Consider the following 57,671-nt stretch of genomic DNA (forward strand, 5'->3'; position numbering starts at 1 on the left):
TACGCGCCCAGCCGCGCCACGATACGGCGCACATGCCGGCGCAGGCGGCGCAGCCGCCTCGCCCGTCCAGCCGTGCGGGCGGGTGGGCTGGAGTGCGCGCCGGTCAGCGGTGTGAGGGGCATGACGTACCGCATGCCGGCGATGTCCATCACGCACAGAGGGGCAGCGTCGCGGTCCGGGGGATCATCGACGGTGATACTGATCGGCTGGGGCGGGTCACCGGGCAGCTCCGCTTCCAGCACAGTCGGACCGTGACCGCCGCCGCGGTGGTGGGCGACTACCTTTCCGTCGACCAGGACCTCCGACGTCCCAGACGGCCGTGCGACCTCGACGGTGACAGAGTGACCGTCTTGATCCAGATGAAAGCGGAAATGACTGGGCATCGCGGCCTCCCCGGATCACCTCCAGGTAACGTCCCCTCCCAGCGTACGCGGGCTCCGACCAGCAGAAGGCGCCCGGAGCAATGCGCGCCACTGGTGGTGCCCCGCCGAACGTCCAGGCCCAGCGGGGCTCCTCAGACACCGTTGGCCACCATCGCCGGATCGTCCAGCACCGCCCGTACGACCGAGTGCGCCGCGCCCAGCAGAGGGCCCTCCGGACCGAGGCGGGACACGGCGACGCCGCAGGCGAGACTCGCGGTACGGCTCCCGAGCTCGCGCTCCAGCGAAGGGAGCAGCCAGGGTGCGAGCCGGGACAGCGCCCCGCCCAGGACCACGGTGTGCGGGTCGAGGAGATTGACGGCACCGGTCAGTGCGATGCCCAGCGCCGTGCCGGCGCCGCGCAGCGCCCGCCGTACGTCCTTGTCGCCCTGGGCGGCACGTTCGGCGAGCAGCCCGACGCGGCCCTCGCCCGGGCCGAGGCCCGCCGCACGCAGGACGGCCTCCTCACCCGCGTACTGCTCGAGGCAACCGCGCCCGCCACACCGGCACTTCGGGCCCTCGGGGCGCACCGGAACATGGCCCAGCTCGCCCGCGAACCCGCGTGTGCCGCGTAGCAACCGGCCGTCGACGACCACCGCGGCACCGATACCGATCTCCGCCGACACATGCACGAAGTCCGGCGGGGTGCCATCGCCCAGCCACAGTTCCGCCAGCGCGCCGAAGTTCGCCTCGTTGTCCACCGTCACGGGCAGTTCCCCGGCGAGGAGCTCGCCGAGGTCGGTGTCGTGCCAGTCGAGGTTCGGTGCCCGGACGACCAGCCCGGTGCCGCGTTCCACCAAGCCGGGGACGGCGACCGCCAGCCCGGCCGGGCGCAGGCCGGCGCTCTGCGCCTCGCCGGTCACCTGACGGACCAGCGCGGCCAGCTCCTCGATCACGGGTTTCGGGGCCCGGCCCCGGTTGTCGCTCCACTGCACGGCACGCGCGCGTACCTCGCCGCGCAGATCGACCGCGCACACCGCGAGATGGTCGACACCCACCTCGGCACCGATGCCTGCCGGGCCCCGGCCGCTCACCGCGAGCGCCGAGCCGGGACGGCCTCGGCCCACTCGGCCGGGCCGCTCCGGTCCCAGCTCGTCGAGCAGCCCCGCCCTGATCAGCTCGTCCACGAGCGTCGAGACGGCGGCGCGCGTCAGCCCGATCCGGGAGGCGACCGCGGCGCGCGACAACGGGCCCTCCGCGGCGACGGTGTGCATCACCCGGGAGAGATTGCGGCGACGCATGCCCTGCTGGGTGTCGGGCGTGCCCCGGCGGGCGTCGTGCAGTGGTGCGGTCATGCCTCGCTCAGTCCTCGTCTCCCTCAGGTGTCGTCGTTGCGCATCCATGGGCGGGTGGGTCCCTCCGGGGTCGGGCCGGGCCGAGGCGGGTCCAGGGCCCCGGCCCGCGGTCGCGGCCGGTCGCGGTTCCGGTTCGGAGCGCGGTCCCGGTTCGGGCCGCACGGCCCCGGATCAGGACCCGTCCGGGCGCCTGTCCAGCAGCGGAGCGGCGTCGGACAGTACCCGGCCGATTCTGCCGAGCACCGCCTCGTCGCGTTCGACCGGGTCCAGGACGGGGCCCTGTGCGGTGCCCCAGCGCCGTGCGACGGCGGCCGGATCCTCGCCGGTGAGCAGCCCGGCGGCCTGCGCGGCCGCGCCGAGAGCCACCAGCTCCTTGGCCTCCGGCACCTGCACCGCCCGGCCGGACAGCCGCTGTACGGTCTGCTGCCAGGCCGTGCCGCGGGCGCCGCCGCCGATGAGCAGCAGCGGAGCGGTCGGGTCCGCGTCCTCGTCCAGCACCAGCTCGAGGGCGCCGAGCAGCGAGTGCACCGCGCCGTCGTACGCCGCCTGCAGCAGCTGGCCGGGCGTCGTGTCGTGGCGCAGCCCGTGCAGCAGGCCGGAGGCGTTCGGCAGGTTCGGCGTGCGCTCGCCGTCCAGGTAGGGCAGGAGCGTGACGCTGCCGCCGGGCTCCACGGCCTGCCGGTCGATGCCGAGCAGCGTGGCCATGCGGTCGACGGCGAGCGTGCAGTTGAGGGTGCATGCCAGGGGGAGCCAGTCGCCGCGCGCGTCGGCGAAGCCGGCCACGGTGCCGGACGGGTCGGCGGGCCGCCGCTGCGACACCGCGTAGACCGTGCCGGACGTGCCCAGGCTCAGCACAGGGGTGCCGGGACGCAGGCCGAGGCCGAGGGCCGCGGCCGCGTTGTCGCCGGTGCCCGGGGCGACCAGCGTGCCCTTGGCGAATGGCAGGTCACCGCCGCGCACGGTTCCGGCGACCTCGCCGGGGCGTACGACGCGGGGGAGCAGAGCCGGGTCGAGGCCGACGCGGCCGAGGATCTCCTCGTCGTACGACTCGCCGGCCGACGCCCACCAGCCCGTGCCCGAGGCGTCGCCGCGGTCGGTGGTCCCGTCGCCGGTCAGGCGCTCGGTGAGGTAGTCGTGCGGCAGTCGGACGGCGGCTGTGGTCCGGACGGCGTCCGGCTCGTGCTCGGCGAGCCACGCCCACTTGGTGACCGTGAAGGACGCCCCCGGCACGCTGCCGAATCGGTCGGCCCACGCCTTGGGCCCGCCCAGCTCCTCGATCAGCCGCTGGGCCTGAGGCGCCGACCGCACGTCGTTCCACAGCATCGCGGGGCGCACCGGCTTGCCCTGCGCGTCAAGGGTGACCAGCCCGTGCTGCTGACCGCCGATCGACACCGCCGCGGCCTCGTGGGCGGCGTCGCCGCACTGGCGCAGCGCCTCGCACAGGGCGCTCCACCACTGCTCGGGGTCGCTCTCGCGGCCGGCGCCCGACGTGACGGTGTGCGGGGCCTGGCCGCTCGCCACGATCTGCCCGGTGGCGGCGTCCACGACCAGGGCCTTGGTGGACTGCGTCGAGCTGTCCACTCCGACAACGAGCGGTCCCTCCGCTGCTGACATCGGGCTCTCCGTTTCTGCGGCTCGCGCCGGGCCCACCGGGGGCCGACGCTGTTTCTGGGGGACTCTGCGCATCCCTGACGAGTCCCGGGGTTCCCGTTTTCTGACCGAATCCGCCGGTCTTGTCGAGACCCGTCTTCCCAGAGATGCCCTGGCATACTAATTTGTAAAGCGCCATGACGAAATAGTCGGAGCGAGCAAGGAGCCGCGGCATGAGCTACCAGCCCACCCCTGAGGACAGGTTCACCTTCGGTCTGTGGACCGTCGGCTGGCAGGGCAGGGACCCCTTCGGTGACGCCACCCGGCCGGCCCTGGACCCGGTCGAGACCGTCCAGCGCCTGGCCGAGCTGGGCGCGCACGGTGTGACCTTCCACGACGACGACCTGATCCCGTTCGGGTCCAGCGACACCGAGCGCGAGGCGGTCATCAAGCGCTTCCGTCAGGCGCTCGACGCCACCGGCATGAAGGTGCCGATGGCCACGACCAATCTCTTCACGCACCCGGTCTTCAAGGACGGCGCGTTCACCGCGAACGACCGCGACGTGCGCCGTTACGCGCTCCGCAAGACGATCCGCAACATCGACCTGGCCGTCGAGCTGGGCGCCACCACGTACGTCGCCTGGGGCGGTCGCGAGGGTGCCGAGTCCGGTGCGGCGAAGGACGTGCGCGTCGCGCTCGACCGGATGAAGGAGGCCTTCGACCTCCTCGGCGAGTACGTGACCACCCAGGGCTACGACCTGCGCTTCGCCATCGAGCCCAAGCCGAACGAGCCGCGCGGCGACATCCTGCTGCCCACGATCGGCCACGCTCTCGCCTTCATCGAGCGCCTGGAGCGGCCCGAGCTGGTCGGCGTCAACCCCGAGGTGGGCCACGAGCAGATGGCGGGGCTCAACTTCCCGCACGGCATCGCCCAGGCCCTGTGGGCGGGCAAGCTGTACCACATCGACCTCAACGGCCAGTCCGGCATCAAGTACGACCAGGACTTCCGCTTCGGCGCGGGTGACCTGCGGCAGGCGTTCTGGCTGGTCGACCTGCTCGAGTCCGCCGGCTACGCGGGCCCGAAGCACTTCGACTTCAAGCCGCCGCGCACCGAGGGCTTCGACGGTGTGTGGGCGTCGGCCGCGGGCTGCATGCGCAACTACCTGATCCTCAAGGAGCGCGCGGCTGCCTTCCGCGCCGACCCGGAGGTCCAGGAGGCCCTGCGCGCGTCGCGCCTCGACGAGCTGGCCAAGCCCACCGCCGAGGACGGCCTGTCCGCGCTGCTCGCCGACCGCGCCTCGTTCGAGGAGTTCGACGTGGAGGCGGCCGCCGCCCGCTCCATGGCCTTCGAGCACCTCGACCAGCTGGCCATGGACCACCTGCTGGGCGCGCGGGGCTGAACGTCTCTCTGGGGGGAGGGGAGGCCGCGAGGCCTGGGCGGAAGGGCCCGGAATCGGTCGCACCGTGACCGGTATGCGTGCCCTGCGCGCCAACTTCCGCCCCAGGGTCGCGTCTTGACCGGTTCGAGGCGACTCTTGACGGTATGGCCATACCGCCGGTACCGCCTCAGCCTCCCCATCCGCCGAGTGACACACCGCCTTCTGGGGGCGGCGGCTTCGGGCCGCCGCCTGGAGGCACGCATCCCGGAGGGTATGGCTCGCCTGCTGGTGGCTACGGTCCGCCTTCCGGCGGATACGGCCCACCGTCCCAGGTCGGTGGGCAGCCTCCCTCCGGGGGCGGCTGGCCTCCTGGTGGCGGCGGTCTGCCTCCCTCAGGCGGCGGCTGGCCGCCATCGCCGCCTCCCGGACCGCCAGGAGAGCCGGGCCGGCGGAAGGGCGGCCTGTTCATCGTGCTCGTGGTGCTCGTGGCTCTCGGGATCGTCGCAGCCGTGGTCCTGTTGGCAGGCAGCGGAGACGACTCGCCGGACAGGAAGACACCGGCGGAGAGCAACACGGCACGCACCCCCACCCCGTCACTGAGTGTTCCGTCCGAGCTCCCCACCCGGATTCCCACCGAAGTGCCCTCCCCGCCCTCGGACTTCCCCAGCGACATCGAGTCGCTGCTCCCGTCTGCCGTGGGCGACGACGTGCCGTACTACATGCTGAGCGCCGGCGACTGCTTCGACGCCGACGACGCAAGGCCCGGCCAGGCCGCGAAGCGCTCCTGCCGCCGGCCGCACGACGCAGAGGTCGTGAAGGTGGCGGAACTCAACGGCACGTACGCGACCGATGCCGCCCTCAAGAAGGCGGCCACGGAGCTCTGCGATGAGCCCCTCGCAGCCAAGGCGAAGAAGCAGCCGGCGGGCTCGGTACGCGGCACGCTGGTGCAGTACCCGGACACCACGGGATACAAGCTGGGCATCGACAAAGTCGCCTGCAGCCTCGCGGCGGACGACGGGACGGGCGACCGGAAGCTGACCAAGCCGCTGGTCTGAGGGGCGTGGTCGTCCAGGCCCGCCGGTTCACTCGCCGCCGGTCGCCACCGCCAGAGCCGTCGCCGGGTCGTGTGCGGGAGGGCCCGCCGGGGCCCAGCGACCGCGCTCCTTGCGGTACGGCCACCAGCGGCCGTCGCGCCCGAGACGCAGCTGCGCCTGCGCGCCGACCTCCTGCGTGCCGACCACGGTCCAGCGGTTGCGGGCGCCACGCAGCTCGGGCCGTTCGTCGTCCTCCCACGCCGACTCCAGGGCGGCACGCGCGCGTGCCAGTGCTTCCCCCTCGGGCGCCCACTCCTCGTCGAGCACCGGAAGCGCTGCGGCCCCGCCGTACCGCCAGGCACGCACGGCGAGGGCGAGGCCGTCCGGGCCCCGGCCCGATGCGGACGCGAGCCGTGCCGTGATCTCTGTCCCGGGGGCATCGGCAGCCAGTCGGACGGCATCCTGATCCACTGTCAGGTCGGATGCGAGAGGCTGGTCTTTATGACCGGCGGCGAGGGCGTCGGTCAGCAGCCGGTGCGCCTCGGCAGCCGCCTGCGCCGCCAGGAACTCCAGGCCGAGCACATCAAGACCGGGCGCGGGCTCCGCCTCCGTGTCGAGGGACGGCGGAACCCCGGGCTCCTGCGGTGCGGGCTGCGGTGCGGGCAGGGGCGGCAGGATCTGTCCGGCGGAGTACGCCTCCTGGGCGTCGACGCCTTCGGGAACCTCCTCCTGCGCCTCCTCGGGAGCCGCCGTCGCGGAGGCCTGCGCGACACTGCGGACCTGCAACTCGTCCAGCAGCTCGCGCTCCCCGCGGCCGCGCATCAGCAGCAGAACGAACGGATCCTGGTCCAGGAGCCGCGCCAGCTGGTAGCAGAGTGCCGCGGTGTGCGCGCAGTGGTCCCACGTCCCGCAGTCGCACTCCGGCTCGAGATCGCCGATGCCCGGGAGGAGCTCCACGCCCGCGGCCGCCGCGTCCTCGACCAGATGCGGTGGCATCTCGCGGTCGAGGAGGGCCGCGATGTGCCCGGCACGCTCGACGGCCATGTCCAGGAAGCGGTCCCACTCCACGTCGCTCAACTGCTGCAGCAGTACGTCCGAGCGGTGCTGGGTGCGGTCCCGGCCCTGGACGACCGCGGTGATACGGCCGGGGCGCACCGACACCGCGCCCACCGCCCCCGCGCGCGCGAGCCGGCGGCCCGACTTCACCTGCGCGGCGTCCAGAGCCGTGTCCTCCAGCGCCCTCAGCCAGGCCTGGCCCCACCAGGTCACTGCGAAGCCACGCCCGCGCGAGGGTGGCAGCGCGGCGAAGGTGCGTTCAAGGGTGGGCTCGTTCAGGGTTTCGCCGGCATGGTCGTGCGTGTGGCCGTACTCGTCGTCCGCGTCGCTGCTGCTTTCTTCGTACCTGCGGCTCATCGGTCGCCCCCTCGCAGTTCCACCAGATCGGCCAGCTCGGCATCGGTCAGTTCGGTCAGGGCGGCTTCGCCGGAGCCGAGCACGGCGTCCGCCAGTGCGCGTTTGCGCAGCAGCATGTCGGCGATGCGGTCCTCGATCGTGCCTTCGGCGACGATCCGGTGCACCTGCACGGGCTGGGTCTGCCCGATGCGGTACGCGCGGTCCGTCGCCTGGGCCTCGACGGCCGGGTTCCACCAGCGGTCGTAGTGCACGACATGACCGGCGCGGGTCAGATTCAGTCCCGTGCCGGCCGCCTTCAACGACAGGAGGAACACCGGGACTTCACCCTCCTGGAAGCGGTTCACCATGGCCTCGCGTTCGGCCACGGGCGTGCCGCCGTGCAGGAACTGCGAGGGCACACCGCGCGACGCCAGATGCTGCTCGATGAGCCGGGCCATCCGGACGTACTGGGTGAAGACGAGCACGCTCGCGTCCTCGGCGAGGATGGTGTCGAGCAGCTCGTCGAGCAGGTCCAGCTTTCCGGAACGGCCCGCGATCCTTGGATCGTCTTCCTTGAGGAACTGCGCCGGGTGGTTGCAGATCTGCTTGAGCCCGGTGAGCAGTTTGACGATGAGCCCCCGGCGCGCGAAACCCTCGGCACCCGAGATCTCGGCGAGCGTCTCGCGCACCACGGCCTCGTACAGTCCGGTCTGCTCCGTGGTGAGGGACACGGCCCGGTCCGTCTCGGTCTTGGGCGGCAGTTCGGGGGCGATGCCCGGATCCGACTTGCGGCGGCGGAGCAGGAACGGGCGGACGAGCTTGGCGAGGCGCTCTGCGGCGGCCGGGTCCTGGCCGCCCTCGACCGCCTGCGCATAGCGGCTGCGGAACGTGCCGAGCCGGCCGAGCAGTCCGGGTGTGGTCCAGTCGAGAATGGCCCACAGCTCCGAGAGGTTGTTCTCCACGGGTGTGCCGGTGAGCGCCACGCGCGCGTGCCCGCCGATCCTCCGCAGCTGCCTGGCGGTGGCGGAGTAGGGATTCTTGACGTGCTGCGCCTCGTCGGCGACGACCATCCCCCACCGCGTACCGGCGAGCTGCTCGGCGTCGAGCCGCATCGTGCCGTACGTGGTGAGCACGAACTCGCCGTCGGCCAGGCTCTCCAGGCTGCGGCGCCCGCCGTGGAAACGGCGCACAGGGCAGCCGGGCGCGAACTTCTCGATCTCCCGCTGCCAGTTGCCCATCAGTGACGTCGGACAGACGACGAGAGTCGGGCCGGCCGATGCCTCATCGGTCTGCCGGTGCAGATGCAGGGCGATGAGCGTGATCGTCTTGCCGAGGCCCATGTCGTCGGCCAGGCAGGCGCCCAGACCGAGTGAGGTCATGCGGGCCAGCCAGTTCAGGCCGCGCAGCTGGTAGTCGCGCAGCGTCGCATCGAGCGCGGCCGGCTGCCCCACCGGCTCCATGCCCTCCGGGTCGGCCAGCCGTTCGCGCAAGGTCGCCAGCCAGCCCGTGGGCCGTACCTCGACACGCCGCCCGTCGACCTCGGTGGAACCCGTCAGGACGGCGCCCAGAGCGTCGATCGGGGTGACCTTGCGGTCCTGCTGCTCCCGAGCGCGCCGGACCTCCTCCGGGTCGATGAGCACCCACTGGTCGCGCAGCCGCACCACGGGACGGCTCGCCTCGGCGAGGCGGTCCAGCTCTTGGCGGGTCAGCTGCTGGTCGCCCAGTGCGAACCACCAGTTGAAGACGAGCAGGGCGTCCGCCGACAGGAACGACGGCGCGTCGGAGAGGGAGGTGCTCCGGGCCGTCCGGTCGTCGCCTAGATCGTCGTTTCTCGCGCTGTCCGTTCGACCGGCGTCCGTTCGTCCGGTGTTGTCCGTGCCGCCGTCGTCCGGAGGGCCGATGACGGCGAGTGTGGTCAGCTTGTGCGCGAGTTCCCTGGGCCAGTGCACCTCCACGCCCGCGGCCGCGAGTTGCCGGGCGCCCTCACCGAGCAGCTCGGTGACCTCGTCGTCGGCGAGCTCGACGGCGTCGGGCACGGTGGCCGACAGCAGAGGAGCGAGCGGCGGCCAGGCGCGGGCCGCGCGGCGCAGCGCGAGCAGGGCGTCCATGCGCCCGCGGGGCCCGAACGACCGCGCTGACGCGCCCGTGGCGGTCCACACCTCGGCCGCATCCGCGACGAGCGTGGGATCGCTGACGCTGTGCATCTGCAGCACGGCCCGGAACGCGAGTGCGGTGTCGTCCGAGGCCGCCGACGCGAGGCCCGGCACCTCGACGCGCAGCGAGATCCGTACGCCCGCGTCGTGCCCCGCGGCCACATCGGCGGCCCAGGCACGGTGCTCGGGGATGTGCTGCGGCCACTGCGCCGCGAAGGCCGGACCGCCCGCCGCGAGCGGAGCGGCGGGGGAGCGCGGCAGCGAGTCGGCCACGGCGTCGAGGAAAGCGCGCAGCAGATGCTCGGGGTCCGGCAGCCGCGGCGGCCCGGCGCCGTCGATCGGGACCGCGTGAGCTCCCGGGGGCATGGAGGCGGCGTGGTCGCGTAGCCGCTGAAGGTCCTCCGGCCGCAGCGGACCCGCACGCCAGGCGTCGTGGTCGGCCGGCGTCAGCCCCGGCAACAACAGACCGCGTGCGACGAGCTGCAGCGCCAGCACCGTTGCCGCTCCCCAGAAGGCTGCCGCCGGATGCGCCTGCGCATGGGCACGCGCGCGTGTGAGCACAGGCAGGGCCTGCCGCACGGGCATCACCAGGGCGGGTACGCCCACGAGCTCGATGCAGTCATCACCGGGCAGGGCGACGGTCAGGTGCTCGACCGAGCCCCCGGCCGCCCTCGGCGGCGCGCTTCCGTCGGCGTGCCAGAAGGCGACGCTGCCGCCACGCGCCGGATCGGCGGGTACGAAGACGACGGAACAGCGGGACAGTTCTGAGATCTCGGAGGGTGTTGCTGCAGGCGGCTCATGCACAGCGATGCCACATTCCTCAAATTTGACTACTGAGACCGGAGTCGTCGAGGTTACCTCACTCCCGGACCCCGAGGAGGGCGTTCGCCGCGGCCGTCCGGACTGCCCCACCCCCAGGGGGTGGTCAGCACCCCATGTCATGCGGGCCTGCCCCAGGCTCGGCACGGGTGGTGGCTCCATGGTCGCCGTAGGTCACCGATCCGTACGTTTCATGAGGTCAGACGACCAGCGAGAGACCGGAGACCTGCCATGATCCAGGCTGCCGCAGCCACTGCGGAGCGCTTCCCGGACGCTGCCGGGAAACCGCCCGCCGGAAGTGAGTTCGCGCCCCTTCTGCGCACGGTCAGGGGCCAGGGGCTGCTCGACCGCCGCACCGCCTGGTACACGCTGGGCATCGCGGTCAATGCGCTCGCGCTGGGCGCCGCGGTCACCGCCGTCGTGCTGCTGGGCGACTCATGGTGGACGCTGCTCCTGGCGCCGCTGCTCGCGGTCCTGTCGGCACGGACGGCGTTCATCGGCCACGACGCCGGCCATGCGCAGATCACCGCCAACCGGACCCTGAGCCGCGCCATCGGCCTCGTCCACGGCAATCTGCTCCTGGGGATGAGCTACGCCTGGTGGAACGACAAGCACAACCGCCACCACGCCAACCCCAACCACATCGACAAGGACCCGGACGTTGCCGCCGACGTCCTGGTCTTCACCAGTGACCAGGCGCGCACCAGGGCCGGTTTCCGCCGCTGGCTCACGCGCAACCAGGCCTGGCTCTTCTTTCCGCTGACGCTTCTCGAAGGCCTGGCCCTGAAGGTCTACGGCTTCCGGGACCTGCGCCGGCAACCGCCGCGCGAGCGAGCCGTCGAGGGACTCCTCCTCCTGGCGCATGTCACGGGCTACGCGACCCTGCTCCTCACCACGATGTCCCCGGGCAAGGCCGTCGCCTTCGCGGCGCTGCACCAGGCCCTGTTCGGACTGCACCTGGGCCTGGCCTTCGCACCCAACCACAAGGGCATGGACATGCCCGACCCGGACGCGGACGAGCGCTGGGGCCACCTGCGCCGCCAGGTGCTCACCTCGCGCAACATCCGCGGAGGCCCGGTGACCGACTGGTTCCTGGGCGGGCTCAACTACCAGATCGAGCACCACCTCTTCCCCAGCATGCCGCGGCCCCACCTGCGGCTCGCCCAGCCCCTGGTGCGAGCCCACTGCCGTGACCTCGGCATTCCCTACACGGAGACCGGGCTCGTCGACTCCTACCGCCAGGCGCTGCGCCACATGCACGAGGTGGGGGAGCCCCTCAGGGCCTAAGCGGCCTCGGGGAAGTTCAGGCACGCCCCCACGCCGCCCGGCACGCCGACAGCACGCACCGAACGACGCGGGAGCGCACCCGCACTTCCCCGAGGCCGCTTGGTAGGAGGACGCGTCTCGGGGGCGAGTAGGGGATGCACGTCAGGGTCGTATCAGGGTGGTGACCTGGAACCGCCGGGAACAGCAGGCCGTTCTCAAGGCAGAGAGCGGCAGCAGCCGCGAAGGAGGCGACACATGTCGAAGAACGCGAAGATCGCCGCAGGAGGTGTGGCGGCCGGACTCATCCTGTGGATCTGGCTGCCCTGGTGGGCTGCCCTCCTGATCATCCTCGGGGTGCCGGCAGCGGCGTATCTGGCCCTCGACCCCTCGCAGCGGCGCAGGCTGCGCCGTGTCACACGCAAGGAGCTCGGCCGCTGACACGGCCGCTGCCGGTCGAACTGGCCTACACATCGCAGGACTGGCCTACAGATCGCAGGACTGGCCTATAGATTGCAGGAGTTGACGACATCGCCGCTCGCGGGCCTGCCGACGGTACGGTCCGCGGGCGGCGCGGACCCGTCCTCGACCCACGCGGTGAGCGCGTCGAAGGCCGCCTGGTAGCACGGCAGGATGGGCCGCAGCCGGTCCGGATACGTGTCGTACAGGCCGTCGGTGTGCGTGCCGCCTTCGACGGTGTAGTAGCGGTGCAGACGGTCACGGCCGCTCTTGTCGATCATCCGGGCGTAGACGTCGGAGTCGGCGGCTTTCGGCAGCAGCGCGTCGAGATCGCCGTGCAGCGTGATCAGAGGCTTGCCGATCCGGCCGGTCAGTGATATGCGAGCGACGGCACGGTGGACGGAAGCGGGGCGCGACGCGTAGTCGTACGCCGCGTCCGAGGCGCACGGCGCCAGGATCTGCTGCGGTGTCGAACCGGCCGAGGAGCCCGGGCACTCAGGGTCGTACGCCGGGTCGAACTCGGCACGGTAGATCTTCTGCGTCACCCCCCAGTACGCCTTCTCGTGATACGGCCACAGAAACTCGGAACCGCGCGAGAAGCCGACGGCGTACAGATCCTCGTCCCGGGCCTTCCCGAGGCTCCGGGCCACTGTCGTGGGCAGCGAGGTGAGCAGATTGGGGCCGTCCGCCGTCCAGAGTGCGCCCTCCCAGTCGATGCCGCCGTCGTACAGCTCGGGGTGGTTCTCGAGCTGCCAGCGCGTCAGGTAGCCGCCGTTGGAGATCCCGGTCATATAGGTGCGCCGCGGGGCTTGCCCGTAGCGCTTCGCCACCGCCTGCCGTGCGGCGCGCGTGAGCTGGGTGGTGCGTGTGTTCCATTCGGCGACGGCGTCGCCCGGGCGGTTGCCGTCGCGGTAGAAGTCGGGCCCGCTGTTGCCCTTGTCGGTGGCGGCGTATGCGTATCCCAGGGACAGCACATGGTCGGAGACTGCCTTGTCGGTCGCGTACTGCTTGCGGGTGCCGGGCGCGCCCGTCACCACGAGACCCCCGTTCCAGCGGTCGGGGAGGCGGATCACGAACTGCGCGTCGTGCTGCCAGCCGTGCGTGGCGTTGGAGTGCGAGGTGTCGGGGAAGTACCCGTCGATCTGCAGACCGGGCACCCCGGACGGGTTGCGGGTGCCCGCCGCGGTGAGGCCGGCCTGGTCTGCCGTGTCCGTGTACGGCGTTCCGGCCAGGGCGGCCGTCGTCAGGTCCGGCAGGCAGGCGAGCTGCTGGTGTTCGGCGCCCGGGACCCGGACGTGTTCCTGCCTGTCGCAGTGAGCACCGTCGGGATCCGACGGGCGGTCGGCCGCTGACCCGGCGGCGGCCGGGCCCGTGGCGACCACCGCCAGCAGAGCAGCGGCGAGCAGCGGAACACCTCTGGACACACGCATGAGAGCCTCCGTGGCACGGCATGAAGAAGCAGCGGGTGGGCGGCCTCATCGTGCTGTCGTCGTCAGAGGGCAGCTATGGGTTCGGGCTATATAGGCCAGGGGCGTTATGTGTGGGACGCGTATCCCGGTGTGCCTCAGGAGGGACGTACCGCCATCTTGTCGAGCGCCTCGAGAAGTCCGGGAAGCTCAGGTCCGCGGCCGACCGGAAGCACCTCTCCGGGCTCGTCGTCGAGCAGTACGAACGCGATGTCGTCGGTCCGGGCGACCAAGGACCAGCCCGGGCCGTCGGCACGCAGCGTGCGCGCCTCGCCTGACGCGAAGGAGGAACGCACGCGTCCCAGGGGCGGTGGAATGTCCACATAGGCACGCGCCTCCGCCAGGACCCGCCGGATGCCGCTGTGCGGCTTGTGTGCGCCGTCCTTCTGGCCGTCTGCCCCGGCAGACGCCTCGTCGCTGTCGCCGTCGCCGTCCGGCGCGCTGGGTGGCGCGAAGTCGGCGTCGTCGATCTGCTCCCGCCAGGCCGTCCACTGGAGCGCTATCTCGTCCGCTCCCAGCCGTCGTTGCGCCGGACCCCAGGTGCTGGTGTCGGGCGGTGAGAGCGGCGGCCGGTCGGCCAGTCCGGGGTCCGGCTCGGGATCGTGCGGAGCGGGCACGCCGGGCGCGGCGACCGCCACCGCGAGGGGCCAGCCCGGCAGAGCCGCCACCACGGAGCGCTCGTCGGGGGACAGGTCGTACTCCATGCCGCAGTCCCAGGACGCGATCGCGACGGCGACCAGTGACACGTCGTCGACGACCACCGTCCAGCGCGCACCCTCGCCGTCCTGACCGAGCACCAGGCCGTAGCCGTCGGCGAGCGGTGCGAGGCCCAGTGCCCCGCACGCCTCCGGGTAGTCGTCGCCCAGCACGCTCGGGAACTGAGCGGGTGTGAGCAGCACCGCGGTCAGCACGTAGAGCGCGTCGTCCCCGGCAGCGGCGACGGCCTCGTCCGTCCCGGCCATCCCAGCCTCCCCATCGCATCGTTCGTCGGCGCACCCTAACCATTCGCGGAGGAGCTCGTCGAGGGCCTATGGACAGGAATTCGATCGTGGTCGACGCCAGTCGGTGCCTATGATCACGGACATGTCCGGATCCCGTACGGACTTCGTCTGCCTGCCGTGCCGCGTGTCCTTCAAGAAGGCGCCCGACCACGCGCGCGTGCGGGTCGACATCTGCCCGCGGTGCGGCGGCCAGTTGCTGAACGCGGGTACGGCGCTCGCCGTGCCCAAGCGCCGGGACACCGGGGCCTGGCGAGCCCTGACTGCCGTCCTCATGTCAGGTGTCCGTTTCCGCCAGTCCTGCTGCGGCTGCGGTCCGGGCTACCGTCCGCGCACTGTTCGCGAGGTGCGTGAACGGCTCGCGCACGCCGCCGAGACGGGCATCTCCGTGAGTGCCGCTCTGGTCTGCCCGGACCCCACCCACACCGATGTCAGGCGCCAGGCAGGCCGAGGAGTGTACGAGCGACGGCCTCAGGGGATTCGTCACGCTCCCGGGCGAGCGCGATGACCGCGCGGCACGCGAGTTCTCTGACGCCGAGGGACAGGGCCTCCGGCGACACCCAGGCAGCCGCCTCGTCGATCTGGTCCTGATCGTCCTCGGCACATGCCGAGACGTAGACGGCCGCCGCTTCGAAGACGTTGTGCGTACGTTTCTGCACCGGTTCTGCCGCCTGGCCGCGTAAGAACTTTCGGAGCCTGTCAAACATGTGGCCACCTTCCCCCTGTCGGACCGCCACCATAGGTCGCTCATATGTGCTGCTCAACGTAAAGGCCGCAGACGGGCGGCAGAAGAGGTCCAGGCTGCCCATCCATGCGACCACCGCAGGCGCTCGGCGCTCGGCCGACGGGCCGGGGACTTCTGTCCTCGCGCTCTCACGCCCGGCGCACGGCCAGCGCCAGGAAGCGGGCGTCCTCGTCGGCGTACGACGTCATGTGCCAGCCCGAGCCGGCCAGCAGCGGGCGGAGATTGTTCTCGGCCCGCAGGTCGTCCGGCGTGATCCGGCGGCCCTGCCGCGCGGCCAGAGCCGCCCGCCCGATGGGGTGGAAAAGCGCGAGCAGACCGCCGGGGCGCACCACCCGCGCCAACTCCCGGAGATTCTCGGCCGGTTCCGGCAGATGCGCGATCAGGCCGGCCGCGAACACGGCGTCGAGCGACTCCGCCTTCAGGGGCAGCCGTGCGACGTCGGCGAGGAGAAGGTGCCCGGCACGGTCCCGGCCTGCCCGTACGGCGGACTCCAGCATCGCCGGGGTCACGTCGGCGCCGAGAACCACCCCGTTCGGCCCCACGGCGTCCCGGAGCGCGGGCAGTGCGCGTCCCGTGCCGCATCCCGCGTCGAGAACACGGTCACCCGGGCGCAGTCCGAGTTCCCCGACGGCGGCGCGGTAGGCGGGACCGTCGTCGGGAAAACGTGCGTCCCAGTCGGCCGCGCGGGCCGTGAAGAACTCCTGAACGCGTGTGTGGTCGTCGCTCATGCACCCATGATCCTCCACCGTCGAGCACGCGAGCACCATGCACATGTTCGAGCGTGACGCGATCGTTCAGGTACATCTCTTTGTCATATTCCAGCAGGTTTCGAAATGCGCCCGTTGTGCGCCTTGTCCGCGGCTAGCGTCCCTGGGCCATGGGACACCTGGACCACGCCGCCTTCGGCTGGCTTACCCCCGTGCTGTCATTCGTGATGGCATGTATCGGCGCCGCCCTCGGGCTGCGCTGCACCGTTCGCGCGCTCGCCGCCACCGGACGCTCACGCCGCAACTGGCTCATCACCGCCGCCTCTGCCATCGGTACCGGGATCTGGACGATGCACTTCGTGGCGATGCTCGGCTTCAGCGTCAGCGGCACGGAGATCCGCTACAACGTGCCGCTGACCATCCTCAGCCTGATCGTCGCGATGATCGTCGTCGGCGCGGGCGTCTTCGCCGTCGGATACAGCCGTGACCGTGGCCGGGCCCTCGTACTGGGCGGCCTGACGACGGGACTCGGCGTCGCGAGCATGCACTACCTCGGCATGGCGGCCCTGCGCCTGCACGGCGATGTGAACTACGACCCGCTGCTCGTCGGGCTCTCCGTCGCGATCGCCGTCGTCGCGGCGACCGCGGCACTCTGGGCGGCGCTCAACATCAAGTCGCCCATCGCGGTCGCCGTGGCCTCTCTCGTCATGGGCGGCGCGGTGAGCAGCATGCACTACACCGGAATGATGGCGGTGAGCGTGCAGGTCGCCCCCTCCAGCGCCGCACTGCCCGGGGCCACGGTCATGCAGTTCATCTTCCCCCTCGCCGTGGGCCTCGGTTCCTACCTGTTCCTGACCTCGGCGTTTGTCGCGCTGTCTCCCACCGCGGGGGAGCGCGAGGCCTCCGCGTCGGCCCAGCGGCCGGTCGAGAGCCTCGCCCGATAGCGGCGGTCCGGGCCGGCGACGGCGACGGTCCGGCAGGCACGCCCCGAACCCTTACGAGCGAGGAGGCCATGCGCACACCCCGAAGGAACCAGACGACCGGCGCACCGCCCCGTACCGCGCCCCCGGCCCGTGGCCGCCGCGCCCACGCCGGACCACCCGCAGACGAGCACCCCGACATGAACGCGGGCGCCGAGGCATCACCTCAGGCCCCCTCACCTCCCGCGCGCGCGGGATGGCGGATGCGGCCCCGCACAGTACGAGCGAAGATCGTCTGCCTGCTCATGGTGCCGGTCATGTCCCTGCTGGCCCTGTGGGCGCACGCCACCGTCAGCACCGCCCAGGACGTCGCGCGACTGCGCCAGTTGCAGCGCGTCGACGCCGAGGTCCGTGCCCCGGTCGCCGACGCGGTCGCCGCCCTCCAGGTGGAACGATCCGCTGCTGCCCGGTACGCAACCCAACCGTCCGCCGGACGAGAGGTCGAGCTGAGGAAACTCGCCGGACGGACAGACCGAGCCGTGGCGAAGCTCCGACTCGGCAAGGGGCACACAGTCGCCGACGGCGCCGACCTGCCCACCGGTGTGGCGGAACGTCTCAGCACCTTTGTCGACGGCGCCGAGCGCCTGCGCACCCTGCGCACCGCGGTGGTGGAGCGCCGGGCGGGCTGGGCTGAGACGTACGAGCAGTACACAGAGACCATCTCCAACGCCTTCGGCGTCGGCGGCGCCCTCACCGGAATCCAGGACGCCGAACTCGGCTCCGACGCGCGCGTGCTGCTCGAGTTCTCCCAGGCCGGCGAGATGCTGGCACGCGAGGACGCGCTGCTGTCCAGCGCGCGTCTCACCGGCTCCCTCGACGGTGAGCGGCTGCGGCTGTTCACCGGCGCTGTCGACACCAGGCGGACCCTTACCGACTCGGCGGCCGCGGATCTGCGCGGACCCGACCGGGCCGCCTGGCGCGACCTTGCGGACGGCAGCGCCTACGCCGCGATGACCGCCGTCGAGGACAAGGTCCTTCGCGCGCCGGCCGGCCGCAAGGCGGCAGAAGCCGCCCCGGCGGCAGCGTGGGACCCGGCGCACGCGACCGTGCAGGGCGAGCTGCTCACCATCCAGTCGGATGCGGCGGGCTGGGCCGCGGACCGGGCCGATCCGTTCACACGTGGACTCCTCACGTCGGCAGGCGCCGCCGTCCTCCTCGGGCTCGCAGCGGTGGCAGCCTCCCTCGTGATCTCCGTACGCATCGGACGCGGCCTCGTCGTCGAACTCGTCAGCCTGCGCAACAGCGCGCTGGAGATCGCCCGCCGCAAACTCCCGCACGCCATGCGGCGGCTCCGCTCCGGCGAGGAGATCGACATCCGCGCCGAGGCCCCGCCGGGGCCGCCCGCCGAGGACGAGGTCGGTCAGGTCTCCGAAGCCCTCAGCACGGTGCACCGGGCCGCACTGCGCGCCGCGGTCGAACGCGCGGAACTCGCCAGCGGCATCTCCGGTGTTTTCGTCAACCTCGCCCGCCGGAGCCAGGTCCTCGTCCACCGCCAGCTCAACCTCCTCGACAGCATGGAGCGCAGGGCCGAGGACCCGAACGAGCTGGGTGACCTTTTCCGCCTCGATCACCTGACCACCCGTATGCGGCGGCACGCGGAGAGCCTGATCATCCTTTCGGGATCCGCACCCGGCCGCGCCTGGCGGATGCCCGTCTCGCTGACGAACGTGGTGCGCGCGGCGGTCTCCGAAATCGAGGACTACGCGCGCGTGGAGGTACGACACCTCCCCGACGCCTCCGTGATCGGTTCCGCGGTCGCCGACCTCACCCATCTCCTCGCCGAACTCGTGGAGAACGCTGCTCAGTTCTCGCCGCCCCACACCAAGGTGTGGATCAACGGCGAGCCCGTCGGCAACGGCTACGCCCTGGAGATCGAGGACCGCGGGCTCGGCATGGGTAAGGAGACTCTCGAGCAGGCAAACCGGCGCATCGCACAGTCCGAGGCGCTGGACTTGTTCGACAGCGACCGGCTCGGGCTCTTCGTGGTCAGCAGGCTCTCGGCCCGCCACGGCATCAAAGTGCACCTGCGTACGTCTCCGTACGGCGGCACCACGGCGGTCGTTCTGCTGCCCACCGCCCTGCTGCACACCGGTGCGGCCGAACTCCCCACAGCCCTCACGGCGGACACGGCGGTGGGTGAGGAGCGGCACTACGCGCGCGTGCAGGAACAACCGGGCCTGCAGCATGGCGACCACAGCTCCGTCCCAGGCGACCGCGCACCCCGCCCCGCGCTCGTCGCACCCGTCCAGGCCGCCGTGGAGGCGTCCGACATCCCCTCAGAACCGGCGCCTCCACCGGGCGTCGCCACCCTCCGCCTCCACCGGCAGCCCTCCGGGGAGGACTCGGACGCACACGGGCCGGACGGGCTGCCTCGCCGCATACGCCAGGCGAGCCTCGCTCCCCAGCTGCGCGAACACCGCGCCGAGGAACCGGCACCGGCCACGAGCACCCAGGACAACCACGAGCGCAGTCCCGAGCAGGTGCGTCAGCGCATGGCGGCGTACCGCGACGGCTGGGCGCGCGGCGGCGGCCGGCCGCCCGGCGCCGGCTCCGCTCCCCGCAGACCCGGCTCCGGGCCGGGCGCAGACAGCAGCGAAGGAGACCACGCATGATCCAGGACCCGAGGACGGGGCCCGCCCAGCGATCCGGTGAACTCGACTGGCTGCTGGACGACTTGGTGCTTCGCGCCGCCGAAGTCCGGCACGCCGTGGTGCTGTCGAACGACGGGCTGGCCGTTGGCGCCTCGAGCGCCCTCACCCGCGAGGACGCCGAGCATCTGGCCGCCGTGGCCTCGGGCTTCCACAGCCTCGCCAAGGGTGCGGGCCGCCAGTTCGGCATCGGCGGAGTGCGCCAGACCATGGTGGAGATGGACGACGGCTTCCTGTTCGTCGCCGCCGCGGGCAGCGGCTCCTGCCTCGCCGTTCTCACCGCCGCGACGGCCGACATCGGTCTCGTGGCGTACGAGATGGCCCGGCTGGTGAAGCGGGTGGGCGAGCATCTGCACACTCCCGCGCGCGTGCCCGCGCGCCCGCCGGCCGGCGGATGACCGAGGGCGGCGACGCACATGACCGAGGACAGGCCCGTCGGCCCGGGGATGCCGGACAGCCGGTGGTACGACAACGAGGCGGGGCCCCTCGTCCGCCCCTACGCGATGACGGGCGGCCGGACCCGGCCGGGCCCGGCCGGGGCGTACTTCGACCTCATCGCGCTCATCACGCTCGACGAGAACGCGCCGCGCTACGACGAAACGGCTGTCGGGCCGGAGCACCGTGCGCTGATCGAACTGTGCCGCATCGACACCCAGTCGGTCGCGGAACTGGCCGCCGGTGCCGATCTGCCCGTGGGTGTGGTCAGGGTGCTGCTCGGCGACCTCCTGGAGCTGGGCTGCGTCACGGTCAGCCGACCCGTGCCGCCCGCCCAGCTCCCCGACGAAAAGATCCTCAGGGAGGTAATCAATGGGCTCCGAGCGCTCTGAGTCCGCGGGTGGCGGCACGACGGCCCCAATGGCGTTGAAGATTCTGGTCGCGGGCGGATTCGGGGTGGGCAAGACCACCCTGGTCGGCGCGGTCAGCGAGATACGTCCGCTGCGTACCGAGGAACAGCTGAGCGAGGTCGGCCAGTCGGTCGACGACACCGAGGGCGTGGACCAGAAGACCACGACGACCGTGGCCATGGACTTCGGCCGCATCACCATCAGGGCGGGCCTGTCGCTCTACCTCTTCGGCACACCGGGTCAGGACCGCTTCTGGTTCCTGTGGGACGAGTTGTCGCAGGGCTCGCTCGGCGCTGTCGTGCTGGCGGACACCCGGCGGCTCGAGGACTGCTTCCCCGCCGTCGACTACTTCGAGCACCGGCGCATCCCGTTCGTGGTGGCAGTGAACTGCTTCCCGGGCGCGCGCACCTACGGTGCCACGGACGTGTCACGCGCCCTCGACCTCGACCGGGGCACGCCGGTGGTGCTGTGCGACGCCCGCGACCGCGACTCCGGAAAGGAGGTGCTGATCCGGCTGGTCGAGTACGCCGGGCGGATGCACACCGCCCGGCTGCTCGACTCGGTCGGGTGACGACTGCCGACCGTGAGGTGAGTGATTGATCCTGGCGTCCGGGGATCCTGACGTCGGGACTGATCAGTCCGCGACCCCGGCCTGGGCGACGACCTGATCGATCCTCACCCGCACCAGAAGCTCGCCCGGCACGCCGTTGCGCGCTCCGAACTCCTCGGCCCTGTCCTCACCCATGTAGCGAGCGCCGATCCGCGTCGCCCAGTGACGCACCTCGTCGACGTCCTCGGACAGTTCCGCATGTCCGCGAAGTATGACGAAGGCGTACGGCGGACGGTCGTCGTCCACGCAGAGCGCCACCCTTCCGTCGCGTGCCAGATTCCGTCCCTTCACCGACTCCCGCCCGGTGTTGAACACCAGATCATCTCCGTCCAGCAGAAACCAGATCGGTGTCACGTGCGGACCGCCGTCGGCCCGGACGGTCGACAGTTTGCCTGTGCGGGTGCCCTGCGAGACGAAGGCCCGCCATTCATCATCGGTCATCTTCTGTGCCATGCCTCCATCCTGCTTGCCCGGGACCCGGCGGTGGGGAAGGCTGGCGACTCGGATCCTCCGGACCGGAGGCGACCGCATCGGGAACGGGGAGACGGATCATGGCGCGGAACGGGGAACTCGCCTGGCTGCTCGACGACCTGACCAACCGGGTCGACTCGGTACACCATGCGCTGGTGCTCTCCAACGACGGGCTCGTCACGGGTTCGAGCACCGGCCTGCGGCGGGAGGACGCCGAGCATCTGGCGGCTGTCTCATCGGGGTTGCACAGTCTGGCCAAGGGGTCGGGCCGCCACTTCGGGGCGGGAGGCGTGCGCCAGACGATGATCGAGTTCGATGAGGCGGTGCTCTTCGTCACGGCGGCCGGTGACGGCAGCTGCCTGTGCGTGCTGACATCCGCTGAGGCCGACATCGGCCAGGTCGCCTACGAGATGACGCTGCTCGTGAGCCGCGTCGGAGAGCACCTCGGCGTGGACGCACGGCGCCCGGAAGGCTCCCCTGAAAACGGTCTCTGACTTGGGCATACGTGCTTGCCGTCAGAGTTATCCACAGGCTCGGCGGAGAGTGCGGGCGCCGGGCTACGGTTTTCCCCGGAAGCAGTCACCAGAACGCGTCTCACGGGGGAGAACCGACATGACAGGCAACACGCTGACGACGGCCGCGGGCGCTCAGGGCCCTGCGCACAGTGACCGGCCGCCGGTTGCGCAGAGTCGCGCGGCCCGCGAACTCGGCTTGAAGAGGAGCGAGTTCGACCTGGCAGTACTGCTGGGGCGTATCCGCACCGTGCCGGACGAGGCCGGCGGGCGCCGCCGCGTCACCGTGGAGGAGCTCCAGCGCGTCCGCACCGCCGAAGGGTTTCCCGACTCACTCCGGCAGCAGATCAGGGTCGTGGGCACGACCGAGGGGGCTGAGCTGATGGGTATCAGCTCGGCCAGGTTCACCAAGCTGGCCCGCCTCGGGCTGCTGGTGCCGGTGAGGTTCTATCTGAACCGCTATCGGGCGGTGGTCTGGCTGTATCTCGCCCAGGAGTTGCAGCAGTTCGCAGGGGAAGAGGCCAACGCCCCGTTGCTCGGAGGCCGTGTGTCCACCGCTCTGCGGGAACAGCTCGCGGAGGGCGTCGACGTGCGCGCCCGCAACTGGCGAGGCCGCTACACCGGATTGCTCCTGCGCCGGACGGAGGACACATGGGAGCGTGCCGCGGTCGTGGCCTCGCTGCTCGACCCGGTCCAGGTTGCCGAGATCGTCCCGGATCCCTATGAACGCTCCTACCTCAACCGTCTGCGGCCCCAAGTGCCAGGTCATGGCGCGCCCGATTCCCCGGCGGCGCAGCTGACCGAGCGGATCATGACGGCGGACGACCCGGACGAGATCCTGTGGGTGCGTGCGAACCTTTCACTGGCCCTGGCCGAAGCCCGGGAGGACCGGCCCGCGCCGCGGCCGGCGTCAGGGGGAGGCATCCCTGTTCCACGAGCGCCGGAGCAGCGGGCGAGCCCGGCCTGCGAAGCGCTGGCCGATCTGCCTGATGCCAAGCAGTCGAGAGGCCTGCTCAGGTGGATGCGCCGCAAACGCGCCGACGACTCCTGATGCGATGCCGTCCTCAGGGGTACTGATCGCGAGTGTGCTCATAGGGCGTGATCCGTGACCGTCCTCATAGATCCAGATCCCTTATAGGCCTTGATCCACGTCGGCGCCAGGTCCGTCGGCGGGGCGTGGCGGCCAGTGCTGAGTGCCGGGCGTCGCGACGGGGAGAACGTTGCCTGTTGGGGCACTAGTCCAGACTGTCGGCCCAGTTCGCCGGTACGCGTCCCTCAGGGCCGGGTGCGGGCTGATCGGCAGGGTGGCATTCGGGCGGAGCCAACTCCGGACCTGATTCGTACATTTCGGAGGTCTCGTAGTTCCAGAACCAGCCTTCGCCCGGTTCGAAGCTGCGAATCATCGGGTGTCCGGTGGCCCGGAAATGGGCGGTCGCATGCTTCGCCGGCGAGGAGTCGCAGCAGCCGATGTGGCCGCACTGCGCGCATCGCCGCAGATGGAACCACCATCCACCGGAGTCCTCGCACTCGGCGCATCCGGTGCCGCTCGGCGGGGCGTAGGGGTCGATTCCGTATGGGGTGCTCATGACGGCTCCTGTGGGGCGTCGGGGCCCTCGGTGGTCAGGGGCAGGCGTACCTGGAAACGGGTGTCGCCGGGGACGGACTCGAACCGGAGGTCTCCGTTGTGTTTGTTGACGACGATGCGCCAGGAGATGTCCAGGCCGAGTCCGGTGCCCTCGCCCACCGGCTTGGTGGTGAAGAACGGGTCGAAGATGCGGTCGCGGATCTCCTCGGGCACGCCGGGTCCGGTGTCCCCGAATTCCACTAGGACGTGGTCGCCGTCGAGTGCGGTGCGGACAGTCAGTGTTCCTTGGGCGTCGGTGTCCGTGCTGTGCATTGCGGAGACCGCGTTGTCGATCAGGTTTGTCCACACCTGGTTGAGCTCGCCGGGGTAGGCCGGGATCTTGGGGAGGTTGCAGTCGTAGTCCTTGACGACGGTGATGTGGGGGCCGATCTTGCCGGAGAGCATCAGCAGGGTGCTGTCGAGCAGTTCATGAACGTTGGCGACCTGGTAGGGCGCCCGGTCGAGCTGGGAGTACTGCTTGGCCGCGTTGACGAGACTGGAGACGCGAGTGGTCGAGTCCTCGATCTCGTTCATGAGCAGCTCGGTCTCGACGGTGTAGTTCAGCCACCGCACGGCGCCTTCGAGGGTGCCCTCGTCCACGGTTGCCGCGACCTGGTCCAGCCAGTCGGTGTCGAGGCCGCCCTGGACGAACGTCGGGGCGAGGCCCCATCCGCCCGCGATGCCGTGGTCGTCCAGCCAGTCGGAGATGGCGTCCTCCCGGTCCGAGGCCTCGAGCGGGCTGAGGGTGTTGGTCTTGGCGACCCGCTCGGCGGTGCGTTCCTGAACCTCGATGAGCGTTTCCAGGCTGGCTCGCTGATACGGGCCGCTGGCGATGGCGCGGAGCTTGTGGCGCATGTGGGCGACCCGCTCCCGCAGCGCCGACGTGGCCCGCACCGCCGCGGCGGCAGGATTGTTCAGCTCATGGGTCAGGCCGGCGGAGAGCGAGCCGAGAGCAAGGAGCCGTTCTCGCTGTCCGATGGCCTCCTGGGAGTTCTTGGTGCCGAAGAAGAGCCCTTCCAGCAGGTGTACGGCCATGGGGAACCACTCGCGCATGACGGCGGCGAACGTGTCCGCGGGCAGCACGAAGAACCTCGAGGGCTCGGTGACGCGCATGGAGCTGTTGTAAACCTGCGGCACCCGGTCGCCGAGGTATGCCTGGAAGGCCCCGGAGTAGACGCCGCGGGTGGACGTCCGGCCGGTCTCCACGTCGTAGGACCTGACGCGGCGCGAGAGGACGACCGTGCCCTGGAGCAGTACGTAGAAGCAGGTCGCCGGGTCGCCCTCTGTGTACACGGGCCCGGGCTCGAACCGTTCCACGCGGCCTTCCCGGCACAGCCGCGCGAGCTGGTCCGGGGCCAGTTTCTCGAACAGGAACAGGGAGCCGAGCTCCTCCTGGCTGCAAGGCAGCGGCTGCCCGTTCACGACTGCTCCAGATACCGGTGTACCAGCATGACGGCCATGGCTCCCTCTCCGACGGCGGAGGCGACGCGCTTGGCGGATTCGGCGCGCGCGTCCCCTGCCACGAACACGCCGGGCACATTCGTCTCCAGGTGGTACGGCGGCCGGTCCAGCTCCCAGTCCGCCGGCGGATGCCCTTCGGCGGTCAGATCGGGGCCGGTCAGAATGAACCCTCGGGAGTCCCTGAGTACCGTGCCGTCCAGCCAGTCGGTCAGTGGGGCCGCGCCGATGAACACGAACAGCCACTGGGCGTCGACGAGTTCGGTGTGCCCGGTCGTCGTGTTGCGCAGGGTCAGCTGCTCCAGGTGGTCCGAGCCGTGGGCTGCCTCGACGACCGTGGTGGTGCGCACCGAGATCGTGGGTGCGTCCATGACCTGCTGTACGAGGTAGTGCGACATCGAAGCGGCCAGGGAAGAGCCGCGCACCAGGATGGTGACCGACTTGGCGCCGCGGGCCAGGTACATGGCGGCCTGTCCGGCGGAGTTCGCGCCGCCGACGATGTACACGTCATGGCCCTGGCATGCGGGGGCCTCGGTCAGTGACGAGCCGTAGAACACCCCGCAACCGGTCAGCTCGGCCACGCCGGGCGCGTCCAGCTGCCGGTACGACACACCCGTCGCGAGGATCACGGAGTGCGCGGCGATCGCGGAGCCGTCCGAGAACCGTACGGTGCGTGACGCCCCGTTGACCTCCAGTGCGGTGACCTCGCGTGCGGTCAGTATCTCCGCACCGAACTTTGCCGCCTGGCGCCGAGCCCGGTCCGTGAGCTGTGCCCCGGACACTCCGTCCGGGAAGCCGAGGTAGTTCTCGATCCGGGAGCTCTGGCCTGCCTGGCCGCCGGTCGCCGAGCGCTCCACGAGGACGGTGCGCAGGCCCTCCGACGCCCCGTACACGGCGGCTCCCAGCCCGGCGGGCCCGCCGCCGATGATGACGAGGTCGTAGAGGTCGGCCGCCGGCGTCGTCGCCAGGCCGACCTGGGCGGCGAGGTCCTGGTCCCCGGGCTCGGTGAGCGGAGTGCCGTCCGGAGTGATCACGAGCGGGAGCCGCAGACCGTCCGCGCCGGCGGCGGAGAGCAGCCGTCGGCCTTCCGGCTCGTCGGACGAGTACCAGCGGTACGGCACCTGGTTGCGGGCCAGGAACTCCCGTACCTCCGACGAGCGCGCCGACCAGCGGTGGCCGACGACCTTGGTGATGGGCACCGCCCGGTGGTCCGTGTGCCGCCAGCTCTCCAGCAGATCGTCCAGGACGGGGTAGAGCTTCTCCTCGGGCGGATCCCAGGGCTTGAGGAGGTAGTGATCGAGATCGACGACGTTGATTGCGTCGATGGCCGCGTTGGTGTCCGCGTAGGCGGTAAGGAGCACGCGACGGGCTCCCGGGTACACGTCGAGGGCCTGCTCCAGGAACTCGATGCCGTTCATCTGCGGCATGCGGTAGTCGGCCAGGATCACGGCCACCAGGTCGCCGCGCAGCTTCAGCTCACGCAGGGCGTCGAGCGCGGACTGCCCCGACTCGGCGCGCACGACACGGTACGACTCGCCGTAGCGTCGTCGCAGGTCGCGGGCCACGGAACGCGACACGCCAGGGTCGTCGTCCACGGTCAGGATGATGGTCCGGCTTGCGTCGGCGGCCTGTGCCATACGTCTCCCACTCGGAGCTGATCGTCGTCGCGGCCTGACAGCCGCGGCGCCCGTGTGCACCCGTACGAGTGATGCCCATCCTATGTTCGATCGCCCCGCTTCGCCGTGAACCGTGGCGTACCCCGGTGTGCGCGCATCGGTGTGGTGAATCAGTGATCCATCTTGCCCCTTGACTTTCGGATGAATGAGCCAGAGCATCTCCGGGGTGACCCACTCCGTCCACTCACCCGCCGACCCTGCTCTTCCCGCCGACCTGGACGAGGCCGCCCACCGCTGCCTGGTCGCGGGCTTCGAGGGCACCACGACCGTCCCCGACACCCTGAAGCGGCTCGTCGACCGCGGGCTGGGCGGGGTCATCCTGTTCACGCGCAACGTGCGCGACGCGGAACAGGTTCGCCGACTCACCGACGCGCTGCGGGCGGTCCGCCCCGATCTGCTGGTGGGCATAGACAACGAGGGCGGCGGTATCGGCCACCTGGTGAGCGCGGGCGCGCCCGACGTCCCCGGCTCCTGCGCGCTCGGCGTCGCCGACGACCCCTGGCTCACCGCCCGCTGCGCCGATGCTCTGGCCGGCCACCTGGCCTCGCTCGGCATCACCGCCTCCTACGCCCCTGTCGCCGACCTCCAGCATCATCCGGACAACCCGATCGTGCGTACCCGCTCCTTCGGCGCCGAACCCGAGCTGGTCTCCCGCCATCTGCGTGCCTGGATCGCCGCCACCGAGGCGCGCGGCATCGCCTCCTGCGCCAAGCACTTCCCGGGCCACGGCGGCACCACCACCGACAGCCACCATGAGACGGCCGTCGACCCACGGCCGTACGACGAACTCGACCTCGCCCCTTTCCGGGCAGCTGTCGCGGCGGGCGTGCCCATGCTGATGAGCGCCCACGTCGTCTTCCCGGCGCTGGACCCCGACCGCCCCGCCACCCTGAGCCCCCGCATTCTGAGCGGCCTGCTCCGTGACGAACTCGGTTTCGACGGCGTCCTGGTCAGCGACGCCCTGGAGATGAGGGCGATCGCCGACCGCTATGGCGAGGCGGCGGGCGCGCGGCTCGCGCTGGCCGCGGGCGCCGACCAGGTCATCGTCGCCGTGCCGGATCTTCAGATCACGCTCGCCTGCCGGAACGCGGTTCTCGATGCACTGGGCAGCGGCGAGTTGCTGGAGGAGCGGGTACGCGAGGCCGCGGGGCGGGTGCGGCGGCTGGCCGAGCGGTACGCGGCTCCAGCGGTCGCCGTCCACGGGTGGGACGGTGGAGCCGGACTGGAGGCGGCGCGCCGGGCCGTGCGGAGCCGCCTCGTGCCGGCGCCCGCGAGGGGTGCCCATGTCGTCGATCTGTTCCCGCCGCCGCACCCCGCGCTCAACTGGGGCGGCGAGGATCTGCTGACCGAGCTGGGTGCCGTCGACCCCACGGCCACGGGTACGGCGGTCAGCGGGCAGCCGGCCGACCCCGCGGCGCTCGTCGCCGCCGTCCTGCGCCGCGCCGCGGGCGTGCCCCTGGTCGTGGCCACGTACGACGCCGGGCTGCACCCTTGGCAGGCCGCGGTGCGGGACGCCCTGCTGGCCGGACGGCCGGACGCGGTACGCGTGTCCACCGGGATGCCGGAGGAGGGGGACGCCCTCTGCTCGTACGGCCGCGGCCGCGTGAACCTGCGCGCCGTGGCGGAGGTGCTGGCCGGATCATGAACCCCGCGCCGGCACCCCGCCACACGCGCGGCCATACGCGCGGCCATACGCGCCGTCAGGACATTCGTACGACGTCCGCGACACCTCGTGCCGTCAGGTAGGCGGTGTCCTCGGCCCGTTCAGCCAGTACGACCGCCGGGTGTATGCCCTCCGTACGCAGCCGCATCCAGGCCTCGAAGAAGCCGCCTCCCGGTCCGGACACGGACCGCGTGGCCGGCGTGCACTCCAGCACCAGAGCGGTGCTCCGGGGAGGCGTCGAGCGCGGCTTGGCGCGCAGTTCCGCGACGGTGTCGGCGAGGGCGTCCGCGATCGGCTTGGCGCGGCCGGTGGAGTCGAAGAGGCCCAGGGTGTACTCGAGTTCGGGGTAGTCGGCCAGGGAGCGGTCCACGTCGTGGGAGCACCACCAGGTCACGCCCCACAGCCCCGCGCACCCGGCCGCGTTCAGCAGGGTTGCGCGGGCGAACTCCGGGGCGTCGGCCGCGGGTATGTGCGGCTCGGGCGCTCCGGTCTCCTGGACCCAGACCGCACGTGCCGGGTCGCGGGCGTACGCTTTGGCGAGCTCCACGCCGTACTCGGCGAGATGCAGCACCTGCGGGGAGCGGGGGCCGTAACGGCGGGCGCAGTCGCCCGAGAACACCCACGGGTGGACGGTGGTCAGGTCGCCCTTGCGGGCCGAGGCCTCGGGAGTGAACGGGTGGTCGTCGCCGTACCAGGCGGCGTCGAATGCGGAGTGCGTGACCAGGTGGTCTCCGCCGAGGCCCTCCCGGGCGGCGGCGAGCAGCGTGTCGAGGTAGTGGTCCACTTCCCCCGCCGTCACCGGGTTGTGCTCGACCAGGTTGTTGAGCTCGTTGCCCAGCTGGAGTCCGATGAGGTTGGGGCGGCCGTCGAGAGCGCGGCCGAGCGCCCGCAGCAGATCCGCCTGGGCCTCGATCGCCTCGGGGTCGGTGAACACGTTGCGGTGGTGCCAGCTGCGGGTCCACTCCGGGTAGAAGTCGAAGCTGGACAGGTGGCCCTGTACGCCGTCCACGAGGACGTCGAGACCGGCCTCGGCCGCCAGGTCGACCAGGTGCACCAGCTGGTCGACTGCGGTGGTGCGGATGAGGGTGCGGTTGGGTTGGAGGAGCGGCCAGAGGTGGAAGACCCGGACGTGGTCGAGGCCGAGTGCGGCTATCTGGGCCAGGTCCTCACGGGCGTGCGCAGGATCGAAGTCGTGCCAGGAGTGGAACCAGCCGCGGCGCGGTGTGTAGTTGACGCCGAAGCGGAGTGGCGGCGAGGGCGGAACCGTAGTGGAAGTAGTGGACGCAGTGGATGCCGTGGATGCCGTGGACGCGGTGGACGCGTGCGGAGTGCTGATGGGGTCCTCCTTGGAGCCTGCGCGACCTCGCCGCCAGGACGCAGCTGCGTGCGCGACGGCGCGCCGGTGGCGCGGCGGCACGCGACCGCCGTGACCGGTCGGGCCTTGTCTCCGGCGAATGTATCAACCACCATGGTCGCTGATGAACAGTGAATTGAACCAGGATCGCGACGTCGGGGACTTCGATGTCGAGGACGTCGACGACGGGGACCTCGTTGTCGGCCTGGACGTCGGCGGCACCCGCACGCGCGCCGTCCTGGCGTCCGCGCGCGACGGCAGTCCGCGGGGCGAGGGCACTGCGGGACCGGGCAACGCCCTGACCGTTCCTGTGCCCCAGCTCGCCGACCACCTCGCCGAGGCCGTCGCCCAAGCCGTGCCGGAACGGCTGCGCGGCCGAGTGGTGGCGGTGACGGGCGGATTCGCCGGCGCCTCCCGGACCGCCGCGGACGAGCCGGGTCGGCTACGGGCGCACTCCGCCCTCTCCGCCGCGCTGCGACGGCTCGGCATTCCCGCGGCGTCGGTGGAGATCTGCAGCGACATCGAGGCGGCGTTCGCCTCCGCGCCCGGCCACCCCACCGACGGGCTCGCGCTGGTGGCCGGCACCGGCGCGGTCGCGGCCCGCATCACCGGACGCGTGTGTACGACGACCGCGGGCGGCGACGGCTGGCTGCTCGGCGACGACGGCAGCGGCTTCTGGATCGGACGCGCCGCGGTCCGGGCGGCCCTGCGCATGGCGGACGGGCGCGGCGGGCCGACGGCGCTGGCCGTCGCCGTCGGGCGGGCGCTGGGCCTGCCGGGCGACGTGCTCCCGGACGACGTACTGTCCGCCGACGTACTGTCCGCCGACGTCCTGCCGTACGACGCTGAAGGCGCTGCCCCCGAGTGGCCCCGCGGGCAGCGCGAGGCCTACCGCATGCACCTGCTCCCCGCCGTCATGGCCCAGCCCCCCGTCCACCTCGCCCGCCTGGCCCCTCTGGTGGCCGAGGCCGCTCGGGACAAGGACGCCGTCGCGGAGGCGATCCTCGAGGAGGCGGCCGACCAGCTGGCCCTCATTGTAGGGGCGTTGGAGCCACGTCCGGGCGAGCGGATCGTCGCCACCGGGGGCCTGCTCGGCCCGGACGGCCCCCTGACCGCACCCCTCACCGCCCGTCTGCACCCCCTCGGCCTGACCCTGGACTGGGTTGCCGACGGCTCGCAGGGGGCTGTGGCGCTCGCCCGCCTGAGCATCTGAAAGACCTGCGCGTGCGATACGACCCGCGCGTGCGATACGACCCGCGCGTGCGACACGACCCGCGCGTGCGATACGACCCGCGCGTACGAAACCACCCACACCTACGAATACGAAACCACCCACACCTACGAAAGGGACCGGCCGCATGCCGACTCCGCAACACGCGGCCGCCCAGGCCGATCAGCAGACCCCCGACGGCATACACCGTGGCGGAGAGCAGAACCCCGGCCGCAGCGCAGACCACGACCGCCCCCTCTACCGGGACCCCGACGCCCCGGTGGACGCCCGTGTCCGCGACCTGCTCTCCCGGATGACCCTGCGGGAGAAGGCCGGACAGCTCAACCAGCGGACGTACGGCTGGGACGCCTACCGCCGCACGCCCGACGGCGGCTTCGAACTCACCGAGGCCCTGTACGCCGAGACCGAGCGCTTCGCCGGACTCGGCGCCTCTACGGGCTGATGCGGGCCGACGCCTGGTCGGGCGTCGACCACTCCACCGGACCGGGCTCGGGGGACGGCGCGGCCCTCGCCGACCTCGTCCAGCGCCATGTCATGGAGCGCAGCCGGCTCGGCATCCCGGCGCTGTTCGTCGAGGAGGTGCCACACGGGCACATGGCACTCGACGGCACCGTCCTGCCCGTCAATCTGGCCGTCGGCGCCACCTGGGACCCCGAGCTGTACGAGCGGGCCGCCGCGCACGCCGCCGCCGAACTGCGCGCCCGCGGCGGCCATGTCGCCCTCGTCTCCGCGCTGGACATCGCCCGCGACCCGCGCTGGGGCCGCACCGAGGAGTGCTTCGGCGAGGACCCGTATCTGGCCGCCCGGCTCACGGAAGCGCTCGTTCGCGGTATGCAGGGGGACGCAGGGGCAGTACGGGAAGCAGGGCAAGCGCAGGACGGCCTCTTCGCCGACGACAAGGCTCCTGTCGTGCTCAAGCACTTCGCGGGCCAGGGCGCCACGGTCGGCGGTCGCAACTCCGCCGAGTCGGAACTCGGGCTCCGGGAGCTGCACGAGATCCACCTCCCGGCCGCCCGTGCCGGAGTCCGGGCCGGAGCCGCCGCCGTCATGGCCGCCTACAACGAGGTGGACGGGATGCCCTGCTGCGGCAACCGCGCCCTGCTGCATGGGCTGCTGCGGGAGAGCTGGGGTTTCCGGGGGCTGGTCATGGCCGACGGGCTCGCCGTGGACCGGCTGGCCCGGATCACCGGCGACAAGGTCGCCGCCGGCGCGCTCGCGCTGAACGCGGGCGTCGATCTCAGCCTGTGGGACGAGGGCTTCACTCACCTGGAGGAGGCGGTCGAGCGCGGTCTCGTCGGCGAGGACGTCCTTGATGCCGCCGTGGCCCGCGTGCTGAGCCTGAAGTTCCGCCTCGGGCTCTTCGAACGCCCCTACAGCGCGGACCGCTCGGCACAGCCACCATCCCCGGACCGTGGACGCGCCCTGAGCACCGCCCTCGCCCGCGCCGCCGTCACCCTCCTCCACGACGACGGCGGAGTCCTGCCCATACGACCGGGCGTCTCGCGCATCGCTGTCCTGGGCCCGCACGCCGCCACCACCGCCCACCAACTCGGCGACTACACGGCCCCGCAAGGGCCCGGCACGGGCTCCAGCGTGCTCGACGGACTGCGGCGACTGGCCCCGGAGAACGCCGACATCCGCCATGCCCGCGGCTGCGCCCTCACCGGGGACGACCGCTCGGACATCCCCGAGGCGATCGCCGTGGCCGCCGCCTCCGACCTGGCCGTCCTGGTGCTGGGCGGCAGCAGCGCCCGTACGTCCGGTACGGAATTCGGCGCCAACGGCGCCGCGCTGACCGCCGTCTCCGAGATGACCTGCGGTGAGGGCGCCGACCTCGCAGGACTGCGGCTGGGCGCGGCCCAGCACGCCCTGCTCGACGGCGTCACCACCACCGGCACGCCCACCGTGGTCGTGCTGATCCAGGGCCGCCCGCATGCCGTACCCGAGGCGGCGGACCGCGCCGCCGCACTGCTCACGGCCTGGTACCCGGGCCCCTGGGGCGGCGAGGCGATCGCCCAGATCCTCCTCGGCCGCGCGGAACCGACCGGCCGCCTTCCCGTCTCCGTCCCGCGCTCGGCGGCCCAGCTCCCCGTCCACTACAACCACAAGGACATCGAGTACGGGGCGTACGTCGACGAGAGCGCCGAGCCGCTCTACTCCTTCGGGCACGGGCTGTCGTACACGAGTTTCACCTACGGCCCGCCGCGCCTGGCTCAGCGCACCGTCGAGGTCGACATCACCAACACGGGGCAACGCCACGGCCGTACCGTCGCCCAGCTCTACATCCGCCGCCTGCTGACCCCCGTGTGGCCGCGCACCCTCGAACTGCGGGCCTTCCAGGGCGTCGACCTGGCGCCGGGCGAGCGGCGCACGGTCACCTTCCCCCTCGGCGCCGACCAACTAGCTCAGGTCGGCGCCGACTTGGAGACGGGCGTGCTGCCCGGCACCCTGGAGGTCCGGGTCGCCGAATCGGCCCGGGCCGCCCTGACCGCCGTACCCGTCGTTCTGCGGATCGACGAGTGACCGACGGGCCGACCGGCTTTTGGTGATCCGTCAGAACTTCACCGCCCCCGACGCAACACCCTTGTAGAACCACCGCTGCGTGATGACGAACAGCACGAGCACGGGAATCAGGGAGATCACCGACCCGGCCATCACCACCCGCTGGTCGTAGCCGAACGACGAGGTCTGCAGCCGGGCCAGTCCCAGAGTGAGGGTGAAGCTCTCCTCGGAACGCAGCACGATCAGCGGCCACAGGAAGTCGTCCCAGGCGGCGATGAAGGTGTTGATGGCGACGACCGACATCGAACCCAGGGCGCTCGGCAGATACAGATACCGGAAGCGCTGCCATTCCCCGGCCCCGTCGAGCATGGCCGAGTCCTCGATCTCCCGGGGAACGGCGAGGAACGCGGCCCGCATGATGAGGACGTTGATGGCGCCGACGAAGCCCGGGAGCCACACGCCGGCCAGGCTGTCGACGAGTCCCAGGTCCCGGATGCTCAGGAAGAGGGACACCATGATCGCTTCGAAGGGGAACATCATGGAGGCGATCAGCAACAGCCAGACTCCTTTTGCGCCCCGCCACGCCGGCTTGGAGAGCATGTAGCCGGCCATGGTCGAGAACAGCAGCTGGCTGACGAGCGACAGCACCACCACGATCAGGCTGTTCCAGATGTACGTCCCCACCGGCACCTGATCGAAGACCTGCTCGTACGCCCGCAGCGTCGGGTGCTGGGGCAGGAGGGAGGCGTTCGGGCCGAAGACGTCCTCCGTCGTCGACTTCAGCGAGGTCAGAAACTGCCACAGCAGCGGGCCGACGGTGATCGCCAGCACGAAGAGCAGCAGGAGATAGCGGACCACGAGCTCGCGGGGGCGTCCGTAGTCCCTCCAGCGGAAGCGCCGCCGCGCGGGCCGCGGGGCGGCCGGGGTGCCTTTGGCCGTAGCGGTGCCCGTGGCGGTCGGGGTGCTCGTGGTCATTGCTCATCCCCCCTGGTGAGGCGCTGAGCCAGCAGCGTGAGGCCCAGGGTCAGTACGAAGAGGGCGACGCTGACCGCGGCGCCGTACCCGGCGTTGCCGCTCAGGGGATCGAGCCCGACGTCGCGGATGTAGAAGGGCAGGGTGCGGGCCTGGCCGCCGGGGCCGCCGGTGGGGCTGCCGAGCATGTAGATCTCGGTGAACACCCGCAGCGAGCCGATGCCGGTCAGCACGCCGACCAGCAGCATCGTCTGCCGCACGCCCGGCACGGTGACGTGCCAGAAGCGCCGTATGGGACCCGCGCCGTCCATGGCGGCAGCCTCGTGAAGGTCCTGCGAGACGTTTCCCAGCGCGGCGAGGTAGAAGATCATGTACCAGCCGAGCCCCTTCCACAGCGTCAGGCCCATCGCGGACAGCAGGATCAGCCACGGATCCGACAGGAAGGGGATGGCCTCTCTGATCAGATGCGCCTTCTCCAGCCAGGTGTTGACCAGTCCCTCGTCCTTGAGCAGCCACTGCCAGCTCAGCCCGACGACCACGCTGGAGGCGATCACCGGTGTGTAGAAGGCGGACCGGAAGAACCCGATTCCGGGCAGCTTCTTCTCCACCAGGACGGCGAGCAGGAGCGGCAGCAGCACCATCAGCGGCACCACGATCACCGCGTACAGCAGGCTGTTACGGGTGGCCAGCCAGAAGTCGTCGTCGCCGAGCATGCGGGTGTAGTTGGACAGCCCGACGAAGTTCGCGGCGCCGCCGAGCGGTTTGGCGTCGGTGAACGACAACACGAGGGTGTTGAGGAAGGGGAACACGCCGAAACCCGCCGCGCACACGAGGGCGGGGAGTGTCCACAGCCACGGCAGCCACCAGCTGCGGTACAGCGCGGCGCCGTTGGCGTCCGGTGCGGGGCCGGGCCGCAGCGCCCGGCCCAGACGCCGTATCCGGCCGAGGGCCGGGACCGGTACGGCGCTGCTCACCGTACCCGGCCCGGCCACCGGCTTCTCAGTCTCTGTCGCCACGGTCAGCTGCCCTGCGTCAGCAGCTCGTTGGCCTTCTCCTGGGCGTCCTTCACCGCTTGTTCGGGACTCTTCTTGCCCTGCATGGCCAGCTGCACCTCGGCCACGATCGCGTTCCGCTGCGGGTCGGAGAGGACGACCTCGTCGGCGGTGGCGGTCTTGAGCTGCTCGGCGACCACCTTGCGGGCCTCGCCGAAGGGGTCGTCTCCGGTCACGTCGGTGAAGAACGGGTCCTCCAGCGACTCGGTGGTTGTCGGGAAGATCACGACGTTCGGGTCCTTGCACCAGGCCGTCTGGTTCTCCGCGTTGGTGAGGAACTTGCCGAACGCCAGCGCCGTGGCGGCGTTCTTGCTGGTCGAGGCGACCCCGATGTACTGCGGGGCGCCGGTGGTGTGGCCCAGCTTGTCGAACGGGTACTGGCCGACGCCGGTCTTGTCGTAGACGGACGGGCTGTTCTGCTTCACGAAGCGCACGAAGCTGGGGTTCGTCGATCCATAGGCCACCTGGCCGTTGCCGTAGGGCGTCGAGGGGTCGTCGCTGGACGACAGCGAGTCCTTCGGCATCGCGCCGCCCTGGTACAGCCTCTTCATCCAGGCGACCCACTCGGTGGTCCTGGGATCATCGGCGAAGACGAAGGACTTGCCGTCGTCGGAGTACACCTTTATGTCCATCTGCTGCCAGTCGGCCGGGAGGCGCCAGATCGGGTTGGCCATCGTCGCGTAGTACTTGCCCTTGGCCGACTTGGCGATCTTCTCGTAGTCCTCGAACAGCCCGAAGATGGTCGTCGGCGGCTTCTCCGGGTCGATACCGGCCTTCTTCAGCATCTCGGTGTTGTACGTCAGGTTGATTCCGCCGGTGTACCAGGGCAGCACGGAGTGGATGTCGGAGCCCGAGGAGTCCTTCAAGGTGCTCGAGTCCCAGAAGGCCGGGACGAAGGGCTTCCCTGCGTCGGGGTCCTTCTCGTCGAGGTTGAGCAGATAGCCGGACTTGGTGAGGGCGGTCGCTGTGACCTTGTTCAGGTTGATCACGTCGGGCAGCGAGCACGCCTGGGCGTCCGCGACGTTCCGCTCGGTGAACTTGGCGTCGCCCGGGTCGTCGACCCACTTGACGGAGGTGCCGGGGTACTTCTTCTCGAACGCGTCGATCACCCCGTTGAAGAAGTCCCCGAAGTCCTTCTTCAAGTTGGTGGTCTGGAAGGTGATGTTGCCCTTCACGTCGCCGGAGAGCTTGCCGGACCCGACGTTGCCCGCGTCCACCTTGCAGGCGCCCGCGGTGGCCTCTCCGTCGTCGGAGCCGCCCGAGCCGCCCGAGAGGCCGCATCCCGCGGCCGTCAGCGACAGCACGACGAGACAGGTCAGGGATCCGGTGAGTCTTCTTGCGCGCATGGTTGGCCTCCTGCGACGAGGTAGCTGCGGGCCTCGCTGGCTCCCGCTCGGTCCCGGCTGGTTCAATTCACCAACTTCGACTCCGGTTGATGAAAATGTGGACCACAATTCATAGGAGGTCAATGGGGTGCCGTGTTGCGTTTAGGTTCCGGCCGTGGTTGGCGGGCGCCAAAGCGGCCTTGGCGAAGTCCGGCGCGGTACCGCGCCCCGTAAGGGGCGCGGGGCTGTGACATTGTGCGGCTCTGCCGCGTGGGCGCGACCAGCCCCCACCGGCCCGCGGGTTCGTCACCGCGCTTCCCGCGGAGCGCTCAGTGACGGTGCTCGTGGTCCGGGTGTGACGGGTCGCCCGGGTGCTCGTGCCCGGCGGCGTACACCACGCCGGTGCGGGCGCGGTCGAGCCACGCGAAGAAGGCCCGGCGGCCCGCCGCCCGCCGCAGCTCGCGCTCGATGCCCTCACGCGCCCTCTCGTACGGCAGTACGTGGTCCGGTGCCGGCTCGTCGAAGGGGTCGACGCCGCGCCGGAGGGCCTCCGGGGTGAGAAAGCGATCCCGGTTGCGGTCGTAGTAGTCCCGCACGGTTGCCTCGGGGATCGCCTGCTCGCGCTCGAAGACGTCCAGCAGGACACGTGCGGCAGGGGAGTGGGAGAGCACCGCCGCGACGATGCTGCCGAGATCGGCGACGTCCGCCTCCGCGACGGCGAGCACCTGGGACGGCGACACCTCCTCCGGAGCCCTCAGCCCCCGTTCGGCGCAGGCCCTGCGCGCCAGTTCGTCCGCCACCACGACCTGCGTCGCCCAGCGCCGCCGCTGCCGTTCGGCGCGGGCGAGGGCATCGGGGCGCGTCTCGCGGTCGCGCGGCGGGACGACCGCCAGGAACGCGTCCACGCGGTCACGGGCGAGGGCTTCCCCGTGGACGAGGGCGGCGGCGCCCCCAGGCAGGTCCGCCTGCGCGTGGACATGTGTCGGCATGGGCCCGCTCATGGCGTCACGTCCAGCGTGACGGCCTGTGTGTAGGCCACGTTGCCGTGCCACGCCACCTTGGCCATCAGCCAGTACGACCCGGGCGGTACGGCCGCGCCGTCCACCTCGATCACGCACTGGGCCTCCTCACCGGCGCCCACGGTGAACCCCTGGCAGCCCGGCGCCACGCCCGCCCAGGTGCCCCAGGACGAAACGGCCCACACGGTGCCGTTGACGGGCCCCCGGGTGGTGTTCCGGACGGTCACCGGGACCTGGACCCGCTCCCCCCGTCGTACGGTGACGCGCTCGGCGCCGAGCCGGGACACAAGGGTGGGTCCGGTACGCCCGTCCGGCTCGCCCTCGGGAACGGCACCCGGCACGTCGAGGGCGACGACGTCCTCGTACGTCTGACCGCCGTACTCGAGGTGCGCGGTGAGCCAGTGCCGGCCGGGCGCGGCGCCGGGCGGGGGCGTGACGGTCACCTCCGCGAGGGTGAAGCCGCCGGGGCCCAGCGCGTAGGGCAGTTCGGAGGGCTCGACGGACCAGCCGGGGGGTGCCGTGAGGGGCACGGTGCCGGACACGGGCGCGTCGGTCAGCTCCGAGCTCACGCGGACGGTCGCGGTGACGGGACGGCCGTCCGACGCGGTGAGCGCCCTCGGTGACACGTACACCGCGACGGGCATGTTGCCGCGCGGGGCAGGGCCGGAGTTGTGCAGCCAGTAGCGGGTGTGGACGGGCTGGGCGGGCTCATGGGCGGTGATGCCCGGACCGCCGGAGTGCTGCGCTCCGTCGGGCGTGGCCAGGACGGTGGCGACTTCGAAGCCGGTCAGGTGGGCTCCGAGGCCGCCGTCCCCGTCCGGGGTGAGGGGCTCCCCGGGCGTCTCCAGGACGTCGGCGCGTGCGCCCTGCGTCCACGTCACCGGTCCGCGTACCCGTGCCTGGACCGGACGGCCGTTCACCTCGTGCATCCGTACGACGACCTCGCGGCTGGGATCCGCCGGTGCCCCGCTTCCCCGGGCGAGCGGTGAGCCGGCCGGCTTGAGTGCGTCGAGGAGCACCTCGCCCGCGGGCTCGAGCGCCAGCAGGGTCGCTCTCCTCGGCAGGACGGCGACCTGGTCCCGCGACGACTGCCGGATCCGCGCGGTGAGCGGGTGGTTGAACCCATGCCCCGCCCGCGGCAGCCGCAACTCCCGCCAGTCGCCCGTGCCCGCGACGACGGCGTACTCGAACGTATGGGACCAGCGCTGGAGTTGGAAGGCCGAGCCGTCGGGGGCCGTACGGCGCGGCGGGTCGACCCAGATGCCCGACGGCCAGCCGGTGCAGGAGCGCATCAGGGACATGTAGAGGTCCCCGGAGGCGGTGACCACACAGCCGGGCGTGCCGCGGTTGAGCACGGCGAAGCTGCGCCCGTCCCAGGCGTCGCCCGGCGGAAGGGCCTCACCGCCGCCCGCCGCCGTGGCCCGCAGGGTCGCCGTCGCGTCCAGGTCGGCGATCAGCGCGTCGACCGCCTTCGCGTCGTCCTCGGTGCGGTCGCCCGCGACCACGAGCAGCGGCAGTCGTTCCAGGTCGCGCAGGTCGGCGCCGGGCACCCACTCCTCGCGCAGTGCGGCGCGCGGCGCGACCCAGACGGCCGCCATGCCGGTCTCGGCCAGCTGCCGGCGCAGCTCGCGCCCGGCGGCAGGGTCCCAGCCGAGCGCCTCGGCGACCAGGGAGTTGCGGTCGGGGGCGCCGACGGCGATGCGGATGTCGGGGAGGTTGGAGTCGACTTCGAGGTCGCCGTAGCGGGGGCCGTCGGCGACGGTCGAGGTCGCTGTGACGCCCGCGCGGACGAGCGCGGCCGCGAGCGGGGTGCCCAGTTCCCCGGCGTCGTCCCAGGAGGCGTACACGAGCTCGGCGACGCCGATCGGCCGGTGGCCGAGGAACGCACCGGCGTCGTCGTGGACCGCGACCCGCGCGGTGGACCCCAGTCCGAACCACGTGTTCGCCGGGTTGTCCAGCGTCCACGGGAACCGCTCGCTGTCCACCTCCACGAACCCGAACCCGCGCCCGATCACGGCGTCGGCGACCTCGTGCACCGGCAGCCCGCCCCGCACGTCCGACGGCCAGCGCACCCGGATGAGCCGGTCGGCGCCGTCGTAGCCGTCGATGGTGGTGGACACGTCCAGGCGGTCGACGCCCTTCCAGAGGGTCAGCCGCTGTGTGTAGCGGAAGAGACCGAGGTCGCCGCGGACGGTGATCCGGGACCCCGCGGGGGAGTGCTCGACATCGATGTCGGCACGGACGTCCCGGCTGCGGGCGGCGGTGGTGCCGGTCGGGGTGAGATGCCAGGGGCCCTCGCCGAAGCGTGGGTGCCTGGGGTACTCCTCCTGGACGACCAGCTCATTGCCGATGTCGCCGTGGCGCAGCAGCTCCCGGCCGCCCTCTGCCAGCCCGCGCAGACTGCTCACCGCGCCGCCGCGCGCCGGGTCGACCGTCACTTCGTAGAACTCGTTGCGGATGGTGGTGCCTTCGCCCTTGGACCACTCGGGCACCAACCCCTCTGCGACCGGAAGCGTCTTGAGCCCCATACCGGGCACGTCCGGTACGACGACGCGGAGTTCGCCGTCCTCGCGCACGGCGGGCAGTGGGAGGCCGGTGCTCTCGTCGAGCGGGACGAGGTCGCTGGGGTCGTGGAGGGTGAGCACGTCCCGGCGGTCCCAGGTGGCGGAGTTGAAGACGACGAGGTCGGTGCCGCCGCCGGGCAGCGGGGTCACCCCGTCGGCGAGGGCCTGGGTCGCGTCGGCGTGCACGGCCTCGGCGAGGTCGTACAGCTCGCGCCAGCCGGTGAGCAGGTCGATGTAGACCTGGTCGGACTCGGAGCCTGTGATGGCGTCGTGGTGGGCGCCGTAGATCAGCTGCCGCCAGGCCTTGTCGAGCGCCGCGTCCGGATACGGATGTCCGGTGACCAGCGAGGCCAGGGTCGCCCAGGCCTCGGCGTCGGCGAGCAGCGTCTCGCCGTACCGCTGGGCCTGCTTGGTGTCGATGTAGGAGACGTCCTTGCCGGTGTAGACCGGGTTCATGTCCCGCGTCTGCGGGGATGCCGTGCGTCCCTCGGCCGCCAACTGCGCGCGCACGGCGGCGAAGAAGTCCCTGGGGACCGCGCTGATGAACCGCGGCCACACGTAACGGGCGTTCCAGTCGCGGTGGATGTCCATCACCCAGCGGCACGGCGGCGCGTAGTCCCCGCCGACCGGGAGCAGCACGTTGCGGGTGAGCGCGACCTGCTTGAGCCCCTTGAACAGCTTGAACGCCGCCGCCTCCGCCTCGGGCAGCGTGGGCGCGTTGTCGATGACCCAGCCCGCGCCGTAGTGGTTGACCATGTACGCGGTCAGCAGCCCGCGCCCCGACGGGGCGATCCAGCTGAACTCGGCCGGGAACTGCATCCGCTGGGGGTCCCTCGGCTCCTCGCCGAACACGGACAGCGTCGGCCCCCACTGGTGGAACGGCCCGCGCGCCCACGAACTGGAGCTGACGCCCGCGTCCGCCATCAGCCCGGGGAACTGCGGATCGTGCCCGAAGGCGTCAAGCTGCCAGGCGGTTTCGGGGGAGGCCCCCATGATCCGGCGCTGGAAGCCGTCGCCGTACAGGGCGTTGCGTACGGTGGCCTCGGCGCCGGTGAGGTTGGTGTTGGGCTCGTTGTAGGTGCCGCCCATGATCTCGACGCGGCCGGTGCGGATCAGCTCCCGCAGGAACGCGCGCTCCTCCGGGAAGGCGTCCCAGTACGGCTTGAGGTAGTCGACCTCCGCGAGCACGAAGGTGTACGCCGGGTCGCGGCGTGCCAGGTCGCAGTGGGCGCGGACGAGGCTCATGCCGGACTGGCCGCGCGAGTCGAAGGTGCGGGCCGGCAGCCCGGTGGCGGCCGGGTCGTCGGCGACGTCCCAGGTCTCGGTGTACGCGGCCTGGGTGTTCCACCACACGGGGTCGTAGTGGAAGTGGCTGACCATGAACATGGTCCAGCCCGGTTCGGCCGCCGTGAACGCGGCGGTCTGCCGGGCCTCTTGGGCCGGGTCGTCGGCGTCCTGGGCGGAGACGGTGACGTGGGTGCCCTCGCCGGGGGAGAGGTCGCCGGTCACGGGTATCTCGGCGCGTGCTGTGCCGTCGTCGCCGGCGGTGGCGAGGATCTCCCCGGCTCCGCGGACGCCCGGGCCCTCGACGGTGATGCGGACCGTCCGGCCGGGGACATGGCTGATCTCGGCGACCACGACCTGGTGCGGCTGCTCCTCGGTACCGACGAAGAGCTCGGTCGACTCGACAGAGGTGACGCGCATGGGTCTCCTACGAGGGCTCGGCGGGGCCCCATGGTGACACCGGAGGGATGGTTCAAACAACCATCTGAATGTTTCCTCGGTGGTTCAGCCATGCATGTTCCGCCCGTGCCCGGCTCTTTGCCGCTGTGCATGACGCGCTCGTTGCGGCATGCGCGACGAGGGCGGGTTCATGCTCGGCGACAGGCTGAAGGGCATGCGAAAAGCCGCCCTGGCCGGGCGCCGGGGCGGCTTGCGTGTACGGGAATCGTGTGCGGAAGCTCAGCGACTGCGGCGGGACTTCACCGCGTGCTGTCCCGCAATGTGGTCGGTCAGTGCCAGCGAGGCGCTCGCGCGCTGGTAGGACAGCTGGGCGACCCGGACGTACAGGCAGTCGATGAGCACCAGCACGGAGTGCCGGGCGCCGATGATGCCGGTGGGGAAGCTGGTCTCGGATGTGGAGGAGATGAGCCGGATGTCGGCGGCCCGGGCGAGCGGCGAGCGAGGGTCGGCGGTGAGCGCGACGGTCGTGGCACCGCGCTCCTTGGCCAGCTCGAACGGCTCGATGGTCTCCCGAGTCGCACCGGAGTGGGAGATGCCGATGGCGACGTCCGCCGGAGTGAGCAGGGCCGCGGAGGTGGTCGCGGCGTGCACCTCGGTCCAGCCGCGCACCGCGCAGCCGATGCGGAACAGCCGGGTCTCGGTCTCCTGGGCCACAGCGCCGCTGCCGCCGACGCCGTAGACGTCGATGCGCCGGGCTCGGGCCGTGGCCTGGGCCGCCCGCTCGATCGCGTCGAGGTCGATCCGGTCGATGGTCTGCTGCACCGCGCGCAGGTCGGCGCTGCCCACGACCTGCACGACCCGCTCCAGGTCGTCGTCCGGGGAGATGTCCGGGCCGATCTCGGCGGTACCCCAGTCGGAGACCTCGCCGCGGCCGCGCTCCTTGGCCAGCTCGATCAGCAGATGCTGGTAGGAGTCGAGGCCGATCGCCCGGCAGAAACGGGTCACCGTCGCCTGGGAGGTGCCGGTGCGGCGACCCAGTTCGGCGGCCGAGCAGTGGGTGACGGCGGCCGGATCCTCCAGGATCAGCTCGCCGACCTTCCGCAGGGAGCCGGCCAGGCGGGGCAGTTCGGTGCGGATCAGGGTGGTGACGTCCGTCGAGGGCATGGGAAGAAGGTATCAGCCACCGTTCTCACAGCGATTTGAATACCAGGACCGAAGGAGCGCGAGCCACGCCCGCTCGTTGCCCGGCGCGGGGGCGTGTGATTTATTGATTCACTGATGGAGTTTGTACGAGGTGGTTCAATCCACCATGAGCCGTCCACCAGTAGGGAGTGTCGCGTGACCGCAGAGTCCCTGAGCGCCAAGGGTTTCGCGCGCGAGAGCCTGGCCGTCCTCGACCGCATCACCGAGTCCGCCCGCGACGAGGTCGCGCGCGCTGCCGAACTGATCGCGGAATGTGTGCGGTCGGACGGCGTCATCCAGGCCTTCGGTACCGGCCACTCCCAGGCTATCGTCCTCGAACTCGCCGGCCGGGCAGGGGGGTTGGTGCCCACCAGCCGGCTGAGCATCGCCGACCTCGTCCTCTACGGCGGCGACGAGCCGAGCGTCCTCGACGACCCCCTCCTGGAGCGCGAGTCCGGGGTGGCCGCGCGGATCTACGACCTTGCCGCACCGAGCCCACAGGACCTGTTCGTCGTCATCTCCAACTCCGGCGTCAACAACGTGGTCGTGGAGATGGCCCTGCACGCCAAGGAACACGGCCACCGCGTCCTGGCCATCACGTCGCTGGCCCACACCCGGGCGGTCCCCGCCGCCCACCCGAGCGGCAAGAAGCTCGCCGACCTCGCCGACGTCGTCCTCGACAACGCGGCACCGCGCGGTGACGCTCTCCTCGACCTCCCAGGCGGCGGCTCGGTCTGCGCCCTGTCCACGCTCACCGGCGTGATGCTGGTCCAGATGACGGTCGCCGAGGCGGCCTCCCTCCTCCTCGTCTCCGGGGAACGCCCGCCGGTCTACGTCTCGGCCAACGTGCCCGGCGGCTTCGAGAGCAACCTGGGCCTGGAGAAGCGGTACGCCGGACGGATCCGCCGTCCCGCGAGCTGAGCCGTAATCGGCTGCCGTCATGGGCGGCAGGAGCTGCCACCGACCGTCGGGTGGCATGCCGGAGACGCGGCGCGAGCCGCCGCCGCGTGAGCGACGCTCAGGTCAGCCCAGCTTCCGGAACAGCCCCTCCTGCACGACGGACACGATCAGCTGTCCCTCGAGGTTGTAAATGCGCCCGCGCGCCAGGCCCCGGCCACCCGTCGCGATCGGTGACTCCTGGTCGTACAGGAACCATTCGTCCGCGCGGAACGGGCGGTGGAACCACATCGCGTGATCCAGCGACGCCATGTCGAAACCGCGGTGACCCCACAGCGGCTCCACGGGGAGACGGACGGCGTCGAGAAGCGTCATGTCGCTCGCATACGTGAGCGCGCAGGTGTGCACGAGCGGGTCGTCGCCCAGCGGGCCGACAGCGCGCATCCACACGGCGCTGCGAGGTTCGGCCTGCTCGACCTCGTCGGGGGTCCAGCGCAGCCGGTCCACGTAGCGGATGTCGAAGGGCTGCCGCCTGGCCATGCGCTCCAGTGTCTCCGGCAGCGTGCCCAGATGGCTGCGGATCTCGTCCGCGAGCAGCGGCAGCGACTCCGGGTCGGGAACCTCGCGGGCCGGCGGCAGCTGGTGCTCGAAGCTTCCCTCCTCGGGCTTGTGGAAGGAGGCGGTCAGATTGAAGATCGTGCGGCCCTGCTGCACGGCGGTGACCCGCCGAGTGGTGAAGGAACGCCCGTCACGGACCCGTTCGACCTCGTACACGATCGGCACGCCCGGGCGGCCCGGGCGCAGGAAGTACGCGTGCAGCGAGTGCACCGGGCGCTCGCCGTCCGTGGTGCGGCCCGCCGCGACCAGGGCCTGGCCGGCGACCTGGCCGCCGAAGACGCGCTGCAGCGACTCCTGCGGGCTGAGGCCGCGGAATATGTTGACCTCGATCTGCTCCAGGTCGAGCAGATCGACCAGCCGCTCCGCTGGGTTCGTCATGTGGTGATCTCTCCTGTGCTCACATTCGGAGGTGCACTCGCCACTCCGGGCTGGAACCGGACCTACAGCTGGCCGACGTCCGTGACACGGACCACGGCGCGGCCCTCCTCGTCGGAGGCCGCAAGGTCGATCTCCGCGCTGATGCCCCAGTCGTGATCGCCGTTCGGGTCGGCGAAGGCCTGGCGCACCCGCCACAAACCGTTCTCCGGTTCCTCCTCGATCATCAGCAGCTTGGGACCGCGTGCGTCGGGACCGGTGCCGAGGTCGTCGTACTCGTCCCAGTACTTGTCCATGGCCTCGCCCCAGGCGTCCGCGTCCCAGCCGGACTCCCCGTCCATCTCGCCCAGTTCCTCGACGTCGTCGAGGGCGGCGAGCTCGACCCGGCGGAACATGGCGTTGCGCACGAGCACGCGGAACGCACGCGCGTTCGCGGTGACCGGCTTGACCTGGTCGGCCTTCTCCTGGGCCTCCTCGGCCGTGACCTCCTCGGGGTTGGCGAGCTGCTCCCACTCGTCGAGGAGGCTGGAGTCGACCTGGCGGACCATCTCGCCCAGCCAGGCGATCAGGTCCTGGAGGTCCTCGGACTTCAGATCGTCCGGGACCGTGTGGTCGAGGGCCTTGTAGGCGCTGGCGAGGTAGCGCAGCACGATGCCCTCCGTGCGCGCGAGCTCGTAGAAGGAGATGAACTCCGTGAAGGACATCGCCCGTTCGTACATGTCGCGGATCACGGCCTTCGGGGACAGCGGATGGTCGCCGACCCACGGATGACTCTTGCGGTAGGTGTTGTACGCCTGGAAGAGCAGCTCCTCCAGCGGCTTCGGGTACGAGACGTCCTGGAGCCGCTCCATGCGTTCCTCGTACTCGACACCGTCCGCCTTCATCGCGGCCACGGCCTCGCCACGCGCCTTGTTCTGCTGGGCCGCGAGGATCTGCCGCGGGTCGTCGAGCGTCGACTCAACGACGGACACCATGTCGAGGGCGTACGAGGGGGATTCCGGGTCGAGGAGTTCGAACGCCGCCAGCGCGAAGGTCGACAGGGGCTGGTTGAGCGCGAAGTCCTGCTGCAGATCCACCGTCAGGCGCACGATGCGGCCTTCGGCGTCGGGCCGGTCGAGCTTCTCGACGATGCCGCCGTCCAGCAGTGACCGGTAGATCGCGATGGCGCGGCGGATGTGCCTGAGCTGCTGCCTGCGCGGCTCGTGGTTGTCCTCGAGGAGACGCCGCATCGCCTCGAAGGCGTTGCCCGGCCGGGCGATCACCGACAGCAGCATCGTGTGCGTGACCCGGAAGCGGGAGGTCAGCGGCTCAGGCTCGGACGTGATCAGCTTGTCGAAGGTGTTCTCCGTCCAGGCGACGAACCCCTCGGGGGCCTTCTTGCGAACCACCTTGCGGCGCTTCTTCGCGTCGTCGCCCGCCTTGGCCAGGGCCTTCTCGTTGTCGATGACATGCTCGGGCGCCTGGGCCACGACGAAGCCCGCGGTGTCGAAACCGGCCCGCCCGGCACGCCCCGCGATCTGGTGGAACTCGCGGGCCCGCAGCGTCCGCACCCGGCTGCCGTCGTACTTGGTGAGGGCGGTGAACAGCACGGTACGGATGGGGACGTTCACGCCGACGCCGAGCGTGTCCGTACCGCAGATGACCTTGAGCAGGCCGGCCTGCGCCAGTTTCTCGACCAGGCGCCGGTACTTCGGCAGCATGCCCGCATGGTGCACGCCGATCCCATGCCGTACGTAACGGGACAGGTTCCGGCCGAACTTGGTGGTGAACCGGAAGTTGCCGATCAGCTCGGCGATCTGGTCCTTCTCCTCGCGCGTGCACATGTTGATGCTCATCAGCGCCTGCGCCCGCTCCACGGCCTGGGCCTGCGTGAAGTGCACGATGTAGACGGGAGCCTGCTTGGTCTCGAGGAGCTCGGTCAGCGTCTCCGTCAGGGGCGTCAGCCGGTACTCGTACGAGAGCGGGACGGGGCGGGTCGCTGAGCGGACGACCGTAGTCGGGCGACCGGTGCGGCGCGTGAGGTCCTTCTCGAACATCGAGACGTCGCCGAGCGTCGCCGACATCAGGATGAACTGCGCCTGGGGGAGTTCGAGGATGGGGATCTGCCAGGCCCAGCCGCGGTCGCCCTCCGCGTAGAAGTGGAACTCGTCCATCACGACCTGGCCGATGTCCGCGTGCTTGCCGTCGCGCAGCGCTATGGACGCGAGCACCTCGGCCGTGCAGCAGATCACAGGCGCGTCGGCGTTGACGGAGGCGTCGCCGGTCAGCATGCCCACGTTCTCCGTGCCGAAGAGCTTGCAGAGCTCGAAGAACTTCTCCGAGACCAGCGCCTTGATCGGGGCCGTGTAGAAGGTGACCTCGTCGCGCGCGAGAGCCGCGAAGTGGGCGCCCGCCGCGATCATGCTCTTGCCGGACCCGGTCGGCGTGGACACGATCACGTTCGCACCCGAGACGACCTCGATCAGCGCCTCTTCCTGGTGCGGATAGAGCGTGAGGCCGCGTTCCCCGGCCCACGACTCGAAGGCTTCGTAGAGGGCGTCGGGGTCGGCGGTCTGCGGCAGCTGATCGATAAGGGTCACGCCCCCATCTTGCCTGCCTTCCCGCCCGATGAGGGAATCGGTCGCTCGTACGAAGATCGCAAACGCTACGCTGTGGCGCCGACAAAGCGTCAGCGTGTGCGGACAACTCGCCGTGCACGCAAGAGGAACGGGGCGGGATGCAGCCATGATGGGACCGGCACATTCACTGTCAGGGGCTGCGGCCTGGCTGGGGGTGGGCGCAGCAGCGGCCGCCGCCGGGCACACGATGCCCTGGCCGGTCCTGCTCGCCGGGGCGCTGATCTGCGCGGGCGCGGCGCTGGCCCCCGACCTCGATCACAAGGCGGCCACCATTTCGCGGGCCTTCGGCCCCTTGTCACGGTGGCTGTGCGAGATCGTCGACAAGCTGTCGTACGCCGTCTACAAGTCGACCAGGAAGCCGGGCGACCCGCGCCGCTCCGGCGGGCACCGCACGCTGACGCACACCTGGCTGTGGGCGGTACTGATCGGCGCGGGCACCTCGGTCCTCGCGATCACAGGAGGCCGCTGGGCGGTCCTCGTGATCCTCTTCGTACACCTGGTGCTGGCGATCGAGGGCCTGCTGTGGCGGGCCACGCGAGGCTCCAGCGCCGATGTGCTGGTCTGGCTGCTGGCGGCGACCAGTGCCTGGATCCTCGCCGGCGTCCTCGACAAGCCGGGCAACGGCGCGGACTGGCTCTTCACCGCGCCCGGCCAGGAGTACCTGTGGCTCGGACTGCCGATCGTGCTGGGCGCGCTGGTGCACGACATCGGGGACGCCCTGACCGTGTCCGGCTGCCCGATCCTGTGGCCGATACCCATAGGCCGCAAGCGCTGGTATCCGGTGGGCCCGCCTGGACCGATGCGGTTCCGCGCGGGCAGCTGGGTGGAGCTGAGGGTCCTCATGCCGACGTTCATGGTGCTCGGCGGGGTGGGCTGCGCGGCCGCGCTCAATGTCATCTGAGGCCACTCAGCGTCATCCGAGTCATGCGAACGAGGCCGCAGCCCCGACCCCCAAGCCACTGGGGGGTCGGGCTGCGGTTCTCCGCACGGCTAACCGTGTCTCCGGATGGCTAGCCGTGCCAGGACCGCCACAGCGCCGCGTACGCACCATCCGCCGCCACCAGCTCATCGTGGCTGCCGAGCTCGCTGATCTGCCCGTTCTCGACCACCGCGATCACATCCGCGTCATGCGCGGTGTGCAGGCGGTGGGCGATGGCCACCACGGTGCGGCCGTCCAGGACACGGGCCAGCGAACGCTCCAGGTGGCGCGCCGCGCGTGGGTCGAGGAGCGACGTGGCCTCGTCGAGGACCAGCGTGTGCGGATCGGCCAGCACCAGCCGGGCGAGCGCGATCTGCTGCGCCTGCGCCGGGGTGAGCGCCACACCGCCCGAGCCGACCTCGGTGTCCAGGCCGTCGTCGAGCGCACGCGCCCAGTCGTCCGCATCGACCGCGCCGAGCGCTGCCCACAGCTCCGCATCCTGCGCGTCCGTGCGGGCCAGCAGCAGGTTGTCCCTCAGCGAGCCGACGAACACATGGTGCTCCTGGTTGACCAGGGCCACATGGGAGCGCACCTCCTCCGCGGGCATCCGCGACAGCTCAGCGCCGCCGAGCGTGACCCGGCCCTTGCGTGGCCCGTAGATCCCGGCGAGCAGCCGGCCGAGTGTGGACTTGCCGGCGCCGGATGGTCCGACCAGGGCCACGCGGGTGCCGGGCTCGACCGCGAGCGACACCTCGCGCAGCACGTCGACGCCCGGGCGGTATCCGAAGTTCACCTGGTCCGCGCGCACGTCGCGGCCCTTCGGCGCCACGGACGGATCGCCCGCCTCCGGTTCGATGTCGCGCACGCCGACGAGCCGGGCCAGCGACACCTGGGCCACCTGCAGCTCGTCGTACCAGCGCAGGATCAGTCCCACCGGGTCGACCAGCATCTGTGCGATGAGCGCACCCGTCGTCAGCTGCCCCACGCCGATCCACCCCTGGAGGACGAAGACCCCGCCGATCATGAGCACCGAGCCGAGCACCGTCACGTGCGTGAAGTTGATGACCGGGAAGAGGACCGACCGCAGGTACAGCGTGTACCGCTCCCAGGAGGTCCATTCCTTGACCCGCTGGTCCGACATCGCGACGCGGCGCGCGCCCAGTCGGTGCGCCTCCACGGTGTTGCCCGCGTCGACGGTCTCGGTGAGCGCGGCGGCCACGGCGGCGTACCCGGCGGCTTCCGAGCGGTACGCGGAGGGGGCACGCTTGAAGTACCAGCGGCAGCCGACGACCAGCAGCGGCACGGCCAGCAGCACGGCGGGGGCGAGCGGCGGCGCGGTCACGGCGAGGCCGCCGAGCAGCAGAGCCGCCCAGACCACGCCGATCGCGAGCTGGGGCACGGCCTCCCGCATGGCGTTCGCAAGCCGGTCGATGTCCGTGGTGATGCGCGAGAGCAGATCACCGGTGCCGGCGCGCTCGAGAACCCCCGGCGGCAGTCCGACGGACCGTACGAGGAAGTCCTCGCGCAGATCGGCCAGCATCCGCTCGCCGAGCATCGCCCCCCGCAGCCGCACCTGCCGTACGAAGAACGCATTGACGGCCAGTGCGAGGGCGAAGAGCGCGGCGGTGCGCTCCAGGTGAAGCTCCCGGGCCTCGTCGGCCACCTTCTCGACGAGCGAGCCGAGCAGATACGGGCCCGCCATCGACGCGATCACGGCGATCGCGTTGACGGTGACGAGCAGCAGGAAGGCTCGGCGGTGCCGTCGCAGCAGCTCGCCCACATAGGCGCGTACGGTCGCGGGGGCACCGACCGGCAGAGTGTTCGCCGTCGTCGGGGCCGCCGGATCGTACGCCGGTGGCGCCAGGCCGATCATGCCGTCTCCTCGATCTCTTGCAGTTCGTCCATCTCGTGCAGCGCGTCCAGCCGCGCCGGCTTCTGGTCCACCTGTGGGTGCTGAGGCGCCCGCCCGGCAGCGTCCAGGCCGTCAGCCCTCTCCCGCTCGGCGACCTCCCTCTCCCGTTCTGCGGCCTCGGCTTCGGTCTCCCGGGTCACCACCCCCCGGTACCGGGGCTCGCTGAGGAGCAGTTCCCGGTGCACACCGACGGCGGCGACCTCGTCCTCATGGACCAGCACGACCCGGTCGGCGTGGTCCAGGAGCAGCGGGGACGAGGTGAAGACGACCGTGGTGCGGCCCTCCCGCAGCTTCCTGATGCCGTCCGCGATCCGTGCCTCGGTGTGCGAGTCCACCGCGGAGGTCGGCTCGTCCAGGACCAGGGCCTCGGGGTCGGTGATCAGAGACCGGGCCAGGGCGAGCCGCTGGCGCTGCCCGCCCGAGAGGGAGCGGCCCCGTTCGGTGATACGGGCGTCCATCGGGTCGGCCGCGTCCAGCGCCCCCTGGATCAGCGCGTCCAGAACATCCGCGCACTGCGCGGCGGCGAGCGCCGCCTCGGCGCGGACGGCTCCGGACGCCGGTACGTCGAGCAGTTCGCGCAGGGTGCCGGACAGCAGCACCGGATCCTTGTCCTGGACGAGCACCGCCGTACGGGCGGTGTCCAGCGGCAGCTCGTCCAGGGGCACTCCGCCGAGCAGCGCCGACGGCACCTCCGAGGTGTCGACCGGAGCGTGGCCGCCGAGCCGCTGCGCGAGCCGGCCGGCGGCGTCCGGGTCGCCGCACACCACGGCGGTGAGCCGCCCGGCGGGCGCGAGCAGCCCGGTCGCCGGGTCGTACAGGTCGCCGGACGGCACCTCGCCCTCGAGCGAACCGGCCTCCGGCATGACCCGCTCCAGGGACAGCACGCGCGCCGCACGCTTCGCGGAGGGGCGCGAGAAGGAGTACGCCATGGCGATCTCCTCGAAGTGCCTCAGCGGATAGGTCATCAGCCCGACCGCGCTGTATACGGTGACGAGTTCGCCGACGGTGATACGGCCCTCGCGGGCCAAACCGACGCCGTACCAGACGACCGCGATGAGCAGCAGCCCCGGCAGAAGTACCTGAATGGCCGAGATGAGCGACCACATCCGGGCGTTGCGGACGGCCGCGTGACGCACCTCCTGCGAGGCCCGGCGGTAGCGGTGGAGGAAGAGCTCCTCGCCGCCGATGCCGCGCAGCACGCGCAGACCCGCGACGGTGTCCGATGCCAGCTCGGTGGCGCGCCCGGCCTTCTCGCGCTGGATGTCGGCGCGGCGCGTGGCACGCGGCAGGAGCGGCAGTACGGCGAGGGCCAGCACGGGCATGCCGATCGCGACGACGACGCCGAGCGCCGGCTGGTACACGACGAGGCCGACGCAGACCAGGACGACGGTCAGCGCGGCCGCGGCGAACCGCGACAGTGCCTCGACGAACCAGCCGATCTTCTCGACGTCGCCCGTGGAGACGGCGACGACCTCGCCGGCGGCGACGCGGCGGGTGAGCGCTGATCCCAGCTGTGCGGTCTTGCGGGCCAGCAGTTGCTGGACGCGTGCGGCTGCGGTGATCCAGTTGGTGACCGCGGTCCGGTGCAGCATGGTGTCGCCGAGCGCGATGCCGACGCTGCACACCGCGATCACCGCGCCCGCCAGGGCGAGCCGGGACCCGGAGCGGTCGACTACGGCCTGCACGGCGTAGCCGACGGTGTAGGGCAGTCCGGCGATGGCGAGGAAGTGCAGCAGGCCCCACGCCAGCGACTTCAGCTGCCCGCCGAGCTGGTTCCGGCCGAGCCACAGCAGGAACCGGGGGCCCGAACGCGCGTCAGGTACGCCCGGGTCGGAAAACGGAAGGTCTTGAATCTGCATGACGTCCCAGGGCTCGCAAAGGGAATGAAGGGTTCGGAAAAACGGAAGGGGGGTGCCGCGGGGGGCGGGAGCAAACCGTGAAAGGTTCCCGTCCGGCCGTGCCGCGAGGCAAACGGTTTTTCGCCGCAGGGCAAAGAATCGGCCCGCATACGAGCGCGGACGCTGGGGCGGGGCACGACAGTGCGACAGGCGGTGGGACCATGGAGCGCATGCGTGGAGCTGGTGCGGTACGGTCGGCGGTTGCGGGAGCGGCCTGCGGTGTTCTTCTCATGTCCCTGACGTCATGCGGCAGCGCGGGTGACGGAGGGAGCGCACAGAAGGACGACGCGACCCCCGGACAGGCGCAGCGCGCCGACACGCGTGCCGTCGACCTCAAGCGCATCCCCCATGTGGGGGACCGGCTGCAGTCGCAGATACCTGCGAAGTCCCGCCAGGTCGTCGCGGTTTACGGGGAGGGCAGGGACTCGGCGGTGTCGACCGTCGTTCTCTACACGAAGCACGGCACCACCTGGGACAGGACCCGGAGCTGGCCCGCGCACAACGGCAAGAAGGGCTGGACCACCGACCATCACGAGGGCGACAAGCGCAGCCCGGTCGGCGTCTTCACGCTCACCGACGCCGGCGGCGTCCTGCCGGACCCCGGCGCAAAGCTCCCCTACACCGAGTCCGCCTCTTTCGAGGCCCCGCACTACTGGGCCAAGTCGCACTGGCACGACTTCGACTACGTCATAGCCATCGACTACAACCGCGTCAAAGGCACCTCGCCCAGCGACCCGACGCGGCCCGAGGGCCAGTCGAAGGGCGGCAGCATCTGGCTGCACATGGACCATGGCAGCGGTACGTCGGCCTGCGTCAGCCTGTCCAAGTCGGGCATGAGTTACCTGTTGCGCACGCTCGACCCGGAACAGCACCCCGTCGTCGTGATGGGCGACAAGGCGGAGCTCAAGGCATAGAACCGCGATCCGGCCGCCCGTCCCGAGTCGGGCGTCAGTAGTAGTGCCGCAGGGACGGCCACAAAGACGACCACGGTTTCACCGTGCCCGAGCAGAGCACGACCGCGGCATGCTGCTCCTCGTTGTCGACGCCGTGCCCGTTGTCGACGCGCGTGACCTGGCGGCACCCGGTGAAGTGCCGTTCCACGGCGTTGTTGTCGGCCTGCCGGACCAGCAGCACCGGCCCGTCGGCGGAGTCGGGCGGCGGGCCCCAGTCGGCGTAGCTCATATGGCCCGAGTACGGGCGGGGGAGTCCGCGTGAGGGGCCGTAGCGGTCGAGCGCGCCCGCCTCGCCGTAGTTCTGCGTGAAGATCACGGCGTCGGCGCGGTCCCTGGCGGGGATGGCGGACCAGCCCTCGCGTACGGCGTCGGCCAGGGCGGGCCAGCCGATCTGTTCGCCCTGCTCCTTGTTCATCGCCATGGGTACGGCAAGGGCGCTCGGCGGCAGCACGGGCAGGGTGACCATCGCGTTGATGGCGGCCGTCAGTACGACCGCCGCCGCGAGCAGCCACCGCCGGGCGCGGCGCCGGCCGCGCCGGAGCCAGCCGAGCAGCGGCTCGCACCCGGCCGCGAGCAGGACGATGAGCAGGGGAATCGTGTAGTACGCCTTGCCGCCGATCGCCAGCACGACCAGGCACAGCAGCGGATAGGCCACCGCGATCGGACGGGCCCAGCGCAGCGCCGGGTCCCGCCACAGCCGCAGCCATCCCGCGATCCATACCGGCACGAACAGCGGGGAAATGTAGACGAGTTGCTGGGGGACGAAGAGTGTCCGGTTCTCGGCTCCGTCGTCGGTGCTGATCCCGCTGGCGACGGTCAGCTGCGGCCAGTCGTGTGCGGCCTGCCACCACACCGTGGGCATCGCCAGGACCAGTACGACCAGAGCGCCCGCCCATGGCCACCACCCGCGCAGCACCTGCCGCGGCCCCACGGCGACGATCGCCACCAGGAGCACCGCGACGAGCAGCCCCACAAGATATTTGTTCTGCAGCCCGATCCCGGTGGCCGCACCGACGGCGAGCCACCATCGGCCGTCCCCGGTACGCAACAACCGCAGCGTCAGCCAGCAGAGGACCAGCCAGGCGAGCAGGTCGAACGTGGCCGTCGACACCATGTGGCCGACGGCGAGCAGCTGAGCGCCCAGCGCCGCAAGACCTGCGGCAAGGGCCTGTACTCGACGGCCGCCGCCCAACTCCCGTGCCACCAGCGCCACCACGACCACCGTGACGGCGAAGGCCAGTGTCGAGGCGACGCGCAGCCCCGACGGGCTCTCACCGAAAGCGGCCCGGGCCGCCCGCGCCACGAGGGGCGTCAGCGGAGGCTGGTCCACGTATCCCCATGCCGGGTGATCGCCCGCGGCTAGGAAGTACAACTCGTCACGGTGGTAGCCGTACCGACCGGACAGCGATGTCAGGACCGCGGCGAATACGGCGGCCAGGGCCAGTACGGGTGCGGCGGCGAAGGGCGGCAGTTCCCGTCGACCGTTCCTGGCCGCAGGGACGACCGGCGCCTCTGGCTGGGTCACGTCCATCGCACGCTCCGCCTTCCCCCAGGCCCGGCCGTACGTGTCGCAATTACGTGTCGCAATGGGGTCGAAGCACCCGGCTGGAGCGTACTGACTCCACCAGAGCCCGGTCGAGGCCCGTGCCGGACAGAGGGCGTACTGAGGCGTGAATCCCCCGTCGGCCGGAACTTCACTGACACAGCATCACATCGGGGGCGCTGCCAGGGTTTACACCGATGTGACACGGAGGTTCCTTACGGAGGCAGATGCTCCGGAATAGTGACGCGCCGCGGAAGCACTTTTCCGCATCCCAGAAATCGATAGGAGCTCCCGTGTCGCCGTCCGTACCGTCCCTACCGCGACGCGTCGCACGCATCTTGCGTACCTCACTGTTTGCGCAGGTCGCCTGCGCACTCCTGCTCGGAATCGTCGTCGGAAAGCTGTGGCCCGACGTGGCCACGGATCTCCAGCCGCTCGGCGACGGTTTCACCCGGCTCATCAAGACGATCATCTCGCCCCTGGTGTTCTGCGTGGTCGTCGTCGGCATCGCCAAGGCCGGTGACCTGAAGGCGTTCGGCCGGATCGGGCTCAAGGCCCTGATCTGGTTCGAGGTCGCGAGCACGCTCGCCCTGCTCATCGGGCTCCTCGCCGCCAACATCTTCCAGCCCGGCTCGGGGATGAACGTCGACCCGTCCACGCTCGACAGCTCGGCGGTCGATGCGAAGACGGGCGGCGGTTCACTGCCCTCGACGACTGAGTTCATCCTGAACGCCCTTCCCACCAGTTTCATCGGCGCCTTCGCCGAGAACTCCCTGCTCCAGGTGCTCCTCCTGGCCTGCCTGGTAGGCGCCGCGCTGCTGCACCTCGGCCACACCAAGGTGCCGCAGGTCCTGCCCGCCATCGAGCAGGCCCAGGAGATCATCTTCGCGATCGTCGGCTTCGTCATGCGACTGGCGCCGATCGCGGTGTTCGGCGCGATGGCCGTTCTGATCGGGCAGTACGGGCTCGGCGTGATCGAGACGTACGCCAAGCTGATCATCCTGTGCTACGCGGCCGCGGCGTTCTTCATCGCACTCCTCGCCATCGCCCTCCGGATGGTCACCGGGCTCAGCCTCTGGAAGTTCCTGCGCTACATCCGTGAGGAGATGCTCCTCGCGCTCGGCACCGCCTCCACCGAGTCCGTCATGCCGCGTGTGATGCAGAAGCTGCGCAAGGCCGGCGCCCGCGACGACGCCGTGGGCCTGGTGCTGCCCACGGGGTATTCCTTCAACCTCGACGGCGCCTCGCTGTACCTGTCCATCGGCACGCTGTTCATCGCCCAGGCCGTGGGAGTGGACCTCAGCCTGAGCCAGCAGATCACCGTGATCCTGGTGCTCATGCTCACCAGCAAGGGCATGGCGGGCATCCCCGGTTCCGCCTTCCTCGCCCTGGCCGCGACCGCCTCCTCGCTGGGGGCCATTCCCGCCGGCGCCGTCGCCCTGCTGCTGGGCGTGGACCGCATCATGGACTCGATGCGCGTCGTCACCAACCTGCTCGGCAACTGCGTCGCCGTCTTCGCGGTGTCCCGGTGGGAAGGGGCGCTCGACCAGGAGCGGGCCAAGAAGGTGCTGGACGGTGAGGTCGGGCCCGCGCCGGAGGCCGCCGACGAGACTGACGGGACGGCCGACGCGGTGGACGAGGCCGCCTCGCCGGTCGTGGCGGAGGACGCGGCGACGGCTGTGCCCGAGCAGTCAGGGCCGCCGTTGGTCGAGGCCACGGCCAAGGAGGCTGCGCCAAGGTGAGTTGAGAAACCCCGATCGAGACCCGTCGAGACCAGTCGAGAGACCCGTCAACGCGGGTCGAGGCAATACCCGTGGAACAGCCGAGGCCCGGCCGCCGTGCCGGGCCTTCGCCGTGCCCCGCCGCACACGGCGACAACGCGTCGGCACCATCGCACACGGCGAACACGGCGTCGGCACCATCGTCGTCCGTGCCGTGACGGCGACGCTGAGATCAGCAGCCGCGCGCCTCCGCCTGAGGCACCCCGTCGACCAGCGCGGACAGCAGACCGGTGAGCAACTCCCTCTGCTCACCCGTCAGCGGAGCCAGGATGTCCTCGGCGGCGGTCCGGCGGGCATTACGCAGCTCCCGCAGCGCTTGACGCCCGTCGTCGGTGAGCTCGATCCGTATCACCCGCCGGTTGGTGGGATCCGGGACACGGCGCACCTGTCCGCTTGCCTCCAGGCCGTCCACCAACGTCGTCACGGCGCGCGGCACCACCTCCAGGCGCTCGGCCAGATCCGCCATACGTGGCGGGGAACTGTAGTGCACGAGGGTGCGCAGCAGCCGGGACTGGGCCGGCGTGATGCCCAGCCCGCACCGCTCCAGATGGCGCTTCTGGATGCGATGCACACGGCGGGTCAGCCGCAGAAGCTGCTCGGCGAGCAGGCCGTCGGCGTCGGGGGTGCTCATAACGGGAACGATATCAGGACTTCGTTCATTGTGAGTATAGGTAACAATGAGCTATGCTCCCATCGTTGCTGTCAGCCTGCTTGGCTCACGCCGTAGAACAAGCCGTAGAACAACACGTAAACGCCAGAAGTAGCTTCCCGTTCGACCTGAGTCGGTGAAGCCGTAACACTCACACCCGTAGGAGCCCATGCATCCCGACGAACCCACCTGGACACCCCCGACACCCGATCCGGACCAGCCGCGACAGGTGCGCCGCATCCTCCGGCTCTTTCGGCCCTACCGCGGCCGCCTCGCCGTCGTCGGGCTGTTCGTCTGCGCCTCATCGCTGGTCTCGGTCGCCACGCCCTTCCTGCTGAAGGAGATCCTCGACACCGCGATCCCGCAGGGCCGGACGGGCCTGCTGAGCCTGCTCGCGCTCGGCATGATCCTCAGCGCC

43 protein-coding genes and 2 pseudogenes (1 of these 45 running past the window's edge) are annotated in these 57,671 nt (G+C 71.1%); 19 read left to right on the plus strand and 26 right to left on the minus strand.

From position 1 onward, the window contains the following. From H1D24_RS08350 to xylB, 3 genes and pseudogenes are all read right to left on the minus strand, one after another. Positions 1-242, minus strand: a pseudogene (locus H1D24_RS08350) (hypothetical protein); the annotation flags it as partial. A 272-nt stretch (positions 243-514) separates the two neighbouring features. After that, positions 515-1,714, minus strand: coding sequence for an ROK family transcriptional regulator (locus H1D24_RS08355; RefSeq protein WP_181656774.1), 1,200 nt, complete (start codon positions 1,712-1,714; stop codon positions 515-517). 171 nt (positions 1,715-1,885) lie between these two features. Beyond that, complete coding sequence (gene xylB / locus H1D24_RS08360; RefSeq protein WP_181656775.1) at positions 1,886-3,328, minus strand: xylulokinase; 1,443 nt, start codon at positions 3,326-3,328, stop codon at positions 1,886-1,888. A 209-nt stretch (positions 3,329-3,537) separates the two neighbouring features. On the opposite strand from xylB, the gene xylA reads away from it, so the two are divergent. Together xylA and H1D24_RS08370 are read left to right on the plus strand one after the other, a co-directional pair. Beyond that, positions 3,538-4,704, plus strand: coding sequence for a xylose isomerase (gene xylA / locus H1D24_RS08365; protein WP_181656776.1), 1,167 nt, complete (start codon positions 3,538-3,540; stop codon positions 4,702-4,704). Positions 4,705-5,162: 458 nt separating this feature from the next. Continuing rightward, on the plus strand, positions 5,163-5,738 hold the full coding sequence (locus tag H1D24_RS08370; protein ID WP_181656777.1) for a hypothetical protein: 576 nt from the start codon (positions 5,163-5,165) through the stop codon (positions 5,736-5,738). 27 nt (positions 5,739-5,765) lie between these two features. Here the strand turns inward: H1D24_RS08370 and H1D24_RS08375 are convergent, their stop codons facing one another. Both H1D24_RS08375 and H1D24_RS08380 read right to left on the minus strand, forming a co-directional pair. Next, entirely contained in the window at positions 5,766-7,130 is a 1,365-nt protein-coding gene (locus tag H1D24_RS08375; protein WP_258563946.1) for an SWIM zinc finger family protein, read from the minus strand. Continuing rightward, on the minus strand, positions 7,127-10,066 hold the full coding sequence (locus H1D24_RS08380; protein WP_181656778.1) for an SCO1167/SCO6262 family helicase: 2,940 nt from the start codon (positions 10,064-10,066) through the stop codon (positions 7,127-7,129). Before H1D24_RS08380 ends, H1D24_RS08375 begins: the two co-directional genes overlap by 4 nt. A gap of 246 nt (positions 10,067-10,312) precedes the next feature. On the opposite strand from H1D24_RS08380, the gene H1D24_RS08385 reads away from it, so the two are divergent. Both H1D24_RS08385 and H1D24_RS08390 read left to right on the plus strand, forming a co-directional pair. Next, positions 10,313-11,368 carry an acyl-CoA desaturase gene (locus H1D24_RS08385; RefSeq protein ID WP_181656779.1) on the plus strand — a complete coding sequence of 352 codons (1,056 nt, stop codon included), beginning with the start codon at positions 10,313-10,315 and terminating at the stop codon, positions 11,366-11,368. Between the two features lie 234 nt (positions 11,369-11,602). Continuing rightward, positions 11,603-11,785: a tail-anchor membrane protein gene (locus tag H1D24_RS08390; protein WP_067284255.1), complete on the plus strand. Its 183-nt coding sequence runs from the start codon at positions 11,603-11,605 to the stop codon at positions 11,783-11,785. A 65-nt stretch (positions 11,786-11,850) separates the two neighbouring features. Here H1D24_RS08390 and H1D24_RS08395 read toward each other — a convergent pair whose 3' ends face one another. The 4 genes from H1D24_RS08395 to H1D24_RS08410 all read right to left on the minus strand — a co-directional run bounded on the left by H1D24_RS08395 (position 11,851) and on the right by H1D24_RS08410 (position 15,740). Continuing rightward, entirely contained in the window at positions 11,851-13,233 is a 1,383-nt protein-coding gene (locus tag H1D24_RS08395; RefSeq protein ID WP_181656780.1) for a tannase/feruloyl esterase family alpha/beta hydrolase, read from the minus strand. Positions 13,234-13,367: 134 nt separating this feature from the next. Next, on the minus strand, positions 13,368-14,231 hold the full coding sequence (locus H1D24_RS08400) for a hypothetical protein (protein WP_181656781.1): 864 nt from the start codon (positions 14,229-14,231) through the stop codon (positions 13,368-13,370). Between the two features lie 467 nt (positions 14,232-14,698). Further along, on the minus strand, positions 14,699-14,974 hold the full coding sequence (locus H1D24_RS08405; protein ID WP_181656782.1) for a hypothetical protein: 276 nt from the start codon (positions 14,972-14,974) through the stop codon (positions 14,699-14,701). Positions 14,975-15,140: 166 nt separating this feature from the next. Next, positions 15,141-15,740: a class I SAM-dependent methyltransferase gene (locus tag H1D24_RS08410; protein WP_181656783.1), complete on the minus strand. Its 600-nt coding sequence runs from the start codon at positions 15,738-15,740 to the stop codon at positions 15,141-15,143. A 149-nt stretch (positions 15,741-15,889) separates the two neighbouring features. On the opposite strand from H1D24_RS08410, the gene H1D24_RS08415 reads away from it, so the two are divergent. The 5 genes from H1D24_RS08415 (at position 15,890) to H1D24_RS08435 (ending at position 20,763) form a co-directional block, all read left to right on the plus strand. After that, positions 15,890-16,663 carry an MHYT domain-containing protein gene (locus H1D24_RS08415; protein ID WP_181656784.1) on the plus strand — a complete coding sequence of 258 codons (774 nt, stop codon included), beginning with the start codon at positions 15,890-15,892 and terminating at the stop codon, positions 16,661-16,663. 68 nt (positions 16,664-16,731) lie between these two features. Next, positions 16,732-19,311 carry a sensor histidine kinase gene (locus H1D24_RS08420; protein ID WP_181656785.1) on the plus strand — a complete coding sequence of 860 codons (2,580 nt, stop codon included), beginning with the start codon at positions 16,732-16,734 and terminating at the stop codon, positions 19,309-19,311. Beyond that, a complete protein-coding gene (locus H1D24_RS08425; protein WP_181656786.1) occupies positions 19,308-19,745 on the plus strand; it encodes a roadblock/LC7 domain-containing protein in 438 nt (145 codons plus the stop codon). Before H1D24_RS08420 ends, H1D24_RS08425 begins: the two co-directional genes overlap by 4 nt. Positions 19,746-19,763: 18 nt before the next feature. Further along, positions 19,764-20,174: a DUF742 domain-containing protein gene (locus H1D24_RS08430; protein ID WP_181656787.1), complete on the plus strand. Its 411-nt coding sequence runs from the start codon at positions 19,764-19,766 to the stop codon at positions 20,172-20,174. Beyond that, on the plus strand, positions 20,155-20,763 hold the full coding sequence (locus H1D24_RS08435; RefSeq protein ID WP_181656788.1) for a GTP-binding protein: 609 nt from the start codon (positions 20,155-20,157) through the stop codon (positions 20,761-20,763). Before H1D24_RS08430 ends, H1D24_RS08435 begins: the two co-directional genes overlap by 20 nt. A 63-nt stretch (positions 20,764-20,826) precedes the next feature. On the opposite strand, the gene H1D24_RS08440 is transcribed toward H1D24_RS08435, so the two are convergent. Next, a complete protein-coding gene (locus H1D24_RS08440; protein ID WP_181656789.1) occupies positions 20,827-21,255 on the minus strand; it encodes a PPOX class F420-dependent oxidoreductase in 429 nt (142 codons plus the stop codon). Between the two features lie 98 nt (positions 21,256-21,353). Between H1D24_RS08440 and H1D24_RS08445 the strand changes: the two genes are divergently transcribed. Then, on the plus strand, positions 21,354-21,767 hold the full coding sequence (locus H1D24_RS08445) for a roadblock/LC7 domain-containing protein (RefSeq protein ID WP_181656790.1): 414 nt from the start codon (positions 21,354-21,356) through the stop codon (positions 21,765-21,767). A gap of 118 nt (positions 21,768-21,885) precedes the next feature. After that, the gene (locus H1D24_RS08450; protein ID WP_220136537.1) at positions 21,886-22,836 is read left to right on the plus strand and encodes a DUF6397 family protein; all 951 of its coding nucleotides are present in this window, start codon (positions 21,886-21,888) and stop codon (positions 22,834-22,836) included. A gap of 184 nt (positions 22,837-23,020) precedes the next feature. On the opposite strand, the gene H1D24_RS08455 is transcribed toward H1D24_RS08450, so the two are convergent. From H1D24_RS08455 to H1D24_RS08465, 3 genes are read right to left on the minus strand one after another with little or no spacing between them, the layout of a single operon-like run. Continuing rightward, positions 23,021-23,371, minus strand: coding sequence for a UBP-type zinc finger domain-containing protein (locus tag H1D24_RS08455; RefSeq protein ID WP_181656791.1), 351 nt, complete (start codon positions 23,369-23,371; stop codon positions 23,021-23,023). Next, positions 23,368-24,831, minus strand: a complete 1,464-nt coding sequence (locus H1D24_RS08460; protein WP_181656792.1) for an ATP-binding protein — start codon at positions 24,829-24,831, stop codon at positions 23,368-23,370. The genes H1D24_RS08455 and H1D24_RS08460 overlap by 4 nt, the downstream gene beginning before the upstream one ends. Beyond that, positions 24,828-26,504: an NAD(P)/FAD-dependent oxidoreductase gene (locus H1D24_RS08465; protein ID WP_181656793.1), complete on the minus strand. Its 1,677-nt coding sequence runs from the start codon at positions 26,502-26,504 to the stop codon at positions 24,828-24,830. The genes H1D24_RS08460 and H1D24_RS08465 overlap by 4 nt, the downstream gene beginning before the upstream one ends. Positions 26,505-26,688: 184 nt before the next feature. Here H1D24_RS08465 and H1D24_RS08470 point away from each other — a divergent pair, with 184 nt between their 5' ends. After that, positions 26,689-28,188, plus strand: a complete 1,500-nt coding sequence (locus H1D24_RS08470) for a glycoside hydrolase family 3 N-terminal domain-containing protein (RefSeq protein ID WP_181656794.1) — start codon at positions 26,689-26,691, stop codon at positions 28,186-28,188. A 55-nt stretch (positions 28,189-28,243) separates the two neighbouring features. Here H1D24_RS08470 and H1D24_RS08475 read toward each other — a convergent pair whose 3' ends face one another. After that, positions 28,244-29,623 carry a glycoside hydrolase 5 family protein gene (locus H1D24_RS08475; RefSeq protein ID WP_309484253.1) on the minus strand — a complete coding sequence of 460 codons (1,380 nt, stop codon included), beginning with the start codon at positions 29,621-29,623 and terminating at the stop codon, positions 28,244-28,246. 61 nt (positions 29,624-29,684) lie between these two features. On the opposite strand from H1D24_RS08475, the gene H1D24_RS08480 reads away from it, so the two are divergent. Together H1D24_RS08480 and H1D24_RS08485 are read left to right on the plus strand one after the other, a co-directional pair. Continuing rightward, positions 29,685-30,773, plus strand: coding sequence for an N-acetylglucosamine kinase (locus H1D24_RS08480; RefSeq protein ID WP_181656795.1), 1,089 nt, complete (start codon positions 29,685-29,687; stop codon positions 30,771-30,773). A 310-nt stretch (positions 30,774-31,083) separates the two neighbouring features. Beyond that, positions 31,084-33,314 (plus strand): annotated as a pseudogene (locus H1D24_RS08485) (glycoside hydrolase family 3 N-terminal domain-containing protein). A gap of 30 nt (positions 33,315-33,344) precedes the next feature. Here H1D24_RS08485 and H1D24_RS08490 read toward each other — a convergent pair. The 6 genes from H1D24_RS08490 to H1D24_RS08515 all read right to left on the minus strand — a co-directional run bounded on the left by H1D24_RS08490 (position 33,345) and on the right by H1D24_RS08515 (position 43,072). Further along, entirely contained in the window at positions 33,345-34,268 is a 924-nt protein-coding gene (locus H1D24_RS08490) for a carbohydrate ABC transporter permease (protein WP_181656796.1), read from the minus strand. Beyond that, entirely contained in the window at positions 34,265-35,281 is a 1,017-nt protein-coding gene (locus H1D24_RS08495; RefSeq protein WP_181656797.1) for a carbohydrate ABC transporter permease, read from the minus strand. The genes H1D24_RS08490 and H1D24_RS08495 overlap by 4 nt, the downstream gene beginning before the upstream one ends. 2 nt (positions 35,282-35,283) lie before the next feature. Beyond that, positions 35,284-36,663: an extracellular solute-binding protein gene (locus H1D24_RS08500; protein WP_181656798.1), complete on the minus strand. Its 1,380-nt coding sequence runs from the start codon at positions 36,661-36,663 to the stop codon at positions 35,284-35,286. Between the two features lie 308 nt (positions 36,664-36,971). Further along, positions 36,972-37,631: a peptidyl-prolyl cis-trans isomerase gene (locus H1D24_RS08505; protein ID WP_181656799.1), complete on the minus strand. Its 660-nt coding sequence runs from the start codon at positions 37,629-37,631 to the stop codon at positions 36,972-36,974. 8 nt (positions 37,632-37,639) lie between these two features. Continuing rightward, positions 37,640-41,929: a glycoside hydrolase family 38 N-terminal domain-containing protein gene (locus H1D24_RS08510; protein WP_181656800.1), complete on the minus strand. Its 4,290-nt coding sequence runs from the start codon at positions 41,927-41,929 to the stop codon at positions 37,640-37,642. Positions 41,930-42,187: 258 nt separating this feature from the next. Beyond that, a complete protein-coding gene (locus H1D24_RS08515; RefSeq protein WP_181656801.1) occupies positions 42,188-43,072 on the minus strand; it encodes a MurR/RpiR family transcriptional regulator in 885 nt (294 codons plus the stop codon). A 174-nt stretch (positions 43,073-43,246) separates the two neighbouring features. Here H1D24_RS08515 and H1D24_RS08520 point away from each other — a divergent pair, with 174 nt between their 5' ends. After that, positions 43,247-44,011: a sugar isomerase domain-containing protein gene (locus H1D24_RS08520; protein WP_181656802.1), complete on the plus strand. Its 765-nt coding sequence runs from the start codon at positions 43,247-43,249 to the stop codon at positions 44,009-44,011. 102 nt (positions 44,012-44,113) lie between these two features. Here the strand turns inward: H1D24_RS08520 and H1D24_RS08525 are convergent, their stop codons facing one another. Both H1D24_RS08525 and H1D24_RS08530 read right to left on the minus strand, forming a co-directional pair. Beyond that, complete coding sequence (locus tag H1D24_RS08525; protein ID WP_181656803.1) at positions 44,114-44,983, minus strand: acyl-CoA thioesterase; 870 nt, start codon at positions 44,981-44,983, stop codon at positions 44,114-44,116. Positions 44,984-45,045: 62 nt separating this feature from the next. Beyond that, the gene (locus tag H1D24_RS08530) at positions 45,046-47,559 is read right to left on the minus strand and encodes a DEAD/DEAH box helicase (protein WP_181656804.1); all 2,514 of its coding nucleotides are present in this window, start codon (positions 47,557-47,559) and stop codon (positions 45,046-45,048) included. Between the two features lie 145 nt (positions 47,560-47,704). Here H1D24_RS08530 and H1D24_RS08535 point away from each other — a divergent pair, with 145 nt between their 5' ends. Further along, positions 47,705-48,499 carry a metal-dependent hydrolase gene (locus tag H1D24_RS08535; RefSeq protein WP_181656805.1) on the plus strand — a complete coding sequence of 265 codons (795 nt, stop codon included), beginning with the start codon at positions 47,705-47,707 and terminating at the stop codon, positions 48,497-48,499. Positions 48,500-48,608: 109 nt separating this feature from the next. On the opposite strand, the gene H1D24_RS08540 is transcribed toward H1D24_RS08535, so the two are convergent. Next, positions 48,609-50,390 carry an ABC transporter ATP-binding protein gene (locus H1D24_RS08540; protein ID WP_181656806.1) on the minus strand — a complete coding sequence of 594 codons (1,782 nt, stop codon included), beginning with the start codon at positions 50,388-50,390 and terminating at the stop codon, positions 48,609-48,611. Further along, positions 50,387-52,288 carry an ABC transporter transmembrane domain-containing protein gene (locus H1D24_RS08545; RefSeq protein WP_181656807.1) on the minus strand — a complete coding sequence of 634 codons (1,902 nt, stop codon included), beginning with the start codon at positions 52,286-52,288 and terminating at the stop codon, positions 50,387-50,389. Before H1D24_RS08545 ends, H1D24_RS08540 begins: the two co-directional genes overlap by 4 nt. Before the next feature lie 209 nt (positions 52,289-52,497). Between H1D24_RS08545 and H1D24_RS08550 the strand changes: the two genes are divergently transcribed. Continuing rightward, positions 52,498-53,241 (plus strand): hypothetical protein, encoded by a 744-nt coding sequence (locus H1D24_RS08550; RefSeq protein WP_181656808.1) that lies wholly within the window; start codon positions 52,498-52,500, stop codon positions 53,239-53,241. Positions 53,242-53,275: 34 nt separating this feature from the next. Here the strand turns inward: H1D24_RS08550 and H1D24_RS08555 are convergent, their stop codons facing one another. Then, entirely contained in the window at positions 53,276-54,811 is a 1,536-nt protein-coding gene (locus tag H1D24_RS08555; protein WP_181656809.1) for an ArnT family glycosyltransferase, read from the minus strand. Between the two features lie 305 nt (positions 54,812-55,116). Here H1D24_RS08555 and H1D24_RS08560 point away from each other — a divergent pair, with 305 nt between their 5' ends. Continuing rightward, the gene (locus H1D24_RS08560; protein ID WP_181656810.1) at positions 55,117-56,565 is read left to right on the plus strand and encodes a cation:dicarboxylate symporter family transporter; all 1,449 of its coding nucleotides are present in this window, start codon (positions 55,117-55,119) and stop codon (positions 56,563-56,565) included. 211 nt (positions 56,566-56,776) lie between these two features. Here the strand turns inward: H1D24_RS08560 and H1D24_RS08565 are convergent, their stop codons facing one another. After that, positions 56,777-57,235, minus strand: coding sequence for a MarR family winged helix-turn-helix transcriptional regulator (locus tag H1D24_RS08565; RefSeq protein ID WP_181656811.1), 459 nt, complete (start codon positions 57,233-57,235; stop codon positions 56,777-56,779). A gap of 187 nt (positions 57,236-57,422) precedes the next feature. On the opposite strand from H1D24_RS08565, the gene H1D24_RS08570 reads away from it, so the two are divergent. After that, positions 57,423-57,671 carry the start of an ABC transporter ATP-binding protein gene (locus H1D24_RS08570; protein WP_181656812.1) on the plus strand. 1,551 nt of this gene lie beyond the right edge of the window, so the window shows 249 of its 1,800 coding nt (coding positions 1-249); the start codon lies at positions 57,423-57,425; its stop codon lies off the right edge, out of view.

Source organism: Streptomyces himalayensis subsp. himalayensis (assembly GCF_013778455.1).
GTDB classification, from domain to species: domain Bacteria; phylum Actinomycetota; class Actinomycetes; order Streptomycetales; family Streptomycetaceae; genus Streptomyces; species Streptomyces himalayensis.

Excerpts from the sequence above, each read along its gene's own strand:
- H1D24_RS08355 (WP_181656774.1), bottom strand. The coding sequence starts at position 1,714 with ATGACCGCACCACTGCACGACGCCCGCCGGGGCACGCCCGACACCCAG.
- xylB (WP_181656775.1), bottom strand. The coding sequence starts at position 3,328 with ATGTCAGCAGCGGAGGGACCGCTCGTTGTCGGAGTGGACAGCTCGACG.
- xylA (WP_181656776.1), top strand. The coding sequence starts at position 3,538 with ATGAGCTACCAGCCCACCCCTGAGGACAGGTTCACCTTCGGTCTGTGG.
- H1D24_RS08375 (WP_258563946.1), bottom strand. The coding sequence starts at position 7,130 with ATGAGCCGCAGGTACGAAGAAAGCAGCAGCGACGCGGACGACGAGTAC.
- H1D24_RS08385 (WP_181656779.1), top strand. The coding sequence starts at position 10,313 with ATGATCCAGGCTGCCGCAGCCACTGCGGAGCGCTTCCCGGACGCTGCC.
- H1D24_RS08390 (WP_067284255.1), top strand. The coding sequence starts at position 11,603 with ATGTCGAAGAACGCGAAGATCGCCGCAGGAGGTGTGGCGGCCGGACTC.
- H1D24_RS08395 (WP_181656780.1), bottom strand. The coding sequence starts at position 13,233 with ATGCGTGTGTCCAGAGGTGTTCCGCTGCTCGCCGCTGCTCTGCTGGCG.
- H1D24_RS08400 (WP_181656781.1), bottom strand. The coding sequence starts at position 14,231 with ATGGCCGGGACGGACGAGGCCGTCGCCGCTGCCGGGGACGACGCGCTC.
- H1D24_RS08405 (WP_181656782.1), bottom strand. The coding sequence starts at position 14,974 with ATGTTTGACAGGCTCCGAAAGTTCTTACGCGGCCAGGCGGCAGAACCG.
- H1D24_RS08410 (WP_181656783.1), bottom strand. The coding sequence starts at position 15,740 with ATGAGCGACGACCACACACGCGTTCAGGAGTTCTTCACGGCCCGCGCG.
- H1D24_RS08415 (WP_181656784.1), top strand. The coding sequence starts at position 15,890 with ATGGGACACCTGGACCACGCCGCCTTCGGCTGGCTTACCCCCGTGCTG.
- H1D24_RS08420 (WP_181656785.1), top strand. The coding sequence starts at position 16,732 with ATGCGCACACCCCGAAGGAACCAGACGACCGGCGCACCGCCCCGTACC.
- H1D24_RS08425 (WP_181656786.1), top strand. The coding sequence starts at position 19,308 with ATGATCCAGGACCCGAGGACGGGGCCCGCCCAGCGATCCGGTGAACTC.
- H1D24_RS08430 (WP_181656787.1), top strand. The coding sequence starts at position 19,764 with ATGACCGAGGACAGGCCCGTCGGCCCGGGGATGCCGGACAGCCGGTGG.
- H1D24_RS08435 (WP_181656788.1), top strand. The coding sequence starts at position 20,155 with ATGGGCTCCGAGCGCTCTGAGTCCGCGGGTGGCGGCACGACGGCCCCA.
- H1D24_RS08440 (WP_181656789.1), bottom strand. The coding sequence starts at position 21,255 with ATGGCACAGAAGATGACCGATGATGAATGGCGGGCCTTCGTCTCGCAG.
- H1D24_RS08445 (WP_181656790.1), top strand. The coding sequence starts at position 21,354 with ATGGCGCGGAACGGGGAACTCGCCTGGCTGCTCGACGACCTGACCAAC.
- H1D24_RS08450 (WP_220136537.1), top strand. The coding sequence starts at position 21,886 with ATGACAGGCAACACGCTGACGACGGCCGCGGGCGCTCAGGGCCCTGCG.
- H1D24_RS08455 (WP_181656791.1), bottom strand. The coding sequence starts at position 23,371 with ATGAGCACCCCATACGGAATCGACCCCTACGCCCCGCCGAGCGGCACC.
- H1D24_RS08465 (WP_181656793.1), bottom strand. The coding sequence starts at position 26,504 with ATGGCACAGGCCGCCGACGCAAGCCGGACCATCATCCTGACCGTGGAC.
- H1D24_RS08470 (WP_181656794.1), top strand. The coding sequence starts at position 26,689 with ATGAGCCAGAGCATCTCCGGGGTGACCCACTCCGTCCACTCACCCGCC.
- H1D24_RS08480 (WP_181656795.1), top strand. The coding sequence starts at position 29,685 with ATGAACAGTGAATTGAACCAGGATCGCGACGTCGGGGACTTCGATGTC.
- H1D24_RS08490 (WP_181656796.1), bottom strand. The coding sequence starts at position 34,268 with ATGACCACGAGCACCCCGACCGCCACGGGCACCGCTACGGCCAAAGGC.
- H1D24_RS08500 (WP_181656798.1), bottom strand. The coding sequence starts at position 36,663 with ATGCGCGCAAGAAGACTCACCGGATCCCTGACCTGTCTCGTCGTGCTG.
- H1D24_RS08505 (WP_181656799.1), bottom strand. The coding sequence starts at position 37,631 with ATGCCGACACATGTCCACGCGCAGGCGGACCTGCCTGGGGGCGCCGCC.
- H1D24_RS08510 (WP_181656800.1), bottom strand. The coding sequence starts at position 41,929 with ATGCGCGTCACCTCTGTCGAGTCGACCGAGCTCTTCGTCGGTACCGAG.
- H1D24_RS08515 (WP_181656801.1), bottom strand. The coding sequence starts at position 43,072 with ATGCCCTCGACGGACGTCACCACCCTGATCCGCACCGAACTGCCCCGC.
- H1D24_RS08525 (WP_181656803.1), bottom strand. The coding sequence starts at position 44,983 with ATGACGAACCCAGCGGAGCGGCTGGTCGATCTGCTCGACCTGGAGCAG.
- H1D24_RS08535 (WP_181656805.1), top strand. The coding sequence starts at position 47,705 with ATGATGGGACCGGCACATTCACTGTCAGGGGCTGCGGCCTGGCTGGGG.
- H1D24_RS08540 (WP_181656806.1), bottom strand. The coding sequence starts at position 50,390 with ATGATCGGCCTGGCGCCACCGGCGTACGATCCGGCGGCCCCGACGACG.
- H1D24_RS08545 (WP_181656807.1), bottom strand. The coding sequence starts at position 52,288 with ATGCAGATTCAAGACCTTCCGTTTTCCGACCCGGGCGTACCTGACGCG.
- H1D24_RS08550 (WP_181656808.1), top strand. The coding sequence starts at position 52,498 with ATGCGTGGAGCTGGTGCGGTACGGTCGGCGGTTGCGGGAGCGGCCTGC.
- H1D24_RS08555 (WP_181656809.1), bottom strand. The coding sequence starts at position 54,811 with ATGGACGTGACCCAGCCAGAGGCGCCGGTCGTCCCTGCGGCCAGGAAC.
- H1D24_RS08565 (WP_181656811.1), bottom strand. The coding sequence starts at position 57,235 with ATGAGCACCCCCGACGCCGACGGCCTGCTCGCCGAGCAGCTTCTGCGG.